This is a genomic window from Psychrobacillus sp. OK032 (assembly GCF_900111345.1).
In the GTDB taxonomy this organism is placed as follows: domain Bacteria; phylum Bacillota; class Bacilli; order Bacillales_A; family Planococcaceae; genus Psychrobacillus.
The window spans coordinates 1-57,671 of the sequence record NZ_FOGY01000011.1; the positions used below are offsets into that span (position 1 = coordinate 1).

At 37.2% G+C, this 57,671-nt stretch carries 48 protein-coding genes, 2 rRNA genes and 1 riboswitch (1 of these 51 running past the window's edge); of the genes, 46 read left to right on the plus strand and 4 right to left on the minus strand.

Annotation, left to right across the window (positions count from 1 at the left end):
* The 34 genes from BMZ04_RS18695 to rlmD all read left to right on the plus strand — a co-directional run.
* Positions 1-88 (plus strand): 23S ribosomal RNA (locus tag BMZ04_RS18695); the annotation flags it as partial.
* A 57-nt stretch (positions 89-145) separates the two neighbouring features.
* Positions 146-261, plus strand: a 5S ribosomal RNA gene (rrf, locus tag BMZ04_RS18700).
* Positions 262-640: 379 nt separating this feature from the next.
* Complete coding sequence (locus tag BMZ04_RS23210; RefSeq protein ID WP_369802696.1) at positions 641-901, plus strand: nuclease-related domain-containing protein; 261 nt, start codon at positions 641-643, stop codon at positions 899-901.
* A gap of 123 nt (positions 902-1,024) precedes the next feature.
* The gene (locus BMZ04_RS18710; protein WP_177184505.1) at positions 1,025-1,378 is read left to right on the plus strand and encodes a helix-turn-helix domain-containing protein; all 354 of its coding nucleotides are present in this window, start codon (positions 1,025-1,027) and stop codon (positions 1,376-1,378) included.
* Positions 1,366-2,226, plus strand: a complete 861-nt coding sequence (locus tag BMZ04_RS18715) for an IS3 family transposase (RefSeq protein WP_143128325.1) — start codon at positions 1,366-1,368, stop codon at positions 2,224-2,226. The genes BMZ04_RS18710 and BMZ04_RS18715 overlap by 13 nt, the downstream gene beginning before the upstream one ends.
* A 733-nt stretch (positions 2,227-2,959) precedes the next feature.
* Positions 2,960-3,151, plus strand: coding sequence for an NETI motif-containing protein (locus BMZ04_RS18720; RefSeq protein ID WP_093275604.1), 192 nt, complete (start codon positions 2,960-2,962; stop codon positions 3,149-3,151).
* Positions 3,152-3,246: 95 nt separating this feature from the next.
* A riboswitch (purine riboswitch) is annotated at positions 3,247-3,347 on the plus strand.
* A 136-nt stretch (positions 3,348-3,483) separates the two neighbouring features.
* On the plus strand, positions 3,484-3,972 hold the full coding sequence (gene purE, locus BMZ04_RS18725) for a 5-(carboxyamino)imidazole ribonucleotide mutase (RefSeq protein ID WP_093275606.1): 489 nt from the start codon (positions 3,484-3,486) through the stop codon (positions 3,970-3,972).
* On the plus strand, positions 3,969-5,090 hold the full coding sequence (gene purK / locus BMZ04_RS18730) for a 5-(carboxyamino)imidazole ribonucleotide synthase (RefSeq protein ID WP_093275610.1): 1,122 nt from the start codon (positions 3,969-3,971) through the stop codon (positions 5,088-5,090). The genes purE and purK overlap by 4 nt, the downstream gene beginning before the upstream one ends.
* Before the next feature lie 15 nt (positions 5,091-5,105).
* Positions 5,106-6,401: an adenylosuccinate lyase gene (gene purB, locus BMZ04_RS18735; RefSeq protein WP_093275617.1), complete on the plus strand. Its 1,296-nt coding sequence runs from the start codon at positions 5,106-5,108 to the stop codon at positions 6,399-6,401.
* A 15-nt stretch (positions 6,402-6,416) separates the two neighbouring features.
* On the plus strand, positions 6,417-7,133 hold the full coding sequence (gene purC, locus BMZ04_RS18740; RefSeq protein WP_093275625.1) for a phosphoribosylaminoimidazolesuccinocarboxamide synthase: 717 nt from the start codon (positions 6,417-6,419) through the stop codon (positions 7,131-7,133).
* Entirely contained in the window at positions 7,130-7,384 is a 255-nt protein-coding gene (gene purS / locus BMZ04_RS18745) for a phosphoribosylformylglycinamidine synthase subunit PurS (RefSeq protein ID WP_093275633.1), read from the plus strand. Before purC ends, purS begins: the two co-directional genes overlap by 4 nt.
* Complete coding sequence (gene purQ, locus BMZ04_RS18750; protein ID WP_093275636.1) at positions 7,381-8,067, plus strand: phosphoribosylformylglycinamidine synthase subunit PurQ; 687 nt, start codon at positions 7,381-7,383, stop codon at positions 8,065-8,067. Before purS ends, purQ begins: the two co-directional genes overlap by 4 nt.
* On the plus strand, positions 8,051-10,282 hold the full coding sequence (purL, locus tag BMZ04_RS18755; RefSeq protein ID WP_093275640.1) for a phosphoribosylformylglycinamidine synthase subunit PurL: 2,232 nt from the start codon (positions 8,051-8,053) through the stop codon (positions 10,280-10,282). The genes purQ and purL overlap by 17 nt, the downstream gene beginning before the upstream one ends.
* The gene (purF, locus tag BMZ04_RS18760) at positions 10,258-11,679 is read left to right on the plus strand and encodes an amidophosphoribosyltransferase (protein ID WP_093275645.1); all 1,422 of its coding nucleotides are present in this window, start codon (positions 10,258-10,260) and stop codon (positions 11,677-11,679) included. Before purL ends, purF begins: the two co-directional genes overlap by 25 nt.
* An 11-nt stretch (positions 11,680-11,690) precedes the next feature.
* Complete coding sequence (purM, locus tag BMZ04_RS18765) at positions 11,691-12,746, plus strand: phosphoribosylformylglycinamidine cyclo-ligase (RefSeq protein WP_093275650.1); 1,056 nt, start codon at positions 11,691-11,693, stop codon at positions 12,744-12,746.
* The gene (gene purN, locus BMZ04_RS18770) at positions 12,746-13,318 is read left to right on the plus strand and encodes a phosphoribosylglycinamide formyltransferase (RefSeq protein WP_093275653.1); all 573 of its coding nucleotides are present in this window, start codon (positions 12,746-12,748) and stop codon (positions 13,316-13,318) included. Before purM ends, purN begins: the two co-directional genes overlap by 1 nt.
* Before the next feature lie 163 nt (positions 13,319-13,481).
* On the plus strand, positions 13,482-15,017 hold the full coding sequence (gene purH, locus BMZ04_RS18775; protein WP_093275656.1) for a bifunctional phosphoribosylaminoimidazolecarboxamide formyltransferase/IMP cyclohydrolase: 1,536 nt from the start codon (positions 13,482-13,484) through the stop codon (positions 15,015-15,017).
* A gap of 14 nt (positions 15,018-15,031) precedes the next feature.
* Positions 15,032-16,291 (plus strand): phosphoribosylamine--glycine ligase, encoded by a 1,260-nt coding sequence (purD, locus tag BMZ04_RS18780; RefSeq protein WP_093275659.1) that lies wholly within the window; start codon positions 15,032-15,034, stop codon positions 16,289-16,291.
* Between the two features lie 296 nt (positions 16,292-16,587).
* A complete protein-coding gene (locus tag BMZ04_RS18785) occupies positions 16,588-18,327 on the plus strand; it encodes an adenine deaminase C-terminal domain-containing protein (protein WP_177184506.1) in 1,740 nt (579 codons plus the stop codon).
* Positions 18,328-18,338: 11 nt separating this feature from the next.
* Positions 18,339-19,391 (plus strand): DUF3048 domain-containing protein, encoded by a 1,053-nt coding sequence (locus tag BMZ04_RS18790; protein WP_093275662.1) that lies wholly within the window; start codon positions 18,339-18,341, stop codon positions 19,389-19,391.
* A gap of 31 nt (positions 19,392-19,422) precedes the next feature.
* Complete coding sequence (locus tag BMZ04_RS18795) at positions 19,423-19,743, plus strand: YerC/YecD family TrpR-related protein (RefSeq protein WP_093275666.1); 321 nt, start codon at positions 19,423-19,425, stop codon at positions 19,741-19,743.
* Positions 19,744-19,839: 96 nt separating this feature from the next.
* Positions 19,840-20,523 (plus strand): heptaprenylglyceryl phosphate synthase, encoded by a 684-nt coding sequence (locus BMZ04_RS18800; protein ID WP_093275670.1) that lies wholly within the window; start codon positions 19,840-19,842, stop codon positions 20,521-20,523.
* Positions 20,524-20,583: 60 nt separating this feature from the next.
* A complete protein-coding gene (gene pcrA, locus BMZ04_RS18805) occupies positions 20,584-22,812 on the plus strand; it encodes a DNA helicase PcrA (protein WP_093275674.1) in 2,229 nt (742 codons plus the stop codon).
* Between the two features lie 22 nt (positions 22,813-22,834).
* Entirely contained in the window at positions 22,835-24,838 is a 2,004-nt protein-coding gene (ligA, locus tag BMZ04_RS18810) for an NAD-dependent DNA ligase LigA (RefSeq protein WP_093275676.1), read from the plus strand.
* Between the two features lie 13 nt (positions 24,839-24,851).
* Entirely contained in the window at positions 24,852-25,988 is a 1,137-nt protein-coding gene (locus BMZ04_RS18815) for a CamS family sex pheromone protein (protein ID WP_093275679.1), read from the plus strand.
* A 94-nt stretch (positions 25,989-26,082) separates the two neighbouring features.
* The gene (gene gatC / locus BMZ04_RS18820) at positions 26,083-26,373 is read left to right on the plus strand and encodes an Asp-tRNA(Asn)/Glu-tRNA(Gln) amidotransferase subunit GatC (RefSeq protein WP_093275684.1); all 291 of its coding nucleotides are present in this window, start codon (positions 26,083-26,085) and stop codon (positions 26,371-26,373) included.
* Positions 26,374-26,394: 21 nt separating this feature from the next.
* Positions 26,395-27,858, plus strand: a complete 1,464-nt coding sequence (gene gatA, locus BMZ04_RS18825) for an Asp-tRNA(Asn)/Glu-tRNA(Gln) amidotransferase subunit GatA (RefSeq protein ID WP_093275689.1) — start codon at positions 26,395-26,397, stop codon at positions 27,856-27,858.
* Between the two features lies 1 nt (position 27,859).
* A complete protein-coding gene (gatB, locus tag BMZ04_RS18830) occupies positions 27,860-29,287 on the plus strand; it encodes an Asp-tRNA(Asn)/Glu-tRNA(Gln) amidotransferase subunit GatB (protein ID WP_093275694.1) in 1,428 nt (475 codons plus the stop codon).
* 867 nt (positions 29,288-30,154) lie between these two features.
* Positions 30,155-30,718, plus strand: coding sequence for a thioredoxin family protein (locus BMZ04_RS18835; protein WP_093275698.1), 564 nt, complete (start codon positions 30,155-30,157; stop codon positions 30,716-30,718).
* Between the two features lie 317 nt (positions 30,719-31,035).
* Positions 31,036-31,950, plus strand: coding sequence for a diacylglycerol kinase (locus BMZ04_RS18840; protein WP_093275701.1), 915 nt, complete (start codon positions 31,036-31,038; stop codon positions 31,948-31,950).
* Positions 31,951-32,311: 361 nt separating this feature from the next.
* Positions 32,312-33,658, plus strand: coding sequence for a cytochrome ubiquinol oxidase subunit I (locus BMZ04_RS18845; RefSeq protein ID WP_093275705.1), 1,347 nt, complete (start codon positions 32,312-32,314; stop codon positions 33,656-33,658).
* Positions 33,655-34,680 (plus strand): cytochrome d ubiquinol oxidase subunit II, encoded by a 1,026-nt coding sequence (locus tag BMZ04_RS18850; protein ID WP_093275709.1) that lies wholly within the window; start codon positions 33,655-33,657, stop codon positions 34,678-34,680. Before BMZ04_RS18845 ends, BMZ04_RS18850 begins: the two co-directional genes overlap by 4 nt.
* A 490-nt stretch (positions 34,681-35,170) precedes the next feature.
* Positions 35,171-35,875: a YjjG family noncanonical pyrimidine nucleotidase gene (locus tag BMZ04_RS18855; RefSeq protein ID WP_093275714.1), complete on the plus strand. Its 705-nt coding sequence runs from the start codon at positions 35,171-35,173 to the stop codon at positions 35,873-35,875.
* Positions 35,876-36,068: 193 nt separating this feature from the next.
* Positions 36,069-37,430: a 23S rRNA (uracil(1939)-C(5))-methyltransferase RlmD gene (rlmD, locus tag BMZ04_RS18860; protein WP_093275717.1), complete on the plus strand. Its 1,362-nt coding sequence runs from the start codon at positions 36,069-36,071 to the stop codon at positions 37,428-37,430.
* A gap of 375 nt (positions 37,431-37,805) precedes the next feature.
* Here the strand turns inward: rlmD and BMZ04_RS18865 are convergent, their stop codons facing one another.
* Positions 37,806-38,399, minus strand: a complete 594-nt coding sequence (locus BMZ04_RS18865; RefSeq protein WP_093275721.1) for a TetR/AcrR family transcriptional regulator — start codon at positions 38,397-38,399, stop codon at positions 37,806-37,808.
* A 138-nt stretch (positions 38,400-38,537) separates the two neighbouring features.
* Between BMZ04_RS18865 and BMZ04_RS18870 the strand changes: the two genes are divergently transcribed.
* The 5 genes from BMZ04_RS18870 to BMZ04_RS18890 all read left to right on the plus strand — a co-directional run bounded on the left by BMZ04_RS18870 (position 38,538) and on the right by BMZ04_RS18890 (position 45,480).
* A complete protein-coding gene (locus BMZ04_RS18870; RefSeq protein WP_255368012.1) occupies positions 38,538-39,521 on the plus strand; it encodes a zinc-binding dehydrogenase in 984 nt (327 codons plus the stop codon).
* 743 nt (positions 39,522-40,264) lie between these two features.
* On the plus strand, positions 40,265-41,536 hold the full coding sequence (locus BMZ04_RS18875) for a RidA family protein (RefSeq protein ID WP_093275725.1): 1,272 nt from the start codon (positions 40,265-40,267) through the stop codon (positions 41,534-41,536).
* Between the two features lie 835 nt (positions 41,537-42,371).
* Positions 42,372-43,226: a malate synthase gene (locus tag BMZ04_RS18880; RefSeq protein ID WP_093275728.1), complete on the plus strand. Its 855-nt coding sequence runs from the start codon at positions 42,372-42,374 to the stop codon at positions 43,224-43,226.
* A gap of 277 nt (positions 43,227-43,503) precedes the next feature.
* Complete coding sequence (locus BMZ04_RS18885) at positions 43,504-44,013, plus strand: YfiT family bacillithiol transferase (RefSeq protein WP_093275732.1); 510 nt, start codon at positions 43,504-43,506, stop codon at positions 44,011-44,013.
* Between the two features lie 504 nt (positions 44,014-44,517).
* On the plus strand, positions 44,518-45,480 hold the full coding sequence (locus BMZ04_RS18890; protein WP_093276280.1) for a tRNA dihydrouridine synthase: 963 nt from the start codon (positions 44,518-44,520) through the stop codon (positions 45,478-45,480).
* Between the two features lie 385 nt (positions 45,481-45,865).
* Here the strand turns inward: BMZ04_RS18890 and BMZ04_RS18900 are convergent, their stop codons facing one another.
* Positions 45,866-47,620 (minus strand): PhoX family protein, encoded by a 1,755-nt coding sequence (locus tag BMZ04_RS18900; RefSeq protein WP_093275735.1) that lies wholly within the window; start codon positions 47,618-47,620, stop codon positions 45,866-45,868.
* Positions 47,621-48,475: 855 nt separating this feature from the next.
* Positions 48,476-48,916, minus strand: a complete 441-nt coding sequence (locus BMZ04_RS18905) for a YtoQ family protein (RefSeq protein ID WP_093275738.1) — start codon at positions 48,914-48,916, stop codon at positions 48,476-48,478.
* Positions 48,917-49,262: 346 nt separating this feature from the next.
* Here BMZ04_RS18905 and BMZ04_RS18910 point away from each other — a divergent pair, with 346 nt between their 5' ends.
* The 5 genes from BMZ04_RS18910 to BMZ04_RS18930 all read left to right on the plus strand — a co-directional run bounded on the left by BMZ04_RS18910 (position 49,263) and on the right by BMZ04_RS18930 (position 55,401).
* Entirely contained in the window at positions 49,263-50,135 is an 873-nt protein-coding gene (locus BMZ04_RS18910) for a YitT family protein (RefSeq protein ID WP_093275743.1), read from the plus strand.
* Positions 50,136-50,402: 267 nt separating this feature from the next.
* Positions 50,403-50,780 carry an SET domain-containing protein gene (locus tag BMZ04_RS18915; RefSeq protein ID WP_093275746.1) on the plus strand — a complete coding sequence of 126 codons (378 nt, stop codon included), beginning with the start codon at positions 50,403-50,405 and terminating at the stop codon, positions 50,778-50,780.
* Positions 50,781-51,526: 746 nt separating this feature from the next.
* Positions 51,527-52,444, plus strand: a complete 918-nt coding sequence (locus tag BMZ04_RS18920) for a LysR family transcriptional regulator (RefSeq protein WP_093275749.1) — start codon at positions 51,527-51,529, stop codon at positions 52,442-52,444.
* 110 nt (positions 52,445-52,554) lie between these two features.
* Positions 52,555-53,919, plus strand: a complete 1,365-nt coding sequence (locus BMZ04_RS18925) for an MFS transporter (RefSeq protein WP_093275752.1) — start codon at positions 52,555-52,557, stop codon at positions 53,917-53,919.
* A gap of 303 nt (positions 53,920-54,222) precedes the next feature.
* Positions 54,223-55,401 carry a DHH family phosphoesterase gene (locus tag BMZ04_RS18930; RefSeq protein WP_093275755.1) on the plus strand — a complete coding sequence of 393 codons (1,179 nt, stop codon included), beginning with the start codon at positions 54,223-54,225 and terminating at the stop codon, positions 55,399-55,401.
* Positions 55,402-55,502: 101 nt separating this feature from the next.
* Here BMZ04_RS18930 and BMZ04_RS18935 read toward each other — a convergent pair whose 3' ends face one another.
* Positions 55,503-55,766, minus strand: coding sequence for a hypothetical protein (locus BMZ04_RS18935; RefSeq protein ID WP_093275759.1), 264 nt, complete (start codon positions 55,764-55,766; stop codon positions 55,503-55,505).
* Between the two features lie 349 nt (positions 55,767-56,115).
* Between BMZ04_RS18935 and BMZ04_RS18940 the strand changes: the two genes are divergently transcribed.
* Both BMZ04_RS18940 and BMZ04_RS18945 read left to right on the plus strand, forming a co-directional pair.
* Positions 56,116-57,504, plus strand: a complete 1,389-nt coding sequence (locus BMZ04_RS18940) for an alkaline phosphatase (RefSeq protein WP_093275763.1) — start codon at positions 56,116-56,118, stop codon at positions 57,502-57,504.
* Positions 57,505-57,579: 75 nt separating this feature from the next.
* A protein-coding gene (locus BMZ04_RS18945; RefSeq protein WP_093275767.1) for a DUF4352 domain-containing protein crosses the window boundary here: on the plus strand, positions 57,580-57,671 show its 5' portion. 556 nt of this gene lie beyond the right edge of the window; the window shows 92 of its 648 coding nt (coding positions 1-92); it begins with the start codon at positions 57,580-57,582; the stop codon falls past the right edge of the window.

A 57,671-nucleotide genomic window follows, 5' to 3' on the forward strand; every position in this document is an offset into this window, starting at 1 on the left:
CTCAAAGACGATGAGGTAGATAGGTTCGGGGTGGAAGCGTGGCGACACGTGCAGCTGACGAATACTAATCGATCGAGGACTTAACCAAAATGTATAAATTGTTGAAATGTCTTTTATCCAGTTTTGAGTGAACAAGCACTCATTGTCTAGTGATGATGGCGAAGAGGTCACACCCGTTCCCATATCGAACACGGAAGTTAAGCTCTTCAGCGCCGATGGTAGTTGGGGGATTCCCCCTGTGAGAGTAGGACGTCGCTGGGCACACAAAAAGAAGTCGTTACCGAGTAATCGGTAGCGACTTCTTTTTTTATTTTGTAGTGCTAGATAAATGAAAAAATACTTTAATACGACATTTCCCGGGAAATAGTTACATCTTACGTCAAACGATAAAAGATAAAAATTATCAAAACTATATTTTAATGCTTTAGTTCGTATCAAAACTAAATTTTTATTAGGTTTTAGTTATTAAAATGAAGTTGTCTCCTTTTTATTAAAATTTACTATTCTTGAATGTATGGTAATATGCATAAAAAGGAGTGATGATTTGATTATTAAGAAACGTACGATCAATTAAAAACAAATGCTTTACCAACGGTTGCCAAATGAACATGCGATGAAAAGTGTCATTAATTCCAAATTGATGTCAGCAAAGGCAGGTATCATAGGAGAAGTATTTGAAAAACACGATTTTCCTTTTAACTATAATATTTTACATGATGTGAACTTGACTTCAAATGGGAAATTTCAGATTGATACACTGTTCATATGCCAATATTTTGTGGCCATCTTAGAGTGTAAGAATATAGTAGGAAATCTGTACTTCGTGAATGATCCACCTTGTTTGAAGCGCGAATTAGATACCGTAAGAAGGATACATTTGAGAGTCCGGAAATACAAGTAGATAGGAACACTTATTTATTGAGGGAATGGTTTAACAAGCATGGAGTAGATGGTCGCCCCCCTTATAATGGACACATGGAGTGTTATAATTGTGTAAATACAACCATTTGAGAGGGGCATGATCATGAATATTCGAAAGAAGACCCAAAAACGTCAGCTCACATATGAACAAAAGCTATTTGCAGTGAATGAAGTACGTCTGAAAAAACGTAACAGGCAAGATGTCGCGGACGAACTGGGAATTCATATTAATTCATTGACAGGGTGGCTGAAACTATACAGAGAACATGGTGAAGATGCACTTCACTCAAACTATCAGAAATTAGATTTGATTGAACACACGGAAGAACTAAATAGATTAAGAGATATAGAAAAAAAATACAATGAGCAATTGATAGAAAATGAAATTTTAAAAAAGTTCCAGGCCTTTCTCAAGGAGAACGAAAAAAGAAGTGCTTCGAAGCCATTACGGCCTTAAGAAAGGATTATCCAGTAACTACACTTTGTAAAACACTAAAAGTATCAACCAGTGGATATTACAACTATATGGCACAACCTCAAAAGTCTCTTTCTGAGCGGGATCAAATCGATATTAAGGTCATCCAAAGCTTATATGATTTTACTGGAGGCACTATTGGTGTAAAAAGAATTGCTGGTGAACTGAAAGAGAACCACGATCATATAATTAATCACAAACGAGTACAACGACTAATGAATGAGATGAACATTAAATCTAAAATTCGAGTGAAGAAGTACTTCAAGTCTAAGAAAGATGCACAATCTGACTGGGTATATCCAAACCTTCTTAATCGCGATTTTAATGCCTCGCTGCCCAATCGTAAATGGGTTACCGATATATCTGAGATTACAGTGGAAGAAGATAAGTTTTATATTTCTGCTATTATGGATCTCTGCAATCGAGAAATTATTGCGTTTAAAATGAGTGATAGTCCTAGTGCAGCTCTTGTAGAGACTACGATTAAACAAGTGATGAAAACGAGAGAATTACCAGACTTAACAAACGTAATCATTCACTCCGATCAAGGGAGTCCTTATAAGTCGTATAAATACAAAAATCTTGCCAAGAAACTTCACTTTTCACCAAGTATGTCACGGAAAGCAAACTGTTGGGATAACGCTGTAATTGAGAGCTTTTTTTCGCATTTAAAGACGGAGTTTCCGCACTTGTATGCGACTGATAATACCAAACAGGTAAAGAAAGATTTACTCTTATACATTACATATTATAACGAAAACCGTGGTCAAAAAAGACTGGGTTATTTAAGTCCAGCTGCTTATTTAAAGTTAAAACATTCAGCCAGCTAATGCACAATTTTACACTGTCCATAAAATAGGGGCTAGACTAGATATCCCCATTGTCGGTGTAATTGTCTTTAGTAGTACTAAATCAAATGTAATGAAAGCTCCAGATCATACAGCTGTTATTTATGCATCAAGTATTCCTGTTTATTTAAGAAGGTTACAGAGACAGAAAGAGTATTTAACTGTTGCTCAAATGAAAGTTGTTTAACCTGCGGAAACATTGACAGAATTGCTCATGTAGTCACTGTCCAGGAGTAGTTTGCATTAGTTTCGAAAATTATTACAAATAAAGATTGTAGGAGCTTTTTACGTATAGATTCCCATCAATTAGCAAGTAGAATATTGAATTCGATGGATCTTTCTAGAAAGGGGAAATCAAATAACACTACTTATTATATATTAGAATGGAAAAATTCGATAACTCAGAAGGAGGTATTGATGACAAATACCGGAGTTGGACAATCGTATAGAGAACTCGGACGATCTCTCCAAAAAACTGGACAAATCTTAAATAATACCTGGACAATCTCCTCCAATAGATGGACATTCTAACGCGCAAGTTGGCCAATCGTATAGAACTTGGACAATCTAATATTATACCTGGGCAATCTCCTCAACTAGTTGGACAATCAAGCACAAAAGTTAAACAAACTTCCCCAAAACCCACTTCCAATTGATGAAACACTGCATATAAGCTATTGTTATAAGGAATAATGAAATAGGAGGTTGGCTGGCTATGAAAAAAGAGACGGTTTGGTTTGAAGTGGAAGAAAATGAGAGCATCGGAGCATGTATAGAAAGAATGGAACAACAAGGCTTTCAAATAGCGGGGAGAAAAGAAGAACCAATATTTGAAGAAGTGGACGGACAACCTGTCCCTGTTAAACAATTGATTATGTTAAAAGGTATAAAAGAGAAAAATATATAAAAATAATGTCAATAACCGAACAATTTATTTTTAAATATATTCATTGTTCGTATTTATGCATTGACGTAAACCATCAGTCTTGTTAAAATATGATTAGCAACAGACAATTATATCCCCATATATGCTAAAGGATTGGCTTTAGCGTCTCTACCAAGTCACCGAAAATGACAGGACTATGAGGGAAAGCAACTTTTGGATTATGCTAACAGGATGTGTTTACGTATGTTATTGATGACACTAACTAAGCAACTAAGTTCCTTAAGTAAACTGCTTTTCTTCCGTAGAGAGTAGTTTATTTAGGGAATTTTTTGTTTAATGAAGGGACGAAAATAATGAACGCAAAAATTGGTGTAATTATGGGTAGTTCTAGTGATTGGGAGACAATGAAACATAGCTGTGAAATCCTTGATGAACTAAATATACCGTATGAGAAAAAAGTAGTGTCTGCACATCGTACGCCAGATTTAATGTTTGAATATGCAGAGCAAGCACGTAAACGTGGAATTCAAGTAATTATAGCAGGAGCTGGAGGAGCTGCACATTTACCAGGGATGGTTGCTGCAAAAACTACACTTCCGGTTATCGGTGTTCCTGTACAATCTAAAGCACTCAATGGATTGGATTCATTATTATCGATTGTACAAATGCCAGGTGGTGTTCCAGTTGCTACCGTAGCAATTGGAAAAGCCGGGGCAACAAATGCTGGCTTACTTGCTGCACAAATACTCTCCATACAAGATGATAATGTGACGGAGCGTTTAGAAAAAAGAAGAGAAGAAACGAAAAACAAAGTATTTGAAAGTAACGGTGATTTACAATGACTAAAGTAATTTATCCCGGGCAAACAATCGGTATTATCGGTGGTGGACAACTCGGTCGTATGATGGCATTAGCTGCAAAAGAGGCTGGCTATAAAATTGCTGTACTTGAGCCAACGATGGACTCGCCATGTGGACAAGTTGCAGACATTCGCATTGTTGCACCATATGATGATGAAGCTGCTTTAGAAGAATTAGCAGAAGTAAGTGACGTAATTACGTATGAATTTGAAAACATTGATTATGCAGGATTGAAACGATTATCACAAATTGCTTATGTTCCTCAAGGGGCGGAACTTGTAAAAATTACGCAAGATCGCATTCTAGAAAAAACGGAGCTTCAGGCTGCTGGGGTACCGATTGCGAAATTTGTCGAAGCAAGTACTTTTGAACAATTAGAACAACGAATCGATGAAGTAGGATTTCCTTGTGTTGTGAAGACTGCTCGCGGTGGATATGATGGCAAAGGTCAGCAAATTGTTCAATCAAAAGAGGATCTAACACTCGCAAAGCCACTATTTGAACATTCTGCTTGTATTGCCGAGGCATTTGTTCCGTTTACAAAAGAAATATCGGTCATTGTACAGCGTAATGGCGATGGTCAAACATACTGTCTTCCAATTGGTGAAAATATTCATGTGAATCATATTTTGCATGAAACAATTGTTCCTGCTCGTATTGATGAATCACTTGTAAAAAAAGCGATGGAAGCGGCTAATATGATTGGCAATCATCTGAACCTAGTTGGTACACTTGCTGTGGAAATGTTCGTGTTAGACAACAAAGAAATATTAATAAATGAATTAGCTCCGAGACCACATAACTCAGGTCACTTTTCTATAGAAGCTTGTAATATTTCGCAATTCCATCAACATATTAGAGCAGTTTGTGGTTGGCCACTACGTGAACCAAAACTTTGGACGAACACAGTGATGGTAAATGTATTAGGACAGCATGTTATTTCTTTGACAAACTCAATGACAAAGTATCCAAACTGGTCCGTTCACTTATACGGAAAAAGCGAAGCAAAAACAAACCGCAAGATGGGGCATGTCACGATTCTTTCATCTAATATTGAACAAACTTTAGAAGAAATAGAACAATCTAGAATCTGGTCTTAATCGGGAGGAACTTGAATGATTGAACGCTATACTCGCCCGGAAATGGGTGCAATCTGGACCGAAGAAAATAAATATAATGCTTGGTTAGAAGTAGAAATATTAGCGTGTGAAGCATGGGCAGAAATTGGAGATATTCCAAAAGAAGACGTAGTAGCCCTTCGCAAAAATGCATCATTCTCGGTAGAGCGTATTTTAGAAATTGAACAAGAAACGAGACATGACGTAGTAGCGTTTACTCGTGCAGTTTCTGAAACTTTAGGGGAAGAACGTAAATGGGTTCATTATGGACTGACTTCTACTGACGTAGTGGATACAGCTCTTTCTTACTTAATCAAACAAGCAAATGTCATTATCCGTAAAGACATTCTAAGCTTTATAGAAATCTTAGAAAATAAAGCAAAAGAACATAAATATACAGTTATGATGGGGCGCACGCATGGTGTGCATGCAGAGCCAACGACTTTCGGTTTGAAACTTGCACTTTGGACAGAAGAGATGAAACGTAACTTAGAACGTTTTGAAGCTGCAGCAAAAGTAATTGAAACAGGAAAAATGTCTGGAGCAGTAGGAACTTACGCAAACATAGATCCATTTGTTGAGAAATATGTTTGTGAAAATTTAGGTCTAGCAGCATCACCAATTTCCACTCAAACACTACAGCGCGATCGTCACGCACAGTATATGAGTACATTAGCATTAATCGCAACTTCTATTGAAAAGTTTGCAACAGAAATCCGCGGATTACAAAAGTCAGAAACTCGTGAAGTAGAAGAGTACTTCGCAAAAGGACAAAAAGGATCTTCTGCTATGCCACATAAACGAAATCCGATCGGTTCTGAGAATATGACAGGACTTGCTAGATTGATTCGTGGGTATATGATGACAGCGTATGAAAATGTATCCTTATGGCATGAAAGAGATATCTCTCATTCCTCAGCAGAACGCGTCATTTTACCAGATGCAACAATCGCACTTAATTATATGTTAAATAGATTTGGCAATATCGTGAAAAACTTAACCGTGTTCCCGGAAAATATGAAACGCAATATGAATTCCACATTAGGATTAATTTATTCTCAACGGGTGCTACTTGCACTAATCGACAAAGGTTTAGCTCGTGAAGAAGCGTATGACACGGTGCAGCCGCTTGCCATGAATGCTTGGGAATCGCAAACTGCGTTCCGTACATTTGTAGATGCAGAAGAAAAAATCACTTCACTACTTTCAAAAGAAGAGCTGGATGATTGCTTTGATTACAATTATCACATTCAGCATGTTGATTTAATTTTCGGGCGTTTAGGACTCAACTAATCGGAGGAATTCACAGTGGCAAAAGGTCGTCTATTATACGAAGGTAAAGCAAAACAATTATTCGCAACAGAAGATGAAAACATTCTATTTGTATCTTACAAGGATAGTGCTACAGCTTTTAATGGAGAGAAAAAAGAAGAAATAGTTGGAAAAGGAATATTAAATAATAAAATTACCACTATTCTTTTCAACCAATTAAAAAAACATGGTATTGACTCCCATTTTGTTGAGCAAATTTCGGAAAATGAGCAACTCGTAAAGAAAGTAGAAATTATTCCTTTAGAAGTAGTTGTTCGGAATATAGCTGCAGGAAGTTTGGCGAAACGACTTGGAGTTGACGAAGGGACGTCTTTAAAGCATCCAATTGTAGAGCTTTACTATAAGGATGATGCACTTGGAGACCCAATACTTACAGATGCTCATCTTGGATTGCTAGAACTTGCAACACCGGAAGAAATAGAGACGATCAAAGCAAAAGCGCTGGAGATAAATCTAGTGTTACAGCCAATTTTTAAAGAAGTTGGAGTTACGTTAATCGATATGAAACTAGAATTTGGGAAAACGGCAAATGGTGAAATACTACTTGCAGATGAAATTTCTCCAGATACTTGTCGATTATGGGACGACGAAACAAATAACAAATTAGATAAAGACGTGTTTAGACGAAATTTAGGTAATTTAACAGATGTTTATGAAATTATACTTTCCCGACTAGGAGGATTATTAAAATGAAAAAAGTTAAAGTGTATGTGACATTAAGAGAAAGTGTTTTAGATCCACAAGGTTCAGCAGTTATGGGTGCTCTTCACTCGATGAACTATAACGAAGTGACAGATGTACGTATTGGTAAGTTTTTAGAGCTTCAAATCGAAGAAGCTGACCGCGATTTAGATACGATTGTAAAAGAAATGTGTGAAAAACTTCTTACAAATACAGTAATCGAAGACTACCGTTATGAAGTTGAGGAGGTTGCTAGCAAATGAAATTCGCAGTAATCGTTTTTCCAGGATCGAACTGTGATTTAGATATGTATCATGCCATTAAAGACGAGCTTGGAGAAGAAGTAGAGTACGTTTGGCATGATGAAACAGATTTAAGCGGATTCGACGGAGTATTATTACCAGGTGGTTTCTCTTATGGGGACTACTTACGTTGTGGAGCGATTTCTCGTTTCTCGAATGTTATGTCAGAAGTAGTAAAAGCTGCTGAAGCGGGTAAACCAGTATTAGGTGTATGTAACGGATTCCAAGTATTAACAGAAGCTGGTCTATTACCAGGAGCACTACTTCGAAATAAAAATCTTAAATTCATGTGTCGTACAGTTGGTTTAAAAGTTGAAAACAATGAAACACAATTTACAAGTGATTATGCAAAAGACGAAGTAATTCAAATTCCAATCGCACATGGTGAAGGTAACTATTACTGCGACGAAGAAACACTTGCAAATTTAAAAGCAAATAACCAAATCGTTTTTACCTATGCTTCTGAGAATCCAAACGGAAGTATCGAAGACATTGCAGGTATTGTAAACGAACGAGGAAACGTCTTAGGAATGATGCCTCACCCAGAGCGTGCTGCGAATGACATAATGGGCGGATCAGACGGACTAGCATTATTTAAATCAATCGTGAAACATTGGAGGGAATCTCATGTCAATCAAGCATGAACCAAATCCGGAGCAAATTAAAGAACAAAAATTATATGCACAAATGGGTATGTCAGACGAAGAATTTGAAATGGCTCAAAAGATTATAGGACGCCTTCCAAACTACACAGAAACAGGATTGTTTTCCGTTATGTGGTCTGAGCATTGCTCTTATAAAAATTCTAAGCCTGTATTACGCAAATTCCCTACAAAAGGACCTCAAGTATTACAAGGTCCTGGGGAAGGTGCTGGAATCGTAGATATCGGCGATGGTCAAGCGGTTGTTTTCAAGATGGAATCTCATAATCACCCTTCTGCTATCGAACCTTACCAAGGAGCAGCAACGGGTGTTGGTGGAATTATCCGTGACGTATTTTCAATGGGAGCTCGCCCAATTGCATTGCTAAACTCATTACGTTTTGGTGAGTTAAAAACACCTCGTGTGAAATACTTATTTGAGGAAGTAGTAGCAGGGATTGCTGGTTATGGTAACTGTATCGGTATTCCAACAGTTGGTGGAGAAATTCAATTTGATGATTGCTACGAAGGTAATCCATTAGTTAACGCAATGTGCGTTGGTTTGATCAACCATGAAGATATTCAAAAAGGGATTGCAGCTGGTGAAGGAAATACCGTAATGTACGCAGGCGCAAAAACTGGTCGTGACGGTATCCACGGTGCGACATTCGCTTCGGAAGAATTAACAGAGGCTTCGGAAGAAAAACGTCCAGCTGTACAAGTTGGGGATCCATTTATGGAAAAACTTTTACTTGAAGCTTGTTTAGAAGTAGTGAAATCAGATGCATTGATCGGTATACAAGACATGGGTGCTGCTGGATTAACTTCATCGTCAGCTGAAATGGCTTCGAAAGCTGGACATGGTGTGGAATTGAACTTAGACTATATCCCACAACGTGAAACGGGCATGACTGCATATGAGATGATGCTTTCTGAATCACAAGAACGTATGTTAATCGTAGTAAAAAAAGGTCGCGAAGAAGAAATCGTGAAGATTTTTGATAAATACGGTTTAGATTGTGTAGCGGTAGGTAAAGTAACGAATGATAAAATGCTTCGTCTGCTTCATAACGGAGAAGTGGTAGCTGAAGTTCCTGCAGATGCACTAGCAGAAGAAGCTCCAGTATATTACAAGCCATCTTCAGTACCTGCATACTTTACAGAATTCCAAGCGATGGAAAATGTAGAGCCAGCAGTTACAGATTATAAAGAGACACTTCTTAACTTATTACAACAACCAACAATTGCTTCAAAAGAATGGGTGTATGACCAATATGACTATCAAGTTCGTACTAGCACAGTAGTAACACCTGGTTCGGATGCTGCAGTAGTTCGTGTACGTGGGACGAATAAAGGATTAGCAATGACAACTGACTGTAACTCTAGATACATCTATTTAGATCCTGTTGTAGGTGGAAAAATTGCTGTTGCAGAAGCAGCACGTAACGTCGTATGTTCTGGTGCGAAACCACTTGCTATTACAGACTGCTTAAACTTTGGTAATCCGGAAAATCCAGAAATCTTCTGGCAACTTGAAAAATCAGCTGATGGAATTGCAGAAGCATGTATCGCATTAGATTCACCAGTTATCGGTGGTAACGTTTCGTTATATAACGAACGTAGCGGAACAGCGGTTTACCCTACGCCAACAATTGGATTAGTTGGACTGGTAGAAGATTTAGCACATGTTACTACTCAATCAGTGAAACAAGCTGGGGACATACTATATGTAATCGGTGAAACGAAAACAGAATTCGGTGGATCTGAGCTTCAAAAATTAGTAGAAAAGCGTATTTTTGGTCAAGCACCTTCGATTGATCTAGAAGTAGAAGCAGCACGTCAAAAAGCGTTACTATCTGCAATCAAGTCGGGCGTTGTACAATCTGCACATGATATTGCAGAAGGTGGACTTGCGGTTGCGTTAGCAGAAAAAGCTTTCGGTGCGAATGGACTTGGAGTAGAAGTAACTATTAATGGGTCTGCAACAACAGCATTGTTTAGTGAGTCTCAATCTCGTTTCCTTGTAACTGTTAAACCTGAAAATGTAGCTAAATTTGAAGAAATCGTAAAAGACGCGGTTAAAATTGGTGCTGTAACAGATTCTAATAAAGTAGTAATTACTAACGAAGACGGAACTGAATGGATAAGCGGTTCTGTTGACGAATTCCGTTCCGCTTGGAAAGGGGCAATACCATGCTTGCTGAAATCAGAGGCTTAAACGAGGAATGTGGTGTCTTTGGAATTTGGGGTCACCCGGATCCTGCACCGATTAGTTATTATGGTTTGCATGCACTTCAACATCGGGGTCAAGAAGGCGCTGGAATTGTCGTAACAGATGGGAAAATTTTAAGAGCAGTCAAAGGTGAAGGTTTAGTTAATGATGTCTTCAGTAATGGAAAGCTTGAAAAACTAGATGGAAAAGCTGCAGTTGCACATGTTCGTTATGCAACTGCAGGTGGATCTGGTCTTGAAAATGTTCAACCACTTCTTTTTAATTCGACTACTGGAAGTCTTGCAATCGCACATAATGGAAACATCGTAAATGCCGGTCGTTTAAAACGAAATTTAGAGCAGCAAGGTAGTATTTTTCAAACGACTTCTGATACAGAAGTAATTGCACATTTGTTGAAAAAAAGCCATCATAATTCGTTGGTGGATCGTGCAAAAGAAGCGCTAAGATTATTAGATGGTGCATTTGCAGTTGTTATATTGACAGAAGATAAATTATTAGTAGCACAGGATCCACATGGTATGCGACCACTTTCATTAGGTAAACTCGGGGATGCTTGGGTAGTAGCTTCAGAAACGAGTGCATTTGATTTGATCGGTGCAGAAGCTATTCGTTCTGTTGAACCTGGCGAGCTTATTATTATTAATGATGAAGGCTTACGTTCGGAACGTTTTTCGGAGCCTGCAGAACGTGCTATTTGTACAATGGAGTATGTCTATTTTTCTCGACCTGATTCGAATATTGATGGTATTAATATCCATATGGCGAGAAAACGTCTTGGAAAACAGCTTGCAAAAGAAATACAAGTAGATGCAGATATTGTAACTGGAGTGCCAGATTCTAGTATTTCAGCCGCAATTGGGTTTTCGGAAGCATCTGGAATTCCATACGAAATGGGGCTTATTAAAAACCGTTATGTAGGTCGTACGTTCATCCAGCCATCACAAGATCTTCGCGAACGCGGAGTGAAGATGAAGCTTTCACCGGTACGTCAAGTTGTAGCTGGAAAACGCGTGGTAATGGTGGACGATTCTATCGTACGTGGGACAACTTCCAAACGTATTGTAAAAATGTTGAAAGAGGCAGGAGCGAAAGAAGTACATGTTGTTATTAGTTCGCCTCCATTAAAAAGTCCTTGTTTTTACGGAATTGATATTAGTACAGATTCAGAACTAATCGCATCCAACAATAGCGTGGAAGAAATGCGTGAACTGATTGGTGCGGACTCGCTTTCCTTTTTATCAGTAGAAGGCATGGTGGAAGCAATTGGACGAACGGATGAAGGGAAAAATTGTGGGCACTGCTTAGCTTGTTTTACTGGCGAGTATCCTACTCCGATCACTCCTAGTACCAAATTACCGCATGAAAAAGAGCTTGTTCGATAGGAGGATAATACATGTCAAAAGCATATGAAAAAGCGGGCGTTAATATTGAAGCTGGCTATGAAGCAGTTCAACGAATGAAATCACATGTCGAACGTACAGCTAGAAAAGGTATCATGGGTACTTTTGGTGGGTTCGGTGGTATGTTTGATTTGTCTTCATTAAATTATAAAGAGCCTGTCCTTATTTCTGGTACAGATGGTGTTGGTACGAAGTTAAAATTAGCGTTTATGACAGATTCACACGACACAATCGGGGTCGACTGTGTGGCAATGTGTGTGAATGATATTGTGGCACAAGGTGCAGAGCCATTATTTTTCTTAGATTATGTAGCAGTTGGAAAAGCAGTGCCTGAGCGTATTGAACAAATCGTCAAAGGTGTTGCGGATGGTTGTGTTCAATCTGGAGCAGCTTTAATAGGCGGAGAAACGGCTGAAATGCCTGGCCTTTACGAGGAAAACGAGTATGACCTAGCTGGGTTTGCTGTTGGAGCATGCGAAAAATCAAAAATCGTTACCGGTGAAAAGATTGCAGAAGGTGACGTGTTAGTTGGAATTGCTTCAAGCGGTGTCCACTCAAATGGCTATTCACTTGTACGTAAAATTGTATTTGAAGAGCAAGGTTTTACTGCTGACACAGTAGTTGCTGGTTATGAAGAACTTGGAGAAATCGGAAAAGCACTTCTTACACCGACGAAAATTTATGCAAAACCTGTAATGGAAATGCATAATGAGCTTTCTATTCATGGAATGGCACATGTTACTGGTGGAGGGTTCTATGAAAACTTACCACGTATGATGCCTGAAGGTTTAGCGGTAGAAGTAGATTTAGGTTCATGGGAAGTACTCCCTGTATTCAACCTGTTAAAAGAAAAAGGCGAGCTTACTGACCGTGATTTATATAACGTATTTAATATGGGAATTGGTTTTGTCATTGCGTTATCTGCAGAAGAAGCAGAAAAGGCGAATGCTATTGCGGAAGCTCACGGTGAAAAAGCATACACTATTGGTCGTGTTGTGAAAGGTGAAGGTGTTATTTTCAACGGAACGCATGACGGGAGTTTAGTGTAATGACTGGAAAACCGAAATTTGCAGTATTTGCATCAGGTAGTGGTAGTAACTTTCAAGCCATCCATGATGCAATTGAAGCTGGACATTTATCTGGAACTATAACACTTGTAGTGACCGATAAGCCAGATGCATTTGTAGTAGAACGTGCGCGTATTGCAGGGATTGAAACGCTTGCTATTAAACCTTCTAGCTTTTCTTCGAAAGAAGTCTATGAGCAAGAAGTTTTACAGAACCTAAAAGAGCTCGAAGTAGAGTGGATCATCCTCGCGGGATATATGCGTTTAGTCGGCAATGTATTGCTCGAAGCATATCCAAACCGGATTATCAATATTCATCCTTCTTTACTACCGGCATTTCCAGGAAAAGACGCTATCGGACAAGCGATGGCGCATGGAGTAAAGGTAACAGGGGTAACGGTTCACTATGTCGATGCTGGCATGGATACTGGTCCAATTTTAGCCCAAGCAGCCGTTGAAGTGGTTGATGGTGACAGAAAACAAACCGAAAAACGTATCCACGCATTAGAGCATGAATTATATACGAGAACATTACAAAAGTTATGGAGCCGGTAAGCTTTTACCGGCTTTTGTTACAAACTAGATCGACTTAGTAAGCTGGGGACATCAACTAATACGGTCTTAAATAGGTGGAAATGGTGAATCAATCGAACTTTAAGGAAAATCGATCAATCTACATCGCCACGGTTTATTTTACATAATCAGAGGAGGAATTAATGTGTCAAAACGTGCTTTACTTAGTGTTTCAGATAAATCAGGAATTCTTGAATTTGCAAAAGAGTTAGAACAACTTGGTTATGAAATTTTATCAACTGGTGGTACAAAAGCATTTTTAGAACAAAATGGAGTAGCAATTACATCCGTTGACTCTGTTACAAATTTCCCGGAAATTTTGGATGGTCGGGTAAAAACATTAAACCCAATGATTCATGGTGGATTGCTAGCAAAACATGATGATCCCTCTCACCAAGCACAGTTAGAAGAGCATAGTATTACACCGATTCAAGTAGTGTGTGTAAATTTATATCCTTTCCGCGAAACAATTTCAAAACCTGATGTTGCTTTTGAAGATGCTATTGAAAATATTGATATTGGTGGCCCCTCAATGTTACGTTCTGCAGCTAAAAATCATCAATATGTAACAGTAGTAACGGATGCGGCAGATTATGCAGAAGTATTAGAGCAGTTAAAAGAAACTGGTGAGACTACTTTAGAAACTCGCCGTAAACTTGCTGCAAAAGTATTCCGTCACACAGCAGCTTATGATGCATTAATTGCTAGCTACATGACTGATTTAACTGGGGAAGAGTTCCCTGAACTTCTGACACTTACATATGAACGTAAACAAGCCTTACGTTACGGTGAAAACCCACATCAAAAAGCAGCTTTCTACAAACGTCCACTTGGTTCAGATTTCTCGATTGCTTCTGCAACTCAATTACATGGGAAAGAACTTTCTTATAATAATATTCAAGATGCCAATGCAGCTATTCAGATTGTGAAAGAATTCGAACTTCCTGCAGCAGTTGCAGTAAAACATATGAACCCTTGTGGTGTTGGAACTGGTGAAACTATTTCTGCAGCTTTTAATAAAGCATACGAAGCGGATTCTACATCCATTTTCGGTGGAATTGTTGCATTAAACCGTGAAGTAGATGCTGCAACTGCAAAAGTGCTAGCAGGTATTTTCTTAGAAATTATCATCGCTCCTTCATTTTCAGAAGAAGCAATTGCAATGTTAACAGCGAAGAAAAACATTCGTTTACTAACTATTTCATATGAACAAACCAAAAATGACGCTTGGAACACAGTTTCCGTAGAAGGTGGACTATTAGTTCAATCACCAGATACTTTCGGATTGAAAGATGCAGACGTAAGAGTAGTAACAGACCGTGAACCAACTGCTGAAGAATGGAAAGCATTAGAGCTTGGCTGGAGTGTTGTAAAACACGTAAAATCTAACGCAATTGTGGTAGCTACTGAAGATATGACAATTGGTGTTGGTGCCGGACAAATGAACCGTGTAGGATCTGCAAAAATTGCATTAGAACAAGCGGGAGATCGTGCAAAAGGAGCGGGACTTGCGTCAGATGCATTTTTCCCAATGAACGATACAGTAGAAACTGCTGCAAAAGCTGGTATTACGGCAATTATTCAAACTGGTGGATCGGTGAAAGACCAAGATTCTATCGACAAAGCAAATGAATACGGAATCGCAATGGTATTCACTGGCGTACGTCATTTCAAACATTAAGGGAGGCTGTCCATATGAAGATTCTTGTTATTGGAAGTGGAGGTCGTGAGCATGCAATCGCGAAGCAATTCAGTAATTCTCCTTCCGTCGATAAAGTATATGTAGCACCAGGTAATGCTGGTATGTCAAACGATGCAGAAATCGTGCCAATCGATGTAATGGAGTTTGAAGAGCTTGCAAGCTTTGCGAAAGAAAACAATATCGATTTAACCTTTGTAGGACCAGAGCAACCACTCGCTGGCGGGATTGTAGACCACTTTGAAGCAAGTGACCTTCGTATCTTTGGACCAACAAAAGCTGCTGCACAAATTGAAGGTAGTAAGTCATTTGCGAAAGAATTAATGAAAAAATATAATATTCCAACCGCAGCTTATGAAACTTTTACTGAAGTAGACAAAGCAAAGGCTTATATTGAAAAACTTGGTGCTCCAATTGTTGTAAAAGCAGATGGGCTGGCTGCTGGAAAAGGTGTAGTAGTTGCCATGACAGTGGAAGAAGCTAATACAGCAGTAGAGGACATGATTGGTAACCAATTATTTGGTGAGTCATCCTCACGTGTTGTAATTGAAGAGTTTTTAGACGGCGAAGAGTTTTCTTTTATGTCATTTGTGCATAATGGACAAATTTATCCAATGGTTATTGCACAAGACCACAAACGTGCGTACGATGGGGACAAAGGACCGAACACAGGTGGTATGGGAGCTTACTCTCCGGTTCCACAAATTTCTTCAGAAGTCGTGGATACTGCTTATGAATCAGTCGTTGTTCCAACGGTAAACGCGATGATAGAAGAAGGAACACCGTTTACCGGTATTTTATATGCTGGACTAATTTTAACAAATGAAGGCCCAAAAGTAATCGAGTTCAATGCTCGTTTTGGTGATCCAGAAACACAAGTTGTGTTACCACGTATGACAAGTGATTTTGGTGAATTTATGATGACATTAATGGATGAAAAACCGTACCAATTAGAGTGGTCCGAAGAAGCGATGCTAGGTGTAGTTATTGCGTCCGAGGGTTATCCAGCAGATGTGAAAAAAGGTGCTAAGCTTCCAAATCTTCAAGTATTATTAGATGGTGGACTTCATGTTTTCCACGCCGGAACGAAAGCTGATACGGATGGATTTATCGCAAACGGTGGGCGTGTTATTTTAGTTGCCGCAAGCGAGTCTACACTTAAAGAAGCACAACAAAAAGTATACGATGGCTTGTCCAAGTTAGAATGGGAAGGTTTATTCTTCCGAACAGATATCGGTTGGCGAACATTTCAATAATTTGAAGAGGGTGTCTCCGATATTGGAGATATCCTCTTTAAACTTTCCGAAGTTTATTGTGGTTATATCAAAGCCTGCTGTTTATATTTTATTAAATATATGGCCACCACCGTACTGACCAAAGCACGATAAGAGCAAAGAGGATAAGATACACTAAAAGGAAGTTTGTACTAATTTTAACTTACTTTACTAGCTATGCCTGGAAAATAAATTTATAATAAATTATAATTCAACACTTTGCTTTACTAAAGTACTATGCTACTATTATTTCTATGAGTAGTCTTATAGAAAGGAGAATGGATGAAGTGCAATATCCGATATGGAAAATAGAAGAAATTAGAAATCAAATAGAAGTTGTAAATGGGAAACAAGCACCAGATATACTTATTACAAATGCAACTTATTTACACAGCCATTTAAAGAAATGGATGAATGGGAACATTTGGATTGTAAAAGATCGGATTGTGTATACTGGCTCAGAAATGCCTCTAGTCTCAGCGAATACAGAAGTATATGACGCTACTGGTCAAAAGATTGTACCAGGTTATATTGAACCCCATGTACATCCATTCCAACTATATAACCCGCACACATTTGCCGATTACGCAGCTCAATTAGGAACGACGACATTTATAGCAGATAATTTAGTAATGTTTTTGATGCTTGAAAATAAGAAAGCGTTTTCAATAATGGATGAGCTAAGTAAACTACCTTTTTCATTTTATTGGTGGGCTCGCTTTGATTCACAGACAGAACTTGAGAACGAAGAAGAATTATTTACATCTAGAACGATTGGAGAATGGATTGCGCGTCCAGATGTTATTATGGGCGGCGAGCTAACGGGATGGCCAAGGCTTCTTTCTGGTGATGATCAAATGCTATATTGGATGCAACAAGCAAAAACGAACGGGATGAAAATTGAAGGGCATTTTCCTGGTGCTTCCGAACGTACGTTAGCGCGTATGCGTTTATTAGGAGCAGATGGAGACCACGAAGCGATGACTATTGAAGAAGTGGAAAGAAGAATTCTGCATGGATATGCGGTAACACTTCGTCATTCATCGATTCGACCTGATTTGCCGATTTTATTAAAAGGGATACTCGAGAAGGATTTACAAATTTTTGATCACCTTATGATGACAACAGATGGAGCTACCCCTTCTTTCCATCTAGACGGTGTGATGGATAAATGTATTCAAGTTGCCCTGGATGCTGGAGTAAAACCGATAGACGCTTATTTGATGGCTTCATTCAACGTAGCGAAGTATTATAACTTATCCAATTTACATGGGGTCATTGCAAGTGGGAGATTTGCTACGCTCAATTTCCTCGAAGATGAGTTAAATCCAGTCCCAACAACCGTATTATCCAAAGGGGTTTGGTTAAAACGTGATGATGAAAGAGTTCATTCATTGGCAGCAACTGATTGGTCGGATATACCAGATTTAGATTTGGCTTTTGATCTGTCCGATGATGATTTCCAATTTTCGATGCCTTTTGGAATTGAAATGGTGAACGATGTTATTACGAAGCCTTATTCTGTTTCAATCGATACAACAGATAATGAGCTTTCAACTGATCATGATGAAAGTTTCTTATTGTTAGTGGATCGTAATGGAAAGTGGAAAGTTTCTACACTTATTAAAGGATTTGCGACGACATTAAAAGGCTTCGCTTCTTCTTATTCCAGTACAGGGGATATTATTTTGATTGGAAAAAATAAAAAGAGTATGCTCCAAGCTTTTAATGAGATGAAAAAGATGAACGGTGGTATAGTCATCATTGAAAATGAGGAAGTTGTTTGCACGCTTAAACTTCCTATAGGTGGGATCCTATCGGATAAACCGATGGAAGTGTTAATAGAAGAGGAATTAAATTTAAAGAGAGAATTGGCGGCTAGAGGATTTAAGCATGGGGATGCTATTTACACATTACTATTTTTGCAGGCTACGCATTTACCTTATGTTCGAGTTACACAAAGAGGAATTTTCGAAGTCATGAAAAAACAAGTGTTGTTTCCAGCTGTCATGAGGTAGGGGGATTTTTAGTGTTCAAAAAATGGGGGATTATAAGTTTACTCGGTTTATTTCTTGTTGGCTGTTCCGAGGAACAAGAAGCAGCAGGAGAAGTAAAACCGGTGGAAGATATTGTAGAGGATATAGTAGAAGAAGCAATAGAGGAACCCGTTGTTCTACCTTATGTTGCTCCTTTTACTGGAATTCGTTCAGAAGAGGAACAATTACAAAGACCAATCATTGTTACGATGAATAATCATCCGCTTGCAAGACCACAGTCAGGGATTGCACAAGCAGATATTGTTTACGAGATGTTAGCTGAAGGAAATGTGACGAGATTTCTAGCGCTTTATCAAAGTGACATACCTGATGTAGTTGGACCAGTTAGAAGTGCTCGTGATTATTTCGTAGAAGTTGCAAAGGGACTAGATGCCTTTTACATTGCACATGGCTATAGTCCCGATGCACAGAAAATGTTAAATGCGAGAGTTGTAGATAATATCAATGGTATGCAATATGATGGTATACTTTTTAAGCGTTCAAAGGAGCGAAAAGCACCACATAATTCGTATATTACCAAAGACAATATTTTAGCAGGTGCAGAAAAAGTAGGGGCCTCCATGGAAATCCATAAAATTCCTACCTTCTCTTTTTATGATTCGGCAGAAGGAGCTAAAATTGGAGATCCAGTGTCTTCTATCAGCGTTCAGTATGGGGCAGGAGCAAGTTTTGAAAATCAATATACATATATACCGGAAAGTGGTTTATATGAACGAAAAACTGGCGGAGATACAACAATCGATAAGGAAACAGAAGAACCTGTAGAAATTGCAAATGTTATATTTATGGAAATACCGCATAAAACAATTGATAATGCTGGTCGTCTACAGTTAACATTGACTGCTGGCGGAAACGCGTATCTTTTTCAAGCAGGGACTATGAAAATGATCAAATGGGAAAATGTAGACGGAATACTTATACCGATGGAAAATGGTGTTCCAGCTAAACTAGTACCAGGGAAGTCGTGGATTAGTTTTGTGCCAACTAATCCTGGACTAGAAAATATGGTAAACTATTTACCTTGATTAGTAGCAATAAAGAAGGGAATGATACGATTTGCAAATTGAAAAAATAAAAGGACATCAAACAGAACAATTGTTTAAAGCTGTGCTAGAGCTAAACAATATAGAAGAGTGTTATAAATTTTTTGATGATTTATGTACAATAAGTGAAATTCAGTCACTGGCCCAACGTTTCGAGGTGGCACATTTACTTCGATTGAAAAAAACATATGAAACGATTAAAAAAGAAACTGGAGCAAGTACAGCAACTATTTCACGTGTAAGACGTGCATATGATTATGGTAATGATTATTATGATGAAATTCTTGGTCGACTATATCCAGAAGAGTTGTCAAATCAACAGCCAAAAGAATAATCTAGAACTATTTATAGCTCACGACTGAACAGAAGCCTCTGTTCAGTTTTTTTGTTATAATGAAGAGTGCTAAACTAACTTAATGTAGGTGAAAAAATGGATTATAAAGAATGGCGACATATATTTAAATTGGATCCGGCAAAGGAGATAGATGCAGAAGCCTTGGAAAAGGTTTGTGAATCTGGAACCGATGCTATTATCATTGGGGGTTCGGATGGGGTAACGCTGGATAATGTGATTGATTTGTTGATGAGAATTAGAAGGTATGCAGTCCCTGTCGCTTTAGAAGTATCGACAATAGAATCGATTACCCCTGGTTTTGATTTTTATTTTATTCCAAGTGTGTTGAACAGCCGAGAGACAAAATGGGTGAAGGATTTACACCATGAGGCAACAAAGGAATTTGGAGAAGTGATGAACTGGGATGAAATCATTCCAGAAGGGTATTGTATATTAAATCCAGATTGTAAAGCAGCCAAGTTAACAAACGCTAAACACCCAGAAACGGATGAAGATATTATCGCATATGCACAAATGGTCGAGCATTTGTTTAAATTCCCTATTTTTTATATGGAATACAGTGGTATGTACGGTAATGTAGAAGTTGTAAAAAAGGTAAAAGCAGGTCTTCAAAATACGAGACTTTACTATGGAGGCGGTATAAAAACAGCAGCCGAAGCACGTGAAATGGCTTCATATGCAGATACTATCATTGTAGGCAATCAAGTATATGAAAACCTTACAGAAGCTCTAAAAACAGTACAAGCTGTTAAGCAATAGTTGAATATAAACGAAACGAATTATATAATGAGAACAAATGTTCTTAGAAGGAAGTGCATGATGGAACTCATAGGAAAAAACCTACTAAATGGCATGAATACAGAGCAAGAAAAAGCCGTCAAAACAACAGAAGGCCCTCTACTTATTATGGCTGGAGCAGGGTCCGGAAAAACACGCGTATTAACCCATCGAATTGCGTATTTAATCGTAGAAAAAGAAGTATATCCTTCAAAAATACTTGCCATTACATTTACGAATAAAGCCGCTCGTGAAATGCGCGAACGTATCGATAGTATTTTAGGGGCTGGGACAGGCGAGCGAATGTGGGTTTCTACATTCCACTCAATGTGCGTTCGAATATTAAGAAGAGATATTGATCGCATCGGGTATTCTAAAAGCTTCTCGATCCTGGATACAACTGATCAGTTGACGGTTATTAAAAATATTTTAAAAGAACAAAATATTGACTCGAAAAAATATGATCCACGTTCGATGTTAAATGCTATAAGTAGTGCTAAAAATATTTGCATCGATGCGGATACGTTTAAAGCACAGATGAATGAGATGAATCCGTTTGAAAAAACAGTAGCAGAAGTTTATAAAGGGTATGAAAAGCGTCTAAGAAAAAACCAATCCCTCGATTTCGATGATTTAATCATGACCACTTTAACGTTGTTTAAAAGAGTTCCGGAAGTGCTAGAATTCTACCAAAACAAATTCCAATACATTCATGTTGATGAGTACCAGGATACGAACAAAGCCCAGTATGAGTTAGTGCAGATGCTTGCGAGTAAGTTTAAAAATATTTGTGTCGTTGGCGATTCGGACCAATCGATTTATCGATGGCGCGGAGCAGATATTCAAAATATCTTATCGTTTGAAAAAGACTACCCGAATGCAACAATGATCATGCTAGAGCAAAATTATCGTTCTTCCCAACGCATCTTGCGGGCTGCAAATGACGTCATAGGTAATAACACAAGCAGATACCCTAAAGTACTGCGTACCGAAAATAGCGAAGGTGAAAAAATTCAGCTATTCCGTGCTTTTAATGAACAACAAGAAGCGCAGTTCGTCGTGCAATCTATCCAAGAAATGATGGAGAATGAAAACCGCACACTCGATGATTTTGCCGTATTATATCGTACAAATGCCCAATCTCGTGTGATGGAGGAAGTACTTGTAAAATCGAATATGGCGTATACAATCGTCGGTGGAACAAAGTTCTATGATCGTAAAGAGATTAAAGACTTATTAGCATACCTTCGTTTAATCGCAAATAACGATGATGATTTATCACTTGCACGTATTATAAACGAGCCAAAACGAAATATTGGGGCAACCTCTTTTGAGCGTATGGCAATGTATGCACTGGAACAAGATCGTTCTATACTTGATGCATTACATGAAGTCGACTTTATGGGGATACCCGCAAGAGCAGTAAACTCAGTTGTCGGGTTTCATGGACTTATTCAAAATCTTACACAAATGCAAGAGTTTTTATCTGTAACGGAAATTGTCGAGCAAGTGCTTGAGAAAACCGGTTATAAAACGATGCTAAAAAATGAAAAAACGATTGAAGCGGAAAGTCGTTTAGAAAATATTGAAGAGTTTTTATCCGTTACAAAGGCATTTGAAGAAAAAAGTGACGATAAATCGCTTGTAGCATTTTTAACTGATTTAGCGCTCATATCAGATATAGACAAGCTAGATGAAGAAGAAGATACATCACAAGGCAATATTATTTTAATGACGATGCATGCATCTAAGGGTCTTGAATTTCCTGTTGTGTTTATCATTGGGATGGAAGAAAATATTTTCCCGCATTCTCGTTCTATTGGAGATGACGACGAAATGCAAGAAGAACGTCGTTTGGCCTACGTGGGCATAACACGAGCGGAGGAACGATTGTTTATAACTTGTGCGCAGTCTCGAACGATTTTTGGACGAGGTAGTTTTAATAGCCCTTCTCGTTTTATAGCAGAAATATCGGATGAAATAATAGAGGTTGTCGGTGGAAAAGGTGACAATAATAGTATGTCAACATCTCGTACTAGATCAGTACAACAAACTAAAAAGCTAGCTGTTACTCGTCCTGCATACAAACAATCCGGCGGAGAAAAAATGGGCTGGCAAGTAGGAGATAAAGCAGTGCACAAAAAGTGGGGCGTAGGTATGGTTGTTAGCGTTAGAGGAAATGGTGAAGATACAGAACTAGATATCGCGTTTCCAAGCCCAACAGGTATTAAACGACTACTAGCAAAATTTGCACCAATCGAAAAAGGATAATTCACTTAGTGGAGGAAAACCCATGGATAAATTAGAAGAAAGAGTAAAAGAGCTTCATAAGCTTTTATATGACTATGGTTATGCATATTACGTGTTAGATGACCCAATAGTTTCGGATGCGGTGTACGATCAATATTTGAACGAACTAATTGCATTAGAGGAACAAAATCCGAATTTAATATTACCTGACTCTCCAACCCAACGAGTAGGAGCGGTTGTTAGTGAAGGATTTCAAAAAGTTACGCATACAAACCCAATGCTCAGTCTTTCTAATGCATTTAACGAAGCCGATTTACGCGATTTTGATCGACGAATACAAGGCATTATCGATGAATCCCCAACGTATGTATGTGAGTTGAAAATTGACGGTCTAGCTGTTTCCCTCCTTTATGAAGAAGGACGCTTAGTAAGAGGTGCAACACGTGGGGACGGTACAACGGGAGAAGACATTACTAGTAATATCAAAACAATCCGTTCCATTCCACTTCGATTGAAAGATACAGTTACGCTTGAGGCAAGAGGAGAGGCGTATATGCCAAAGTCCTCGTTTATGAAGCTAAACGAAGAACGGACAGAACGTGGAGAAATATTATTAGCTAATCCTCGAAATGCAGCGGCAGGATCTCTTCGTCAACTTGATCCTAAAATGGCAGCTAGCAGAAACCTGTCTATGTTTGTCTATGGACTAGGCGGGGACGGTGCTGCACAAAATGTAGAACAGCATTCCGAAGCTCTGAAGTTTATGAAAGAACAAGGCTTGCCGACGAATAAAGAAACGAGAAAATGTGCTTCAATGGAAGAAGTGCTTGAATTTGTTCAAGAATGGACTGCTAAAAGAAATGAGCTACCTTATGAAATCGATGGAATTGTCATTAAAGTAGATGACTACAGGCAGCAAGAAGAACTAGGATTCACGGCGAAAAGCCCGCGCTTTGCTATTGCCTTTAAGTTTCCGGCAGAAGAAGTGGTCACAACGATTCTTGATGTTGACTTAACAGTTGGTCGTACGGGGGTAGTAACGCCAACTGCCATATTAGAGCCAGCACTCGTTGCGGGCTCAACCGTTCAACGGGCAACCCTGCATAATGAGGATCTAATTCGTGAAAAAGATATCCGCATTGGCGACCGCGTGATCATCCGAAAAGCGGGAGATATAATCCCTGAAGTAGTATCAGTCATTTTGGAAGAAAGAAATGGTACTGAAATTCCATATGAAATGCCAAAGCACTGCCCAGTATGTGATAGCGACTTAGTAAGAATTGAAGAAGAAGTGGCACTACGCTGTGTGAACCCACAGTGTCCTGCACAGATACAAGAAGGCATCTATCATTTTGCTTCGCGCAACGCGATGAATATAGAAGGACTTGGTGAAAAAGTGGTTGAGCAATTATTTAGAGAACAACTAATCCAAGACGTTTCTGATTTATATAAATTGACGATTGAAGATTTAATTAAACTAGAACGAATGGGACAAAAATCGGCTACTAATTTAGTGGAGGCAATTGAAGCATCTAAAGCCAACTCGATGGAAAAGGTATTATTCGGTCTTGGAATACGCCATATTGGAGAAAAAGCTGCCAAAATACTATCGGAAACATTTCATAATTTTGAAGCATTAATGAAAGCGACAAAAGAAGAGCTAACTGCAATCTTTGAAATTGGTGACAAAATGGCGGATTCATTAGTTACATATTTCGAGCAAGAAGAAGTACAACAGCTAATAGTACGCTTAAAAGAAGCGGGATTAGCACTACAGTATACTGGTAAAATTATAGATACAGCCTTGCTGGTAGACAGTCCATTTGCGAATAAAACAATTGTACTCACTGGAAAACTGTTGCAGTTGACTCGCCCGGAAGCGAAAGAAAAAATCGAAGCACTTGGTGGAAAGATTGCCGGGAGTGTAAGTAAAAAAACAGATTTAGTTATCGCAGGTGAAGATGCAGGATCTAAGTTAGAAAAAGCGACTAGTTTAGGCATTGAAGTTTGGGATGAACAAAAACTATTAGATCATCTAACGGATTAAAGGGGTTCAAAGCATGTACAAAAAAATAATAGGCATAGGAATGCTAGTGTTATTGCTAATCGTTTCTGGATGTACTCCTTCTCCGAACAACGAAACGGAAGTTATTCAAAATACGGAAGAGGAAGCTACGAAAACAGTAATCATTCCAAGTTTACAACTAGATGAGAATTACTACCGAACAATCTTGCCCTACGAAGAAAGTGCAAGTAGAGGATTAGTAGTATCAAATCTTGCAACTAAGTACGATATGAAAGAAGTAGAGACTGGTCTACTTCGAATATCTCAAAATGAGTTTTCACCAGATAAGTATTTGTTTCAAGAGGGACAATATCTAGAGGGAAAAACGTTAGAAAGCTGGTTAGCAAGAAGCAATCAAACAAAAGATGGTTTAAATCCAAGTGATGAAGGGCTTACTGGAGAAGAGAAAGCAAAAAATGCTCCTGTTTATATAACACATATTGTAGAACAAAACTACTTGGTAAAAGAAGAGAATACTGTAAAGCTTGCAGGAATTTCGATAGGACTTGCTTTAAATTCTATTTATTATTATACAAAAGAAGATTTTGGTGCGACCTATGAAGAAGTATTAACTCAAAAGCGGATCGAAGAAAACGGGAAAAAGATTGCAGAAGAAGTCGTGAATCGTATGCGTCAAATAGAAGGATTAGCAGACGTACCGATTGTAGTAGGTCTTTTTAAACAAAATAGTAGAAATGCGGTTGTACCTGGAACATATTTCACCTATAGTACAGCTCCTGCCGGAAAGAACGTATCTGATTGGAAACCAATCGATGAAGAATATATTCTATTTCCTACGGGAGAATCAGAAGAAAAATATCGAGATTTAGATACTATTTTCCGTAACTTTAAACAGGATGTAGAAACGTATTTTACGAATTATACCGGAGTAATTGGAACCGCTTATTTTAAAGATAAACAACTTCAAAAATGGACGATTACCATTCCAATTCAGTTTTACGGTACTTCGGAGGTAATTGGATTTACACAACATCTTGCAGGGCTTGTAAAAGATCATTTTAACCCTTCAATGAATATTGAAGTACAAGTGAACTCGTTGAATGGAGCAGAAGCATTGCTCATTAAGAAACCTGGTGAAGAGGAACCATTTGTACATATATATGCACAATAAATTGTTTACTCTTTATAAAATGTGTCACTCTGTTCAAGCAGAGTGAAAAATGGTATGATATTGCCTATGGTTATTGAATTCGGAGGTGTGGAAAATGGCAGAATTAACAAAAGAAGAAGTGAAGCACGTGGCACATCTGGCACGTCTTGCAATCACGGAAGAAGAAGCGGAAAAGTTTGCGCTTCAACTTGGTGCAATTACAGAATTTGCTGAGCAATTAAAAGAATTGGACACGACAAATGTAGAACCAACTACACATGTACTACCTTTAGTAAATGTTCTACGTGAAGATGTAGCAGCTAAAGGACTTGATCGTGAAACTATGATGTTAAATGTAAAAGAACAAGAAGCAGGTCAAGTAAAAGTACCAGCTATTATGGATTAATCATTGTAAGGAGGGAAACTAATGACGTTATTTGAACGTTCGGCGAAAGAACTACAAGAACTTGTACATAGCAAAGAAGTTTCGATTGCTGATTTGACAAAAGAAGCTTTTGACCGTGTAGAAAAACTAGATGGTGATGTAGAAGCGTTCCTAGCATTAAACAAAGAAAAAGCAACAGCAACGGCTGCAGAATTAGATGAAGTACCTTTTGAAGAGCGCGGACCATTATTTGGTTTGCCAATCGGGGTAAAAGACAATATCGTAACAGAAGGATTAGAAACAACTTGTGCAAGTAAAATATTAAAAGGATTCAATCCAATTTATGATGCAACGGTTGTGAAAAAGTTACGCGAAGCAGGAATGGTCACAATTGGAAAGTTAAACATGGATGAATTTGCGATGGGTTCTTCTAATGAAAACTCAGCATACAAAACAACAAAAAACCCATGGGCTTTAGATCGAGTACCAGGTGGTTCATCAGGTGCATCTGCAGCAGCGGTAGCAGCAGGGGAAGTACCATTCTCACTAGGTTCTGATACTGGAGGTTCTATCCGTCAGCCAGCAGCTTATTGTGGTGTTGTTGGTATGAAGCCTACATACGGACGTGTTTCTCGTTCTGGACTTGTTGCTTTTGCTTCTTCCTTAGACCAAATTGGTCCGATTACACGCAACGTCGAAGACAATGCTTTACTATTAGAAGCAATTTCAGGGGTCGATCCACTCGACTCTACTTCAGCAGACGTTGAAGTACCAAACTTTGCAGCAGCTTTGACTGGTGATATTAAAGGTTTACGTATCGCTGTCCCTAAAGAATATTTAGGAGAAGGAGTTGGCGAAGCAGCTCGTGAGTCCGTTCATGCTGCATTGAAAGTACTAGAGTCACTTGGAGCAACTTGGGAAGAGGTTTCATTACCACATTCTAAATATGCTTTAGCGACTTACTATATCCTTTCTTCTTCAGAAGCTTCTTCTAACCTTTCTCGTTTCGATGGGATACGTTATGGTTTCCGTGCAGAAAATGTAGAAAACTTAATGGATTTATATAAACAAACCCGTGCACAAGGATTCGGAGACGAAGTAAAACGCCGTATTATGCTTGGGACTTATTCGTTAAGTGCTGGAACTTACGATGCTTACTATAAAAAAGCACAGCAAGTTCGTACGCTGATCAAAGAAGATTATGATAAAGTGTTAGCTGAATATGATGTAATTATTGGACCAACTGCACCGACACCAGCATTTAAAATTGGTGAAATTGTAGAAGATCCATTAACAATGTATGCAAATGATATTTTAACAATCCCTATTAACTTAGCAGGAGTACCAGCTATTTCCATTCCATGTGGATTTGAAAATGGAATGCCTCTTGGACTACAAATTATTGGGAATTACTTTGATGAGTCAACGATTTATCGCGTAGCACATGCATATGAGCAAGCGACAGATTTCCATAAACAAACTCCTCAAATATGGGAGGGAAAATAACATGAATTTTGAAACAGTTATTGGTTTAGAAGTACACGTAGAGCTAAAAACAAACTCTAAAATCTTCTCTGCAGCACCTAATCACTTTGGTGCGGAACCAAATACAAATACGACAGTAATTGACCTTGGTTACCCTGGTGTGCTTCCTGTAGTAAACAAAAGTGTAGTAGATTTCGCTATGCGTGCAGCTCTAGCGTTAAATATGGAAATTGAACAACATACAAAATTCGATCGTAAAAACTATTTCTACCCTGATAATCCGAAAGCTTATCAAATCTCTCAATTTGATAAGCCAATTGGTAAAAATGGTTGGATTGAAATCGAAGTAAATGGAGAGACAAAACGTATCGGTATTACTCGTCTTCATATGGAAGAAGATGCAGGTAAGTTATCGCATGCTGATGGTTATTCACTAGTAGACTTCAACCGTCAAGGTACTCCACTAGTAGAAATCGTATCGGAGCCAGACATTCGTACACCAGAGGAAGCATATGCATACCTTGAAAAACTAAAATCTATTATCCAGTACACGGATGTTTCCGATTGTAAAATGGAAGAAGGATCTTTACGTTGTGATGCGAACATTTCTTTACGTCCATACGGTCAAGAAGAATTCGGTACAAAAGCAGAGTTAAAAAACTTGAACTCTTTCAGCTTCGTGCGTAAAGGTCTAGAGCATGAAGAAATTCGTCAAGCGGAAGTACTTTCTTCAGGCGGAATAATTGAGCAAGAAACTCGTCGTTTTGATGAAAAAACAGGTAAAACAATTCTAATGCGTGTCAAAGAAGGAACAGATGATTATCGCTATTTCCCAGAACCGGATTTAGTAGACATCGTTATTGATGATGCGTGGTTAGAACGTGTGCGTGCAGAAATTCCAGAACTTCCAGATGCTCGTAAAAAACGTTACATCGAAGAACTTGGACTTCCAGCTTACGATGCTATGGTATTGACATTAACAAAAGAAATGTCTGATTTCTTTGAAGAAACAATTGCCCTTGGAGCAGATGCGAAGCTTGCTTCGAACTGGTTAATGGGTGAAGTTTCTGCGTACTTAAATGCTGATCAAAAAGAATTGAAAGACATTAAACTGACACCATCAAATCTTGCTGGTATGATTAAACTTATTTCAGATGGAACGATTTCATCGAAAATAGCGAAAAAAGTATTCAAAGAGCTTGCGGATAACGGCGGAGATGCTGCGGAAGTTGTAAAAGCAAAAGGCTTAGTACAAATTTCTGACGAAGGTGCTCTTCGTGAAATCGTAACAGCAACACTGGATGCAAATCCACAATCTATCGAAGACTTTAAAAACGGGAAAGACCGTGCAATTGGTTTCTTAGTTGGTCAAATTATGAAAGCTACAAAAGGACAAGCGAACCCACCACTTGTCAATAAAATCTTAAACGAAGAAATCGTAAAAAGATAATAACTAAAAGGATAACTCTCCGGAGTTATCCTTTTTATTTAGAATAAGAAAGTATATAATTTTCCGTTGCATAAATTCAGTGTTCTATCTATTTTAGAGAAAAAGATCGATTCAATAATACTCTTGATTTCCGTACCAGGCGGACGCTTTCCGCGGGGGGAGCGATGAGTCATCACCAAAGCTCACGCGTACGTTGTGATGTCTCATCTGTCTCACTCATCCCGCAGGAGTCGCCGCCTTGCACTGCAATCAATTAAATGTTTTCCAATTAATCATAAAAGAAAGGTAAGTATATACTTCTTAGGTGCATAAAGTCACTTGTACTTGGAACGATAGGAAAATGCAATGGATTGTAGATGAGGTAGATGGGATGGACCTGTTAGCTAGTAAGAATCTTTAAGAAGAGCATTTCTGCTAATTTTCTTCTGCTGAAAAGAGTATATGATCAAAAAATAGTTAGCATCTATTGTATAGAGGAGCATTAGAGCACCCGAAATTGCATCTTCGGGTGCTTCCTTTATGAGTTAGAAGGCATCTTTTCACTCATTATCCAAAAAGATCTTAACCTTATTCGTTCTGTTGAAGGAGGGTGACGGACAGACAAAAGCAATAAGATTACCGAGAAAAGGGAGGCTGGTCGTGACGTCAGTCACGACCAGCCTCTCTAAAAAATCAAACGGTAATAATTATAGCAGTAAGTCTGTTCAAAGCCCCCGGAAACGATAGAAATAGGTTTTGATCTTAAAGGGTGCATGCGCTTTTCTCATGGAAAAATATAGCTGAAAAAGACTTAACTGCAAGGGTAACAACTTATTTGTATTAGCAAGTAGAACGAAGTATACTAAAGTAAAAAGGGGGTCATTTTGAATGCCTACAGAACAACAATACTTTGAAAATGCAAAACTACTTACACAATATATGGATGATATGACAACGAAAAAAGAAGAATCTTTTAGTATTTATGACCAATTCGAAGTCCCTGCGGATGATGAATTTATCGAACTATTGAAGGAAAAAGCACCAAATGTACTCGTTATTACAGAAGACTGGTGTGGCGATGCTATGATGAACAACGCTATCTTGCGCAGAATTGCAGAAGCTGCAGATCTTGAAGTGCGCGCTGTATATCGAGATGAAAACCTAGAATTAATCGATCAGTATTTAACAAATGGTGGACGTTCGATTCCCGTTTATTTATTATTAAATAGCGATGGGGAAGTTATTTCGAAATGGGGACCTCGTGCCGAAAAAGTGCAACAGTTTGTAATGGAAGGTAGAGCAAAGTTTCCAGATAAAGAAGACCCTACATTCGAAGAAGTTCAAAAAGCATTTTATGCGCAAATGAGTAAAGAGTTTACAGACAATAAAGATTTCCATCTAGCAGTCTACGAAGACATACGTAACAATTGGTTACAAGCATTACAAAAATAAAAAACGAACTAATGAGTGGGGCCGGCATACGTCGGCTCTTTTAAACTTTGTTCAGCAGGTATTCAAACACCGCTGAACAAAGTTTAAGCCTCCGGTGGACACCACAGATTTTGAAAAGGAGTCAATAAAGGATTTTATCCTAAGAACGAAGCATTCATGTGACAACGGCTACCCGACCTGCATTACGCAGACCTAAGCTCCATTCAAAATCTTGACGCCATTATGCCGAGGCGTAATTGATTAACGGAATGGAACTTTTTCTTAAGTTGGCTAGTCTTTATTACTAGAAAGAAATGTGAAGCAGAAAGGAAATCTGTATGAAACGTGCACGAATTATCTATAATCCAACTTCGGGGAGAGAAATTTTCAAAAAAAACTTACCCGAGGTATTAGAATCATTAGAAATCGCTGGGTATGAAACATCTTGCCATGCGACTACAGGCGAAGGAGACGCAATTTCCGCAGCGAAAAAAGCAGTAGAAAATGGTTTTGACCTAATCATTGCTGCTGGTGGAGATGGCACACTAAATGAAGTGGTAGCCGGTGTAAGTGAATTTGAAAAACGACCTAAAATCGGGCTTATTCCTATGGGGACGACGAATGATTTTGCAAGAGCTTTGCATATTCCAAGAGATGTTCAAAAAGCAGTTGAAATCATTGTTAAAGGTGATACGATACCTGTAGATGTTGGACTTGTGAATAATGAACGATACTTTATTAATATTGCCGGTGGCGGACGGATTACCGAACTGACATATGATGTACCAAGTAAGCTAAAAACAATGCTTGGACAACTGGCATATTATTTAAAAGGAATAGAAATGCTTCCATCGATCAATGCGACGAAAGTTCGGATTGAATATGATGATAAAGTGTTTGAAGATGAAGTGATGATGTTCTTAGTTGGGCTGACGAATTCTGTTGGTGGGTTTGAAAAACTTGCTCCTAACTCCAGTGTGAATGATGGAAACTTTTCTTTATTAATTTTGAAAAAAGTTAATATGGCAGAGTTCATCCGTGTAGCATCCCTTGCAATTCGTGGAGACCATCTAGAGGATCCACATGTTATTTACAAAAAGGCAAAACATATCAAAGTAACTTCAGATCAAAAAGTGCAGCTTAATTTAGACGGCGAATATGGTGGCAACATTCCAGCCACATTCCAAAATTTATATCGACATATTGAGGTTTTTGTACCAATTGATGAAATTCGTGAGCAAGACAGACCGTAATAAGAAAAGCGGAAGCGCACAAATTAAAAAGATATTTTGCAACTACTATGACCTTCAGTTCCTCAGCCAACACAAGCGATTTGCGACGAGCTTGAGCAAGAGTCTAGACAGTCGCTAAAAAGAAAATTACCACTCTTAAACATTTTTTGTATAACCCAGCAATCGACAACGATTGCTGGGTTATTTATATTTCCTATAGAAAGTGTTAGAGAAAAGATTTTCCGGGTAAAATGTAACAAAGGGAGGAAAGTATATGTACAAAAAGCAAGAAAGGTACTTAATGTGGTTTGCATTTATTGTTGCGGGAGTTATGTTGCTTTCCATTATTGGGAGAATGTTCGGGAGCTGAGGAGGGGATGGAATGGGAAACGAGGAAGCAGTATTTTATAGTCGTGTATTAACCGAGCTTACTTTATCTTTTCATATTATCTATGCAACCATTGGAGTTGGTGTCCCACTGATGATTATGATTGCTCAATGGGTTGGGATCAAAAAGAATGATGAGCATTACATTTTACTCGCAAGACGATGGGCTAGAGGTTTTGTTATTACGGTTGCTGTAGGAGTAGTGACAGGGACGGCTATTGGAATGCAGCTTTCATTACTTTGGCCGAATTTTATGGAACTTGCAGGAAATGTTATTGCGCTTCCACTATTTATGGAAACTTTTGCATTCTTTTTTGAAGCAATATTCCTTGGTATTTACTTGTACACATGGGATCGTTTTGAGAACCAGAAAAAACATTTATTGTTACTTATTCCTGTAGCAATTGGGGCTTCTGCTTCAGCTGTTTTTATCACTATTGTGAATGCGTTTATGAACGCTCCTCAAGGGTTCGATGTATTGAACGGAGAGTTAGTGAATATTAGTCCGTTAGTTGCCATGTTCAACCCAGCAATGCCTACGAAGGTTGCGCATGTTGTTGTAACGGCTTACATGACTGCTGCATTTGTGTTAGCAGCGATCGCCGCTTTCCGATTATTAAAAGGTTCGAATCATGTATATCATAAAAAAGCACTTTTTTTAACGATGAAGGTAGGGCTTGTATTTTCTATTGCTGCAGCTATAATTGGGGATTTTTCGGGAAAATATTTAGCCGAGTACCAACCAGAAAAACTAGCAGCGGCCGAATGGCATTTTGAAACAGAGGGAAATGCACCGCTCATAATGTATGGAGTATTAGAGGATGGGGAAGTCAAATATGCGATTAAAATACCATTTGCTTTAAGTATTTTGGCGCATTCGAATCCAACAGCAGAGGTCATTGGTCTTGACCAGTTTCCAAAAGACGAAATTCCCCCGTTATACATTCATTATTTATTCGACGCGATGGTGACGATTGGTGTTTGGATGACGATACTTTCGGCAGCATATTGGTTAGGAACACAAATGAAATGGAAGTTTGTAGAATCTAAACTGTTTCGTTGGTTAATCGTTTTAGGTGGACCACTTACTATGTTAGCGATTGAAGCTGGATGGTGGCTTGCAGAAGTGGGTAGGCAGCCGTGGATATTAAGGGGGCTAATGCGCGTTGAAGATGCTGCTACGACTAGTGGACATGTCGATACAATGTTAATCTTATTTTCAGGATTATATTTAGTTCTTGGAATCGGGAGTGTTGTTGTATTGACTCGTATGTTTAGAAGGAATCCAGTAGAACAAGAGTTGGAAGATCGTCAAGCTGAAAAGGGGGCTGACATTTCATGACATTAGAAATCATCGGTATTGCAGTACTATGGATATTTTTATTTGGTTATGTAATCGTTGCCTCTATCGACTTTGGTGCAGGTTTTTTTAATGCATACAGCTTACTAACCGGAAGACAGCATATCTTGACGAATGTGATTCAACGTTATTTATCACCAGTTTGGGAAGTAACAAATGTATTTCTTGTGTTTTTCTTTGTAGGTATCATTGGTTTTTTCCCAAAAACAGCTTTTTATTATGGAACAACACTTTTAGTACCTATGAGTATTGCTTTAATATTACTCGCTATTCGTGGATCGTATTATGCCTTTGAAACGTATGGTTCAAGAGGGCATAAAGGGTATTCGTTTATGTACGGATTAGCTGGATTATTTATTCCGGCAGCGTTATCCATTGTTCTGACAATCTCTGAGGGTGGATTCATTGATATGGTAGATGGTTTTCCTTCGCTCGATTATCATGTACTATTTACAAGTCCATTAACTTGGGCAATTGTTGTGCTTAGTATTTCTGCAGTACTTTATATCTCTGCTGTATTTTTAACATGGTATGCCAATAAGGCAGGAGATCAGGATGCGACAAGGTTAATGCGAAAATATGCGCTAATTTGGGCGCTGCCGACAATCATAACTGCGGCTGGGATCATGGTAGAACTTCGCTCACATAATCGGGAACATTATAATAATATGCTGGATATTTGGTGGGCGTTTGGTTTATCATTTTTATTATTTCTTGGAACAGTTTGGCTTTTGTTTAAGAAAAGAAAATATGGATTAGCGTTCGGACTTTTAGTTGGGCAATTCTTAATAGCGTTCTTCGCTTATGGTTTCGCACATCGTCCGTACTTACTGTATCCATACTTAACGATTTACGATAGTTTTACGAATGAAGCAATGGCGATTGCGCTCATTATTGCATTTATCGCAGGACTTGCGCTATTAATACCATCCCTTTATTTATTACTCCGTTTATTTTTATTTAATAAAGATTATGTCCGCGGCAAAAAAGATAATCACGCATAAGGAGGAGCAGTATGGCAGACTTTTTAATCTTTTACGCACCTTTTATTGTTTTGATTTTAGCTATCGTTGTAGCATTTTGGGCTGCTTCGAAAGATGGAGCAGTTAGAAATAAATGAACCACGGGAATCCGAGGTTCCAGGTTGACGACAAAAGTTTTTTTAAAAAGGTTATGAATAATAATAAATCCTCCTAAAGAGGTTAAATCTATAAGGAAGTGTTTATAAGGCGTGGACCACCACGAAGACTCCTGTGGGAACAGCTTGAGCAGAAGACCCCGTAGGAACGCATGAGGAACAAAGAACGCCACCTCGTGTGGCAACGCCTTCGTGACCAACATAGTGTTGGCCTGAGGAGGCTGAAGCCAAGCCCACGGAAAGCGAAGTGGTGGTCCTTGCCGTATTTGATATACAACTCTACCTCGGGAATCCGAGGTTCTTTTTAGTATGTGGTAAAATGGAAATTATATTGTTAGTGGAAGGACGGGAAAAGAATGAGATATGACGTATTAATATTTGATTTGGATGATACATTACTTGATTTTGATATGACGGAGAAAAATGCACTTCATCAATTATTTACGGAATTTGGTTTGCCAAATGGAGTAAAAGATTATCTTCCTAGCTACAAAGTGATTAGTAAAGTTTTATGGGATGATTTGGAACAAGGGCGTACCAATTTAGCAGAATTGAAAGTGGAACGATTTAAGCGCTTATTTTTGGAGGAAGCGTTGGATATAAATGCGGAGATTTTTGGTCATCAATACATAGAAAGTTTAGGAAGAGAAGTTCATATGATCGAAGGCGTAGAAGAAATGTTTGCAAACCTTTCAGGCTGTAGATTTGCAGTATTAACAAATGGATTTAAAGTAGCACAGCATGCAAGGATAGGTGGATCTACTTTAAAAGATTTGTTTGAGGTAATTGTTACTTCAGAAGAAGCAGGATTTCAAAAGCCACAGATGGAGATTTTTGAACACACTTTGGACAAACTAAAAGTATCCGATAAATCTCGTGTATTGATGATTGGTGATTCTCTTTCTTCGGATATTCAAGGTGGTAATAACTTTGGTATCGACACTTGTTGGTTTAATCCGCATTTAAAGAAGAATGTGACAGCAATCCAACCAACTTATGAAGTTCAAACATGGGATCAATTAGTGGAAATCGTGAAAAAGCAAGAAGTAGATGTAAAATAATTACGAGAACCTCGATTTAGGGGGTTCTTTTTTAGTGCGATAATGGTTAGTTGGAAAAATGGATAGTTTAGTTGGAATTTTGGCGTGCTTAAGTTGGAAACTCATATTTTACTTTTCAGTAGGACATCCTTGATTCCATACTGGCGCTTATTTTTGATATAATGGAACAATCAAATAGGAACGGAGAAATAAAGTGAATACACCAGTAACTAAAAATGATCGCATTACGGTTCATATAGAAGATTTGACGCATGACGGAGCAGGAGTAGCAAAAGTTGATGGCTACCCGCTATTTATCGAGGGCGGATTGCCAAATGAAACAGCGGAAGTACATGTTTTAAAAACATTGAAAAACTATGGCTTCGCTAAACTAATGAAAATTGTGGAACCATCTCCATTTCGTGTAGATGCACCGTGCCCAGTATTTGGAGAATGCGGAGGCTGTCAATTACAGCACTTATCCTATGAAGGACAGCTTGCGTGGAAAGAAAATATGGTCCGAAATGTGATGAAGCGTATCGGGAAAATAGATGCTCCTGTTCTTTCAGTAAAAGGAATGGAGAAACCATGGGAATACCGTAATAAATCTCAAATACCATTTGCTTTGGAAGATGGACAAGTACTCGCAGGATTCTATCAATCCAAATCTCATCGTATTGCGGATACGAATACTTGCCTAATCCAATCAGATGAGGCAGATCGATTAATGCGTGCAGTGAAAGAAAATGCATTGGAGTTAGATTTAATCCCTTATAATGAGGAAACGAAAAAAGGGCAGCTACGTCATCTTGTTGTAAGAAAGGGTCGTGCAACTGGAGAAGTGATGGTCGTACTAGTGACGAAGCACCCTAAACTGTCGAAAAAAGAAGCAATCATTGAATTGATTCGAGAAGTTGAGCCAAATGTCACATCCATCGTGCAAAATGTGAACATACGTAATACCAATGTTATTTTCGGAGATGAAACAAATGTCCTTTGGGGCAAGGCAGTGATCGAGGATCGAATTGGCGATGTACGTTTTGAAATATCTGCCCGATCTTTTTATCAAGTAAATCCAGTACAAACAGAAGTACTTTACAAGCAAGCGCTAGATTATGCACAGCTTTCAGGAGATGAAACGGTAATTGATGCATATTGTGGAATAGGAACAATATCTTTATTCCTAGCACAACAAGCGAAACAAGTACTAGGCGTAGAGATCGTCCCACAAGCAATTGAAGATGCGAAACGAAATGCAGAGCTTAATGGTTTCGATAACACGTATTTCGAAGCTGGTCCAGCGGAGGAAGTTATTCCAAAATGGTACAAAGAAGGAAAAAAAGCAGACGTATTAGTAGTCGATCCACCTAGAAAAGGATGCGACGAAGCTTTACTTACGACGATCATCGAGCAACGTCCAAAACGTGTAGTTTATGTATCGTGTAACCCTGCGACACTTGCTCGTGATCTTCGTATTCTAGAAGATGGGGGCTATAAAACAAAAGAAATTCAGCCGGTGGACATGTTCCCGCAGACGACACATTGTGAAGCGGTCGCGTGGTTGGAGTTATCATAATTATAATTAAAAGAACGAGTTCCGATTTTGGTGGAATTCGTTCTTTTTTGCTTGTTAAGGTGAGTGTATTTCACAACTAATTTCAAAAGATGACATAAGAAATGACGTGTGAATTGGCAAAAGCCATTTTCTTTATTTAACAAGGTTTTTAGTGCTTTTATATAGGTTTTCTGAATAACAATAGACATCTTTTTTAAAAACCCAAATTCTTTAACAAAGTGTGAAGAGCAAATTGTTTGACTATGTTTGTTAAAGTAACCGCCACGTAACCTCATCGATACTGGTATGAAAAGGAAAATTGTATAGAAGAAAAACTTCGTAATTTAATAGTGATCTCTTCAAGCAACATGTGAAAATACATATTTCTAAAATTTGTTAAGTGTCGATTTCTTTTATGACAAACCCATTTGCAAAGGTATTTAAAATACGTATGAGACGTTCTGTCATTTCACTTGGTGTCACATCAAAATCCTTCGCAATCCAGTCCGTTATTAACCCCGCCGTACCATAAGCCATATATCGTTTTTGGGAGTGATCATCAACAAAAGATGCTCCGTATTGAATATCAAATTTAGATTTTAATAAATTAAAAATCGCTTCAGGCAATTGCTGGTGCATGTGTGGCAATGTATCTTCTAAAAGTAATAACGTGAAGTAATCACGGTGATCGTAAACGTAATACAACAAATCGAAGGAGTTTGTTGTCAACTCCTTTACTTTTACCCGGCTATCGCTTTGGTATTTAGACATGCTGTAATACTGTATGGCTTCAAACATTTCATCCATTAACTCTTCTACCAGTTCGTATATGTTTTGATAATACACATAAAAGGTTGTTCGATTATATTGAGCATAATCAACAACGTCCTTCACCGTAACAGCACTAAATCCCTTTTTATGTACCATTTCAATAAATGCCTTTTTTAAGAAATTTTTTGTACGCAAAGCTTGGGAAGAATTGGATTTCATAATATTCCTCTCCTATTAGACAGATTTGATGAAAGTGTTGGTTTCCTCAACATTATAGCAAATATTAAGGATGGTTTACAGAAAGAGAAACCTAGTAAACTATAAATGTAGCTAGAATTATTTGGGGAGTTACAAAAAATGAGATTTGAACAATTTGGAGGCGATAGTATGAAAGGCTGGCTATTTTCAGGTACAAATAAACCACTAGAATTGATCGAAAAAGAAGATCCAAAAGCTATTCCAGGTCATGTTGTTATAGATGTGAAAGCTGCTGGTCTATGCCATTCGGACGTTGCAGCATTACAAGATCCAGGTTGGATGCCACTTTTCCCGAATGGTCCTGTTATTATGGGGCATGAGTTTGCTGGGGTAGTTATTGAAGTGGGTGAAGGTGTTGAAGATATTAAAGTTGGAGACCGCGTTGGGGCTAACCCAATGGATCGAGAAACGAAAATAACTGCTGGGTACACCTATGACGGCGGTTATGCAGAGAAAGTACGTGTTCCTGCTCATCAATGTGTAATCATTCCTGAAAGCGTTTCTTTTGTAGAAGGAGCAGCTTCAACAGATGCAGGAATCACAGCTTATCGTGCTCTTTTTAGTATTGGACAAGCCAAAGAAGGTACAAAATTAGGAATTATCGGTATTGGTGGACTTGGTCAATTTGCTCTACAAATGGCATTAATTAAAGGTTGCGAAGTGTACGCTACAGATGTTTCTCCAGGTGCTCGAAAACTTGCCGAAGATCTAGGGGCTAAAAAGGTTTACGACACTGTTCTAGATATGAAAGAAGCGGAATGCGATGTCATTGTTGACTTTGCTGGTTTTGGACAAACAACTTCTGATGCACTGGAAGCTGTAAGACCACAAGGAACAGTTGTAATTGTCGGTATGGGTAAATTAGAATCGAATATCAATACTTATTTAATGATTACAAAAGAAATTAAGCTTTTAGGAAGTAATGGTGGGTCAGTAGAAGACTTAAAAGGTGTATATGATTGTTTCGCTACTGGAAAAATGAGTCCAAATCTGATCACAATTCCATTTGAAGAGATCGACAAAGGTATAGAAAAACTGAAAAATCATGAAGTAAAAGGCCGCTTAGTAGCCGTATTTGAATAAATGTAAGTTTTCTTTATAAAGGTAGAGGTTGGGATAAAACAATCCTCTGAAATGAAAAAGCCTGTGAAATTTTGTCGTAAAATTTCACAGGCTTTTATATTTGAAGCTAGTTATGTCCCAGTGTTTTTATTGTTTAATATATTTGTGAAATTTTTTACTTAAGCTAAAGAGAACTTAAGTTGAATAAGCTAAAGTTGAATATGTATTAGAAAAATAGCTAGATTCCACTGAAATAGGAACCCAACTATTTAATTAAACCCACCAACACCTTGTGTTGCCACATACACTCCACACATGTAGAATGTGGGAACACTAATTCATTTATTTTCTTGGAAATCCTTTATTAAATAAGTTGAATGTGATATTGCAACTGTAACAGACCTCTTGCCCCCATTTGCTAACATTTTGCTAACGCAATCAAATGAAAAACGGTGAAATTCCGTTAAAGATGTTACACTTGAGATTCTCAAAAACCTTGATATATCGCACTTTTGTAACACATAAAGATATTACACACTTTCACCTTTCGGGCGGCATGATGTAATAATACATTACCATATAAAAAAAGAAGCTTCTCACAAGTTCAATGCACTTGTGGGAATTCTTTTGTTCATTTGTTACAAAACGTTAGACGAAATGAACAAACCCTGCTATAATTTTATAATGCATTCTGAGCGGTTAAGACCGTGTTTTTCGGTGCATACTTAGGTTAGTAAATATTTATCCAGAAGGGAAATCGTATCATGAGCAACTATAACGCAGTATCAGCAAAAAATACGGAAAATGCACCAAACGGTAACGGTCTATATTCACAAACTGTAGCATTCTCTCATTACAATAATCTTTCAGCACAATTACCTATCGAACCAAAAACTGGTAAATTGGTAGCTGGAGGTATAAAAGAGCAAGCAGAACAGTGCTTTAAAAATATCGAGGCAATTGTAAACAGCATCGATCATGTTATGAGCGATATTGTTAGAATCACGGTATTCGTTAAGGATATCAAAGATGTTGACGCTGTAGACGAAGTTTATAAAACATTCTTCCCAACCTATGTTCCTTCACGGACAACAGTTGCAGTTGCAGCTTTGCCTATGGATGCTATGGTACAAATTGAAGCACTTGTTTCACACGGCGAAGGTACAATTCCAAACGCACCGCAAGCAGGCGACCTCATCAAACTTACAAATAACACGGCAAATGCACCAACAAGTCCACTATCTACACAAACCGTGTCTTTCTCTCATTACAATAACCTTTCAGCTCAATTGCCTATCGATCCAAAAACTGGTAGATTGGTAACTGGCGGAGTAAAAGAGCAGGCTGGACAGTGTTTAAAAAATATCAAGGCAATTTTAGAAAGTATCGATGTTCCTTTTGACGATATTGTTAAAATTAATATCTTCCTTAAAAACCTCTCGGATACTGAAGCTGTAAATGAAGTTTATTCAACATTTTTCCCAGATTCAGCTATTGCTAGAGCCGTAGCCTATGTCCCTGCACGAACAGTAGTTGCAGCTTCAGCTTTACCTATGGATGCTTTGGTACAAATTGAAGCAGTGGTGTCACACGGAGATGGTACACCTCCACAAGCTATTGAAGACAGACACGGAATTGTTATATGGGCAAACAACACTGAAAATGCACCAAAGAGTTCTCTATCTACACAAACTGTAGCGTTCTCTCATTACAATAACCTTTCAGCTCAATTACCTTTGGATCCAAAAACTGGTGAATTGGTAGCTGGTGGTGTAAAAGAGCAGGCTGAACAGTGCTTGAATAATATTAAGGCAATTGTAGAAAGTATCGACCACGTTATGGACGATATTGTTAAAGTAAATATCTTCCTTAAAAATATCGAGGATATTGATGCTGTAGATGAAGCTTACAAAACATTCTTCCCAGGCGGTGTTCCTGCACGAAGAACAGTTGGCGTAACAGCTTTACCTAACGATGCTTTAATCCAAATCGATGCAATTGTATCAAACGCTGAAGGAACACCTCCAAAAGCATAACAGGCATTTGTTTGTAAATATGGGAACTACCAAAGTTACTTGTTAATGCCAATGGAGAATGCAAATCGCATATCCTATTTATAAAAAGGAGCTGTCTCAAATGAAAATTGAGACAGCTTCCGTTTTTTAACAACACAGATGAAAAAGTATCAAGATTTTAGCCGATTATGGCAGAAATCTTGATGCTTTTTTAGTTTCCGGGCATAACAAAAAAACTGAATTAGCTTGCGAATTTACTAAATAGTAAAGTTGTAGCAGCGGCTTTATTAGGGTGTGTCTTTGGAATATATAATTTAATATTTGTTGAAACATTAAAAAAAAGACGGTTTGGAAGTGGATAATGCACTTCTATTTGACGTCTGCTTTTACTGTTATTTTATGAATGAAGCGAGCAAAACTGTTGGTGTGATTTTTGTAATGGGTTCTTTTATTTTTACTTGATTGAATACGTAATTTTATGAACCATTAATATTCTCGCTAGTGCTAGCGGTATCTGATAATAATTCATTTAACTCTTTTGTTATTTTCTCTATTTTAGGGTTTCGTTGAGCCAGAACACACACGAGGAGACTTTTTGGAGGCCTTTATTTCATAGTAAGTACGGAGAATAAAACTTCATTTTACCTCACAACAAAATGCATTGTCAATAAGAAAATTGTAATATCCACAAGAAAATGTTATAATAATCTTACAATTGTTTTTTTTCAATCGTATTCCGAATTCCGCTGTTTTTTTGGCAGATTGAATTATGGATACGTTTTTTTAATATCCTTTTTAAAACCGAAGGAAAATTTAATAGTAACCGAGTTATTATTCAACAAGGAGGACTAGAATAATGAATTTAATCAATAAGAAAGTTACACACAAGCGTTTTGGCATGGGTAGTATAGTTAATCATAATGATTCTAGTATTGAAATAAATTTCGCATCGGAAAATAAAAAGTTTGTTTTCCCCGATGTATTTGGAAAGCACCTAAAACTGCATGATAAAAGTGTAGCTAATTCACTTGAAAAAATTATACAACAAAAGGAAATGGAACAAAAAGAGGAAGAATGGAAGAGGGAAGAGGAAGAAAAACTACAACGAAAAAACCAGGAACTTCGCTTGGAACATGAAAAACTTATGAAAAATCATAAACTTCATCCCGAATCACAAATGGTTTTTTGGTGTGACGCAGAAGAACAGAAAACTTCCTTTTCAGAGTGGAAGGTTTTTTCAGGCGTAATAAAAAGTGGTAATAACAAAGGGCAGCCAAACAAACCCATCCGCTTGCACCAAAATAGCGCTGTCCTGTTAACGGCAATGGATTCCAGCATACCTGAAAAAGACAGACGTATCTTAGGTGTCTATATGGTGAATGAAGATTTTATCGGTAAGATTTGTGAAGATGGATATATTCCTGCTCATTCAAAATACAGACTCCAACTTACAGAACAGGAATCACATCAGGTACTTTTCTGGGAATATTATGTAAATGAAAAATTCCCACAAAAAATGACCTGGAATACAGGGAAATACCGTTATTTTGATAATTTATGGATGGCTCAAATTTTGCTTGCTATAGTTTCGTTGAAAAGTGACCCAAAAGAACGAGAGTTGGCACAACAATTTTTTGAACATTTTTGTAAAATGAACCAGATAACAGATCAAGAGTTACCAAAGCCTAATGGCGCATTAATGCGTATTTAGACGTTAGCCCAAAGATAATAAGAATGACAGGGGACTTACACATTTTTAACAAAACCCAAGGAATATAGAAAATTACTTTACAATAAAAGGGGATATTTTTTGAAAAACACAAAATATATTAAGGTTGCATGGATTATTCCTAATGTATTCGAATGCCAATGTTTATAGGCTTTTCAACAATTGTAGTCTTTATGTTGAAGGTTTACAACAACTGAGCCGGTTGGTATATTAAGTGTTAATATCGAAAAATAAAAGTATAGGGAAAAGGGGTTTGAAAATGGATGTAAGATACCCAATTGGACAATTACAAGTTCCTGAAACAGTGAAATTGGAAAATATTCAAGAATGGTTAAAAGAAACCGAAACTTATACGATTCGACTAAGAGAAACTGTCGACTCATTAAGTGATGAGGAATTAAGCAAAACTTATCGTGAAGGTGCCTGGACAGTTCGTCAACTTGTTCATCACATTGCAGACTCTCAGTTGAACATGTATCAACGTTTGAAGCTTGCTTTAACAGATGACAATCCAATAGTACCAGCTTTTAATGAAGAAAAGTGGGCTATTCAACCGGATACAGAGCTTCCTGTAGAAAGTTCTATTAAAATGTTAGAAGGTATAAATGAGCGTATCGTATCTTTAGGACAAAGTTTAACTGAAGAGCAATTAGAACGAGCATTTACTCACCAAATAAACGGCAAAATAACAGTGGCAACAAAAGTTGCAAAATTAGCTTGGCACGAAGAGCATCACTTAGCCCATATAAAAATCGCATTATCAAAATGATACAATATGTATTGAAGTGGCTTATCGAGGTTCGTCTTAGGAACATCTAATTTAATATTCAATGAAAAATAAAAAGCAGACGGTTTAGAAGTGCGATAAAGCACCTCTAATTGCCGTCTGCTTTTACTTCTAGTTCTCCAGAATAAATCCAGCTAATATTGTAGGGAGAAAATATATCCCGCTATAACGGGGAGTAAGACGCCACATTAAGGATTGAGTGAAACATGAAGCATAGGTGGGTGAGCTTCTTCTGAAATGAAAATCATGTTGAAGAGGAAACTGTGTGAAGATAAAATAAAAAAGGTTATACTATAATAATGACTTAATTACTTGAACCCACCGACATCTCTTGAATTGCCACATACATTCCGCACACTGTTAGGGGCGGGTTGGTTTAGATATTTATTATAAGCTAATAATAAATAGATTTAGGAACATTTTACTATTAATTTTGGGACAAGAGTTTGACCTGGTATCCCATAATGAGAGGATTTGAATTTGAATATGACAGAAAATTTTTGGCGTGATTTACCACGACCATTTTTTGTACTTGCACCCATGGAAGATGTGACAGATGTTGTTTTTCGTCACGTAGTAAGTGAAGCTGGTCGACCGGATGTATTTTTCACAGAGTTTACAAACTCGGATAGCTATTGTCATCCAGAGGGCATGAAAAGTGTGCGTGGCCGTTTGATTTTTACAGAAGATGAACAGCCAATGGTGGCACATATTTGGGGGGATAATCCCGAATATTTCCGTCAAATGAGTATTGGCATGGCAGAGCTAGGATTTAAAGGCATCGATATTAATATGGGCTGCCCTGTACCGAATGTAGCAACGAGAGGGAAAGGTAGTGGCCTTATTCTGCGTCCAGACGTTGCGGCAGAACTTATTCAAGCAGCAAAAGCGGGCGGACTGCCTGTCAGCGTGAAAACACGACTTGGCTATAACGATGTAAATGAGTGGGAGGAGTGGCTAACGAATATTTTAAAACAGGATATTGCGAACCTTTCTATTCATTTACGTACAAGAAAGGAAATGAGCCAAGTAGATGCGCATTGGGAGCTAATTCCGGAAATCAAAAAATTACGTGACCGTATCGCACCAAATACGCTACTAACAATCAATGGAGACATTCCTGACCGTCAAACTGGGCTGCAGCTTGCAAAAACATATGGTATTGATGGTGTTATGATCGGGCGAGGTATTTTTAAAAATCCTTTTGCTTTTGAAAAAGAGCCAAAAGAACATAGCAGTAAAGAGTACCTTGACCTTTTAAGACTGCAGCTTGATCTTCAAGATCAATATGCGGAAGTACTACCACGTTCAATCACAGGGCTTCATCGCTTTTTCAAAATTTATGTCAAAGGATTCCGTGGAGCTGGTGAATTAAGAAATCAATTGATGAACACTAAATCAACAGATGAAGTGCGTGCATTGCTTGATAACTTTGGAAAAGGGGATTAATCGAGATAAATTAATACGTATGATTGAACATATGCACGAGGAAGATTTCTCTGAGGATAAAGAATTAGTCCGTCAAATTCAAAAAAGCCGTGATGATCGTAAAAATGGATTACTCTTTAATCAAGAACAAGGCCTCAGCTCGTTTTTGAATAGAAAATTTATTTGCCGACACTGCGTTTTCATTAATTGTGACGAACTAAATAGAAAAATTCAAAATTATTCTGTATCTTATACAAACTTTATTCTAATTATTGATATGTTATAGAAAACGTTTATTTTGTTTTGAAAGAGGATACTAACTTTAGCACTTGCTTAGTGTGAAAGGGTAATAATTCGTATTATAAAAGACCGTTAGATAGAATTCTAACGGTCTTACTTATCTAGATTATTTTTTATCAACAGGAGGTAACTGGATATAACCGATATTCCCTGGATTTTGAGAACCAACCATTAAGTAAGAGTACCCATTTAAATTATCAATGGCTTGTATTCCAGTTACTTCACCGCCATCAGGTGCAGAAACGACACGAGAAAGTTCCTTTGTATCAACATTATATGCCCAGCCAATATTATTTACATGATTACCAGTGTCCTCAGCAATAAATAAAGTTCTTAAGTTTTCAGAGTATACAATGTTGTCTGGATTGGCGATTTTATCAAGATGAGCTTTGTTGCCTTCTTCATCTTTTGGAATGTCTTCACCGACTAAAATAGCTTCCATTTTAGTTGCCACATAATCACTGTCAATAGGGTTACCTTCACGATCTGTTTGTCTTTCAGTTAGACTCATTTCATAAATCCCACCTGCATTGATTTTTGGTAATCGAATATCATCTACAGGATCATTTGGATTTTCTTCCATGGCTTTCGCAATCGTGGACATAGCCATGTAGACTTTGTTATCGGCTTTGTTGAATGTGACTGTTTCCATCTTATTAAACTCTGACGTTGCTCCAAGCATTGCCCCGTATCGGCGAGATTCTAAGAAAGCAGCTGCTTTTTCCATGCCTGGTTTTACTTTCAAAAATTCTTCGCCAGTTGCCGTTTTAATATGGCTGAAGCCATTTGCTGCTGCATACTCAGAATCATTTGCCGTTTCAAAAATATCACTGAATGTGAGGGTTTCAGCTAATTCTTTCATTTCTTGGTCCGTTGCATGTCCCAATTTAATCCATTTCAAATTTCCAGCACCGCCGTTTTCGGCACTAGTTTGCTCAAATTTTGCGGCATATAATGTCCCAGCAGATAAATCCTTTTCTTTGTCAGCAATGTACATAAAGGACATCACATAGCCACCGTCATCTCCATAATAAACAGTACGGTTATCAGGTGCTACTGTTACATTTTCAAAAGATAACCGACCCATGCTATGGTGTTTGACCGCTTTTGCTTCACCATTTGGATGAATGGATACTTCTGTTGTATAGCCATATAAGTAAGGATTTCCAATTGCCTCTGGGTCTTGATAATAATTCTGTGCAAATTGTGTAACAGAAGATTTTTCAGGATTTTCTTCATGGGCACGAGCATTTGGTTCATACTCCTCACTGCCTAAATGAGTGTTCCAAGGAGATAAGATGCCGGCACATGGAGTCCAAACACCTCCGTATTCTGAAAAATCAATCGGTTCAATATCAGTAATTTCGAGTACGCCCGTTTTCTTATCTTGTTTGACAGTATTTAAATATAACGCTCTTGGCACTGTACCAATTTCATTATTTGGCATACTTTCAAAATGATTGATCATATATAACTTGCCGCTTTTTCCATTTACACTAAGGAGTGAGTTTGCATCTGGTGCAGTTGAGACAATAGGCTCGCCATTTGCTTTAGTTATGATATTGCCGTTGATGTCGTATGCAGCTCCGACAATTTTGCCATTAATGACATCACCAGGCTCTGCTAACGAAGTATAATCCAACTCAACTGTTTTTTTAGTACCGTCTCTTAATGTCACCTTTACTTTGGCGTCACTGTACATTGATGATTTTTCCTCACTAGTAGTAGGTGCAGGCATACCAATAAATTCAACAGATTTTACGCTTTCTATTTGTTTATGCGGTTCAGCAAATACATTCACCGCGGATGGAAATAGCAATGCTGCACCTAATAGTGGAATAATTACCGTTTTTTTGTTCATAACATTAAACCTCCCATAGTTTTCTAAAATATAATTCCCTTAATTACCTTAATATTAAATTGTTAAAGGAATGTTAAATAAATATTATACAATTGTAAAATTCACTATTTTCACAAAAATAACACTATTTATCCAGAGGTTAAATGTGACTTAATGAGTAGTTGAATGTTCAAAAATGGAAGATTAATGTGTTGTGTAGTAAAGTATTGTTCAAGAAATTGAACAAGTGTCCGAGAATATTACACGTGTATTTCAAAATTCAGAAGAAACACATCACCAAATTAATGTAGCCTTACAAAATTTCATGGAAATTTCTTCATCAGCTGAAGCACTAGATGAAAGAGCTCATAAATTCATAGAGATCAATTAACAGTCGAACCTCATTAAGAAATGTTGTAATTTGAAATAGAAAAGGGATTGGTACTACTTTGATCCTACATATACAGAACGGACCAAATATATAAAAACCCACCAACATCCTGTGTTGCCACATGCACTCCGCACATGTTGAGGAGGTGCACAGCTGTAGTTAAAATTGTAACCTAAAAAAAATTCGATTTATGTCCGGATTTCGTGAAAATAAACATTTCCGTATTCGGGACTATATCCAATAATTCAAAGTGCAGAAGAATCCGCCGAATATACCTATCCACCTGTCTCAAACTACATTCTTTTACTCGATTTTCTTTAAACATTTATATTAAAGTGATGTGACATATATTAAATAGTTAAGCACCATTCCCTCTGTCCAAGGAGATCTATATTTTAGATTAGAAATAATAGAGTGGATGATTGTTTTTTAAAATAAATAAAACAGTGAGTAAGAATCAAACTCACTGTTTTATTTATTTTATTTCAATCAAAAATATAACTAATAACATCTATCGCTTGATCAACGGTTTCTACGGTTACATTTGCTTTGTTTGAAAGCTCTTTTAACGGGTGAATTAATGATTCAGGTCTAATGATAATCGTAGGCTTGTTCATGGCAATGGCCATGCTGGCGTCCATTGCTGTATTCCATTGTTTATATTTTTCACCGAATAAGGCGATGACGATATCCGCTTTCTGCATTAAGACTTGTGTTCTGAAATTATTAATATCTGACGCGGCATCATCTTTATAGAGGTTAGATGGCTGTTTTCCTAAAATCTCCTCGCCGATATTGTCTGAACGATCATGGTTTGTTTGCGGGGCTACAAAATGAAGCGGAAGATTTTTAGACTTTGCTTTTTGTGCAACTTCATCTCTCCAATCATCATGAATCTGGCCCGCTAAATAAACAATAAGTTCCATCCTGATTCCTCCAATACTATTTGAGTTCAAATATATAGTATCTAATTTAATGAAGTTTTCATAGTAAACGCCAATAAACCAAATAAACCATATATGATGAAAAAATATCTAAGTATTTCGGAGGTTTGCCTATGATAATTATGACACGTGCACAGGGAATGATATATCATACAAAAAATGGATTAATTTTTTATTTACGTTCTTTAGGTGGTTAAGCTATACTTTTATAGCGATGAGAACAAATATAGTAGAAACTATGAAGTATAAAAATCATTTGCAATGAGTGGTGTGGACTAAAAATACATATGTAACGAAATAAGAAATTAGTTTGGAACGGAGAAGTTAAATGAATAAAACTACAAAACAAAAACCAAATAAACCGAAGATACTTTCAAAAGTATTATTGATTATTATTGGGGCTCTTATTGCAGCATATGGATTAGAAACAGTATTAATCCCAAACAACGTTTCAGATGGTGGAGTGACAGGTTTAAGTATCGTTGGCTCACAACTATTTGGATTACCATTAGGACTTCTAATTGCAGTCATTAACATCCCTTTTGTTTGGTTAGGATATAAGCAAATTGGTAAAAGTTTTGCTATTTATTCGGTTATCGGCATTGCATCATTGGCAGTCGGTACTGCCGTTATGCATAAGGTACCAACGATTATTCATGATGATACATTGTTAGTTACTGTTGTTGGAGGTATTATCATTGGTTTTGGTATGGGGTTAGCATTGCGTAATGGTGGTGCAATAGATGGGATTGATATGTTAGCTGTATTACTTTCTAAAAAATTGCCTTTTGGGACAAGTGATTTAATATTATTCTTAAATATGTTTGTCTTTATTGTTGTTTCAACAGTATTCGGTCTACAAGGGGCTATTCTTTCAGCAATCGCTTACTTTATTGCGTCTAAAGTAATTCACATTGTTGAAGAAGGTTTAAGTGGCTCAAAAACCTTTAAAATTATTACAAATCAACCAGAGATAATGGTTGAAACAATTCGCGCTAGATTAGGTCGTGGAGCAACATATAATGATGTTTACGGCGGTTATTCAAATGAACATTTAAAGGAAATCACTTGTGTAATCAACCGTTTGGAAGAAAGTAAAATGAAAGAAATTATTAATGAAATTGACGCAAATGCCTTTATTACGGTTTATGATGTAGCAGAAGTTCAAGGTGGTAATTTTAAAAAGCGAGACATTCATTAATCCTAAGGGACGAAAAACGAGAAAAAGTTTATATTTTTTCTTTTTTGTTAAGGAGAAAGTTTAAGGATCCAAAGAAAACTCTAAAGTGTTGATATGTACTGAAACTTATGATTATAAGTATCCATAGAGTAGTGATTTATGTAAAACATGTTAAATATTCAGGTGAAAAATAAAGGTATGTAATTTATAAAGTCGTTTATAAACAAATAAATAGAGTTTAATGTTACAGTAAGAAAGAATATTTTAAAAGTGAGTAGGCGAACAAACATGATTGAGGTAAAAACATCTCCAGTAAGTGATGGAGAATTCAACAGAGGGGTATTTGCTACATGTGATATCAAAAAAGGAGAACTTTTACATGAGGCACCCGTCATTTCTTATCCAAACGACCAACATCAACACATTGAACAAACTCTACTAGCTGATTACGCTTTTGAGTATGGGATAAATCACACTGCAATCCTTCTTGGTTATGGAATGTTGTTTAATCATTCTTATGAACCAAATGCGACGTATGATATTAATTTTGAGAATCATACATTTGACTTCTATGCTTACTCAGATATAAAAGCGGGAGATGAAATTCTAATCAATTATAATGGAGACGTTGATGACAAAGATCCATTGTGGTTTAATCAGGAATAAAAAATATAGATGCTGATAAATGTTTTTTTTTCGAACAAGAAACAATTTTATTATCTCTACAAAGTAATTGTCTTCCTGCAATTTTGTGTAAACGGTTCTTCCCACTGTAAGAGGTTGGTAAATAAAGCAGGGAAAACGAAGAAGAAAACTCCATAAACAAATACCAAAATCGAGATACGTACTGTTTGTACGCTGTCTCGTTTTTTTATGTTTAAAATAGAGGAAATATAACTCCTCCTATTAAGTACTAACCCTATGCTTTCGATATTACTATCAAGTGCAGGCATCCTTATTTTAGACTAAATTGCCTCAATGTCGTATCTCGAAGAATTAAGGAAATTTCTGCTTATAGTTTAATTACAGACTAATGGGAATCAGAAAATAATGCATAGTTTTAATATTATCTATATATATTTCATTAGTATCCCGTGAGGCGAGTTTCGTCAAAAAGTACATTTAACAGCAATATACTGTTAAGTGTATAATTGTGATGTGTTTTCAAGTATATTAGATATGCATAAAGTATTGTTAGTGATATAAAAAGCAGACGGTATAAAAGTGCGATATGCACTTCTATACCGTCTGTTTTTACTACAATTTTACGGATAAAGCGAGCTGAGATTGTTGAAGCAAAGCCAGGAGACCTACCAATACATAACTGATTAATCATTTCTTCCGGGACTGAGAAATGGAGACACACACATTCTTTTTAAAACTACAAATTAGATAATAGAAAGAGGTAAATAATGACACTACAACAGTTAAAATATGTAATTGAGGTTGCAAGAAGTCGTTCCATCAGTAAAGCTGCACAAAATTTATTTATTAGCCAGCCAAGTCTTTCGAATGCACTAAAAGAGCTAGAAAATGAAATTGGAATTATGATTTTTTTGAGAACCAATAAAGGAATTATTATGACAACTGAAGGAGCAGAGTTTTTAGGTTATGCTCGACAAGTAGTTGAACAAGCTGCTCTTCTAGAAAATCGATATTCTAATACTCAATCATTACAACAACACTTCTCTGTATCAGCTCAGCACTATGCGTTTGCGGTAAGTGCATTTGTACGCCTGCTAAAAGAATACAATCGGGATGAGTATGAATTCACGTTAAGAGAAACAAAGACCTATGAAATTATTGAAGATGTGAAAAATCTACGTAGTGAAATTGGCATTTTATATGTAAATGATTTCAATAAAAAAGTGATTCAAAAATTTCTTAGAGAAGGTAATCTCATTTTTCACGAGCTGTTTGAAGCAAAGCCACATGTATTTATTAGCTCAAGAAATCCACTCGCAAAGCAAGATTTTGTGACATTATTAGATTTAATACCCTATCCATATCTTTCCTTCGAACAAGGAGACTATAATTCTTTTTACTTTTCTGAGGAAATTTTAAGTACCATTTCTAGACCGAAAAATATTACTGTTAGTGATCGGGCTACACTCTTTAATTTATTAATTGGACTAAATGGATATACAATTTCTACGGGTGTGATTAGTCATGAACTTAATAGTAAAGATATCGTTTCGGTTCCTTTACATGTAGATGAACGGATTACCGTTGGGTATATTACACATAAAAATGTAAAAAATAGTCCTTTAGCGAATATTTATATTGAGTATTTAAAAGAAACAATTGCTGAAGAACAAGTTCGACTATAGCTTAAAACTATGGCTAGTGATACTTTTTATGTGTTATATGCTAGCAGTTTTATCGTGCTACAATCTCCTTACATTACAAATCAATTTATATTAGCATCGGAGAGATTATCATGAATACAGTGAACCCCATTGAAATAGTTAATCAGAGTAAATTAAAAGGTTTTCATTACGTTCTTATTCTTTGTTTATTTTTTATCATGATGTTCGACGGCTATGATGTTGTTATTTATGGCGCGACTATTCCTTTGTTGAAAGCGGACTGGGGAATCACAGATATAGTAGCAGGGTCGATTGGTAGTTATACTACAATTGGTACGGCAATTGGTGCTGTCTTATTCGGGCTATATGCAGATCGTTTTGGAAAAAAACGTATTATTATTTTTACAACTTTCTTATTCAGTTTCTTTACATTATTATCTGGATTTGCACCGACACCTATGTTCTTTATTATTTGTCGTATTATTGCAGGGTTAGGTTTTGGTGGTGTTATGCCAAATATCGCTGCTTTAATCTCAGAATACGCTCCGACAAAATACCGTGTTGCCATTATTTCATTCATTTTTTGCGGTTATTCTGTTGGCGCGATGACTGCATCATTTAGTGGACAAGTATTTCTCGAAAAATTCGGTTGGCAGCCAGTTTACTGGATTGGTGGATTACCACTACTTTTGCTACCACTTGTTGTACGTATCCTTCCAGAATCGATTAGTACTTTAATGAAACAAAAGGATGCAAAAGGTCTTGTAACTGTCCTTCGAAAAATAGAGCCAACGCTTTCGAAAGATGTCCAATTTACATATGTCCAACAGGAACAGCTACAAAAATCATCGGTTCGTGATCTTTTTAAAAACAAACTTGCTTTAAGTACGACGATGTTCTGGCTCTCTTGCTTCTGTACATTCATATTAATGTATTCTTTAAATACATGGCTTCCGACATTAATGATGAATGCAGGCTATGATCTAAAATCAAGTCTTTTATTTGTTGCAGTACTACAGATAGGGGCCATTATTGGAACAATGGTATTCGGAAACCTTATTCAATTACTTGGTTTCAAACGTATCCTAATCCCACTTTATATAGTAGGGGCTGTATCATTGGTGCTTATTGGCTACTCGAAAAATATATATATTGCTTACGGGCTAATTGCTCTTATTGGTGCTGCTTCAGTTGGTTTACAAAACATGTCTAATGCATATGTAGCGGAGTATTATTCAGTCGATGTTCGAGCAGCGGCACTCGGTAGTACAATGGCATTCGGACGTATTGGTTCCATTGTTGCTCCAACTTATATGGGAATTCTATTAACCTTTAATCTCCAACCACAGTTTAACTTTTTTGCAATTGGTATTGCTGCTATTTTTGGTGCAATAGCTATGAGTTTTATTCGTGAAGACCGTGCAGACTACGCAGTAGAGAAAAAAGTAACTTCTAATAAAGTCACAATTTTAAAATCTTCTACGAATAGATTATAAACATTTAATCTGCTTGTTATTACAGATAGCCATGATTTTTGCAACCATTTGGTTAAAAAACAAAACACAAAAACGTGCAGTGTTACAATTTAAAAAGTATTTAATGGATTTTTTTGAAAAGGAACATATGACATCTGAATAATGTGTGGTTAAAGGAATCGGAGTGAGATTTATTCATTCTGATTCCTTTTTATATTCTGTTTGGTTTAATGTGCTTTACTTATGTAACATGCATTTCCTCCATACGTTTTTTTCCTTATAAAATACTCGTTTCATAACCATACTACGTTTGAGGTGAAGAGGATGTATAAATTATTGTCTCATAATGATTTAGATGGTGTCGGATGTGGCATTTTAGCAAAACTTGCTTTCGGTAAGCAAGTGAAGGTGCGATATAATTCAGTATCGTCTCTTAATCGAGAGATTGAATTCTTTTTAGAAAATGATAATCCAGAAACGTTTTTATTTATAACTGATTTGTCTCCGAATAAAGAAAATGAAAATAAACTCGATGATTTTTATCGTGCAAAAGGAAAAATACAACTACTTGATCATCACAAAACGGCTCTACATTTTAATGAATATGAATGGGGCTATGTCATAGTTGAGGATAATGAAGGTAGATTAACTTCAGCTACTTCATTATTTTATCAATATCTAGTTAAGCATAGACTATTGGAGGCAACGGATGCTATTACTGAATTTGTAGAGTTGGTTCGGCAGTATGATACATGGGAGTGGGAGAAGAATGAGAACCATCAAGCCCATTCGTTAAATTCGCTCTTCTATTTAGTGTCGATTGAAGAATTTGAAGAAAAAATGATGGAGCGACTTGTTACAAGTGAACATTTTGATTTTGATGAATTTGAAAAGCGATTGCTGAACATGGAAGAAGATAAAATAGATCGGTATATTCGTCGGAAAAAAAGAGAAATCGTACAGTCAGAAACAGGAGAGCATATGGCCGGTATTGTTTATGCAGAATCGTACCATTCAGAGCTAGGAAGTGAACTTGGGAAAGAATATCCTCATCTCGACTATATCGCTATATTAAATATGGGTGGAAAACGAATATCATTGCGTACAATTCATGATCATATAGATGTTTCTGAAATTGCCGGTTATTTCGGTGGTGGAGGACATCAGAAAGCGTCTGGTTGTTCTTTAACTGAAGAAGCGTACAAACAGTTTGTGTTGGATACATTTCATTTAGAGCCAATTCAAGAAGATGCCAAAAGGAACCGTTATAATTTGAAGCATTCTTCGTTCGGTTCGCTATACAAAAATAGAAGTGAGAATGTTTTTCTTCTTTATCAAACGAATAAGCAGAACTGGATGATTGAAAAAAATAAAACTGTAATGGAACAGACCTTTACAAGTTTTGAAGACAGCGAGCAATTTTTAAAACGAAATTATGAAGCATGGTTGGTAAGGGATGATCAGTTTGTCGAGTATTTAATGAATGAGGTTAAAAAAAACTAGCCACCAGGATTATATTTTATATATTCCGACAATAGGAATTATGCCAATTATCTGACATAGTTCCTATTTGCTTTCTTTTTCCTTGTTTCACTTCCAATTCACTATTCATTCCTTTTGGTAGGCAGCTCATTCGTTAATCTTAATATCCATTCTTTAAAGTCCACGAGTCTATTGTATTCAGGTTTTTCTTGAGTCCCTGTAATTATAAGTGGGACAAGGGAATCGATTTTGTGTAATGAACCATGTGCTCCTCCTCCAGCATGGTCATGACTATGTTTTTCAATAAATTCATATTGTGGCTTTGCATCTACAATAATGAATCGACCTTCATGTGAATGTAGAGCACCAAAGTCTTGCCAGAGCATCTGGATAATCTCCATATAGCTAATTATGCTAATTTTACTGCCATAACTATAAAGATTAATAGCCAAATGTTAAGAAAAAGTTACATTGTAAATTTATTGTGAATATTTCATTATGATAAAAACGAAACTTAGGAACTGGGTTATTAGTACTGAAATTCATGAAAATAAGAATTTATTTCATTAAAAATACTTTGGACCTAAATTTTTTCTGATAAATAAGTATGAGGACATTCAAGAATTACCCATATGTTAACAGATTGAAGCTTTACAAAAATAACATCTTGCCTTCCTATATCCTTAAAACTATTAAATTATATTAATCTAGTATGCTAAATAAGGAGGAATCATAATGTTCAGAAAAAGAATTAAAAAGAAAATATTACCTTTTGCAGTTGTCTCTACTCTAGCACTAACTAGTTTTGCGGGGGCTATTTCTACAGCAGAAGCAAAAGGAAATGACCAAAACGGTCAAAATAATGGTAATCCCAAAAACGTCATCTTCCTAATCGGGGATGGAATGGGTCCTTCTTACACGTCAGCTTATCGCTATTTAAAAGATAATCCTAAAACAAAATTTGTTGAACGTACTGCATTTGATCAATACTTAGTAGGGCAACAAATGACATATCCAGAAGATCCAGCACAAAACATTACAGATTCTGCTTCTGCAGCAACAGCGATGTCTGCTGGTATCAAAACATATAATAACGCAATCGGTGTTGATAATGATGAATCGGAAGTAAAAACGGTTTTAGAAGCAGCTAAAGAAAAAGGGAAAGCTACAGGTCTCGTTGCAACTTCTGAAATTACACATGCAACACCAGCATCATTTGGTTCTCATGACATTAGTCGAAAAAATATGAATGCAATTGCAGATGATTATTATGACGAATTAATCAATGGAAAACATAAAATAGATGTTCTTCTAGGTGGAGGTACAGATCTTTTTGAACGTAAAGATCGTAATCTTACAAAAGAATTCAAAAAAGATGGCTACAGCTATGTCACAAATCGTGACGAGCTACTAAAAAATAAAAATCAGCAAGTACTTGGACTATTCGCTCCAAGAGGTTTAGATAAAATGATTGATCGTACCAATGAACAACCATCATTAGCGGAAATGACAACAGCTGCAATTGATCGTTTAAAACAAGATAAAGATGGATTTTTCCTCATGATTGAAGGTAGTCAAATCGACTGGGCTGGCCATGATAATGACATCGTTGGTGCTATGAGCGAAATGGAAGACTTTGAAAAAGCATTCCAAGCTGCTATCGATTTTGCGAAAAAAGACAAGAATACTCTCGTTGTTGCAACAGCTGACCACTCTACAGGTGGATTTTCAATAGGTGCTGATGGAATCTACAACTGGTTTGGTGAGCCACTAAAAGCAGCTAAACGTACACCTGACTTTATGGCTAATGAAATTGTGAATGGTGCAAATGTTGAAGATGTCTTGAAACAAAGTATTGAACTTGATTTAACAAATGAAGAAATTCAAGCTGTTAAATCCGCAGCTACAACAAAAAATCTTACTGAAATAGACAACGCAATTGAGAACATCTTTAATAAGCGTTCACATACTGGTTGGACAACTGGTGGACATACTGGTGAAGACGTACCAGTGTATGCATTCGGACCATCAAGTAATCAATTTGCAGGTCAACTAGAAAATACTGATCATGCGAAAATTATTTTCGATCTTTTAAAAGCAAAAGTTAAAATTAATGATAAATAATCTGTATTGACAAAGTTCCTATTGTTAACTATTTAGCAATAGGAACCTTTTATACATTCGAATGGGAGATTTATGATGAAACGAGCAATATATCTAGTTGTATTACTACCTTTTCTACTAATTGGTTGTGTAAATAATCAGGATGAACAACAGGTTACCACTGAATC

Bases quoted from the DNA above. Each gene is read 5' to 3' on its own strand.
- BMZ04_RS23210 (WP_369802696.1), top strand. From the start codon at position 641: ATGTCAGCAAAGGCAGGTATCATAGGAGAAGTATTTGAAAAACACGAT.
- BMZ04_RS18710 (WP_177184505.1), top strand. From the start codon at position 1,025: ATGAATATTCGAAAGAAGACCCAAAAACGTCAGCTCACATATGAACAA.
- BMZ04_RS18720 (WP_093275604.1), top strand. From the start codon at position 2,960: ATGAAAAAAGAGACGGTTTGGTTTGAAGTGGAAGAAAATGAGAGCATC.
- purE (WP_093275606.1), top strand. From the start codon at position 3,484: ATGAACGCAAAAATTGGTGTAATTATGGGTAGTTCTAGTGATTGGGAG.
- purK (WP_093275610.1), top strand. From the start codon at position 3,969: ATGACTAAAGTAATTTATCCCGGGCAAACAATCGGTATTATCGGTGGT.
- purB (WP_093275617.1), top strand. From the start codon at position 5,106: ATGATTGAACGCTATACTCGCCCGGAAATGGGTGCAATCTGGACCGAA.
- purS (WP_093275633.1), top strand. From the start codon at position 7,130: ATGAAAAAAGTTAAAGTGTATGTGACATTAAGAGAAAGTGTTTTAGAT.
- purQ (WP_093275636.1), top strand. From the start codon at position 7,381: ATGAAATTCGCAGTAATCGTTTTTCCAGGATCGAACTGTGATTTAGAT.
- purL (WP_093275640.1), top strand. From the start codon at position 8,051: ATGTCAATCAAGCATGAACCAAATCCGGAGCAAATTAAAGAACAAAAA.
- purF (WP_093275645.1), top strand. From the start codon at position 10,258: ATGCTTGCTGAAATCAGAGGCTTAAACGAGGAATGTGGTGTCTTTGGA.
- purM (WP_093275650.1), top strand. From the start codon at position 11,691: ATGTCAAAAGCATATGAAAAAGCGGGCGTTAATATTGAAGCTGGCTAT.
- purN (WP_093275653.1), top strand. From the start codon at position 12,746: ATGACTGGAAAACCGAAATTTGCAGTATTTGCATCAGGTAGTGGTAGT.
- purD (WP_093275659.1), top strand. From the start codon at position 15,032: ATGAAGATTCTTGTTATTGGAAGTGGAGGTCGTGAGCATGCAATCGCG.
- BMZ04_RS18785 (WP_177184506.1), top strand. From the start codon at position 16,588: ATGGATGAAGTGCAATATCCGATATGGAAAATAGAAGAAATTAGAAAT.
- BMZ04_RS18800 (WP_093275670.1), top strand. From the start codon at position 19,840: ATGGATTATAAAGAATGGCGACATATATTTAAATTGGATCCGGCAAAG.
- pcrA (WP_093275674.1), top strand. From the start codon at position 20,584: ATGGAACTCATAGGAAAAAACCTACTAAATGGCATGAATACAGAGCAA.
- ligA (WP_093275676.1), top strand. From the start codon at position 22,835: ATGGATAAATTAGAAGAAAGAGTAAAAGAGCTTCATAAGCTTTTATAT.
- BMZ04_RS18815 (WP_093275679.1), top strand. From the start codon at position 24,852: ATGTACAAAAAAATAATAGGCATAGGAATGCTAGTGTTATTGCTAATC.
- gatC (WP_093275684.1), top strand. From the start codon at position 26,083: ATGGCAGAATTAACAAAAGAAGAAGTGAAGCACGTGGCACATCTGGCA.
- gatA (WP_093275689.1), top strand. From the start codon at position 26,395: ATGACGTTATTTGAACGTTCGGCGAAAGAACTACAAGAACTTGTACAT.
- gatB (WP_093275694.1), top strand. From the start codon at position 27,860: ATGAATTTTGAAACAGTTATTGGTTTAGAAGTACACGTAGAGCTAAAA.
- BMZ04_RS18835 (WP_093275698.1), top strand. From the start codon at position 30,155: ATGCCTACAGAACAACAATACTTTGAAAATGCAAAACTACTTACACAA.
- BMZ04_RS18840 (WP_093275701.1), top strand. From the start codon at position 31,036: ATGAAACGTGCACGAATTATCTATAATCCAACTTCGGGGAGAGAAATT.
- BMZ04_RS18845 (WP_093275705.1), top strand. From the start codon at position 32,312: ATGGGAAACGAGGAAGCAGTATTTTATAGTCGTGTATTAACCGAGCTT.
- BMZ04_RS18850 (WP_093275709.1), top strand. From the start codon at position 33,655: ATGACATTAGAAATCATCGGTATTGCAGTACTATGGATATTTTTATTT.
- BMZ04_RS18855 (WP_093275714.1), top strand. From the start codon at position 35,171: ATGAGATATGACGTATTAATATTTGATTTGGATGATACATTACTTGAT.
- BMZ04_RS18865 (WP_093275721.1), bottom strand. From the start codon at position 38,399: ATGAAATCCAATTCTTCCCAAGCTTTGCGTACAAAAAATTTCTTAAAA.
- BMZ04_RS18870 (WP_255368012.1), top strand. From the start codon at position 38,538: ATGAGATTTGAACAATTTGGAGGCGATAGTATGAAAGGCTGGCTATTT.
- BMZ04_RS18875 (WP_093275725.1), top strand. From the start codon at position 40,265: ATGAGCAACTATAACGCAGTATCAGCAAAAAATACGGAAAATGCACCA.
- BMZ04_RS18880 (WP_093275728.1), top strand. From the start codon at position 42,372: ATGAATTTAATCAATAAGAAAGTTACACACAAGCGTTTTGGCATGGGT.
- BMZ04_RS18885 (WP_093275732.1), top strand. From the start codon at position 43,504: ATGGATGTAAGATACCCAATTGGACAATTACAAGTTCCTGAAACAGTG.
- BMZ04_RS18890 (WP_093276280.1), top strand. From the start codon at position 44,518: ATGACAGAAAATTTTTGGCGTGATTTACCACGACCATTTTTTGTACTT.
- BMZ04_RS18900 (WP_093275735.1), bottom strand. From the start codon at position 47,620: ATGAACAAAAAAACGGTAATTATTCCACTATTAGGTGCAGCATTGCTA.
- BMZ04_RS18905 (WP_093275738.1), bottom strand. From the start codon at position 48,916: ATGGAACTTATTGTTTATTTAGCGGGCCAGATTCATGATGATTGGAGA.
- BMZ04_RS18910 (WP_093275743.1), top strand. From the start codon at position 49,263: ATGAATAAAACTACAAAACAAAAACCAAATAAACCGAAGATACTTTCA.
- BMZ04_RS18915 (WP_093275746.1), top strand. From the start codon at position 50,403: ATGATTGAGGTAAAAACATCTCCAGTAAGTGATGGAGAATTCAACAGA.
- BMZ04_RS18920 (WP_093275749.1), top strand. From the start codon at position 51,527: ATGACACTACAACAGTTAAAATATGTAATTGAGGTTGCAAGAAGTCGT.
- BMZ04_RS18925 (WP_093275752.1), top strand. From the start codon at position 52,555: ATGAATACAGTGAACCCCATTGAAATAGTTAATCAGAGTAAATTAAAA.
- BMZ04_RS18930 (WP_093275755.1), top strand. From the start codon at position 54,223: ATGTATAAATTATTGTCTCATAATGATTTAGATGGTGTCGGATGTGGC.
- BMZ04_RS18935 (WP_093275759.1), bottom strand. From the start codon at position 55,766: ATGCTCTGGCAAGACTTTGGTGCTCTACATTCACATGAAGGTCGATTC.
- BMZ04_RS18940 (WP_093275763.1), top strand. From the start codon at position 56,116: ATGTTCAGAAAAAGAATTAAAAAGAAAATATTACCTTTTGCAGTTGTC.